We start from the raw sequence: 57,671 nt of genomic DNA, 5'->3' as shown, positions 1-57,671 counted from the left end.
GACCGGCGGTGCCGGTATCGGCAGCTTTATCGCGGAAAATAACACCCCGACGATAAACCCAGCTATCAGCGCTAGTATGACTTCACTCATAACGTTTCTCTCTGTGTTTTACAGAAACAAACAAAGTGTAGCCTGCAGATACTGAGGTGTCGCTTGCAACGTGAAATGATGGTAGCAAAGGAATATGGCAGAAACCGGAGCGCAATCGATTTTATGATACAAAAAATGAGCGTGTTACAAGTTTTTACCGAATCTGTTGATCAATATTGAGGGGCTGAAGCCCTGGATTTTGAATCCGGGGAAGGAGTATCGAGGGGTCAGTGACTCAACGCGAAAAAACAGACCAGTCTGGGTAAATAATTATTCAGTTAGTGGCGCATGAGGTGCCCTGAATAAGTCGCAGGAATAAGAGGTGAATTGCAGCTCGAAACCGACAGATACAAAAACGCCACGGTATAACCGTGGCGTTTATCATTCAGCTGAACGAGTCAGTGATTACATTGCGCTTAGTGAGAAGAACAGACCAGCGATAGTTGCAGACATTAGGTTAGATAATGTACCTGCTGCTACTGCGCGCATACCAAAGCGTGCAATGTCGTGACGACGGTTTGGCGCGATGCTACCAAGACCACCTAGTAGGATTGCTACTGAAGACAGGTTCGCAAAACCACATAGAGCAAAAGAGATGATTACTTTTGTCTTTTCAGAGATAACTGCAGGAGCAGCATCGCCTAGGTAAGGAACGTAGCTCAGGTAAGCAACAAATTCGTTCAGGATCAGCTTCTGACCGATGAAAGAACCAGCAATGTTTGCATCAGCCCATGGAACACCGATTAGGAATGCTAGAGGCTGGAATGCGTAACCAAGTAGCAGTTCCAGAGTTAGATGCGGCATGCCGACCCAACCACCGATGCCACCTAGCATACCGTTAATAAGAGCAATCAGACCAACGAATGCCAATAGCATTGCGCCGATGTTTAGAGACAGTTGCATACCAGCAGACGCACCGCCAGCAGCTGCATCAATTACGTTAGCAGGCTTGTCGTCGCCCTCTGCTTCGTCACCACCAAGCTGCTCAACAGGCTCGTCTGTTTCAGGCTTGATGATTTTAGCAAACAACAGACCACCAGGTGCTGCCATGAAAGAGGCTGCAATCAGGTACTCTAGAGGTACACCCATTGCTGCATAACCAGCAAGAACACCACCAGCAACCGAAGCCAGACCACCACACATTACGGCAAACAGCTCAGACTGCGTCATTTTTGGTACAAACGGACGCACAACTAGCGGTGCTTCAGTCTGACCAACGAAAATGTTAGCTGTTGCAGACATTGATTCTGCGTTAGAGGTTCCAAGTACCTTCTTCAGACCGCCACCAAGAACGTTGATTACAACCTGCATAACGCCTAGGTAGTAAAGAACACTGATCAGTGCTGAGAAGAAGATTACTGTTGGCAGAACTTTAAATGCGAAGATAAAACCAATACCTTCAACAGAGAAGTTCACTAGGCTACCGAATAGGAATTCGATACCGATGTTACCAAAATCAATGACGCTCTGAACACCGCTACTCGCAGCACCAAGAACATCTTTACCCCAAGGTACATACAGAACAAATGCACCTAATGAAAATTGGATGGCAAATGCGCCACCAACAGTACGTAGATTAATAGCTTTACGGTTATCAGATAGTAGAACAGCTAGACCTAGCAGTACTAACATCCCAACCAGGCTCATAAACAGGCTCATAGTTTATGGCATCCCTTTAGTTAAGTTTGGCGTCTCGACAATTTGGCTCTTTAAGAGTCCGGCGCATTATACTAACGCAGCGGCGGATAAAGTAATGCCGCCATCACACTTTCCAAGGAAAGAGAGTGAAAGTTTAATCACAAACGTGACATAAATCACAAACGAAAACACAACTTACGCAACCGTTTCGCGCAATCGTTTTCTTTTAGATCCAGATCACATCAATATCCGAAAAAGTTCAGCCGCGGTTAAGCTGGTAGCTGAAGCTATTTCAGCTTCAGATTCCTCTCTGATCTCGACAAGTGATTGCATAATATTGAATAACCGATCAGGACGATTGGGCTCTCCCTGATAGCCGGAAACAGGCATATCCGGCGCATCGGTCTCTAGCATCAGTGCGGTCAACGGCAGTGCAGCTATTGTATTGCGGGTTTTGTTGGCACGGCGATATGTAATCGTTCCACCTACACCAATTTTGATACCCAGATCGATTAATTGCTCTGCCTGCGGCAGGCTGCCACTGAAACCATGATACACCCCACCCGCCCTCGGCGGTGTTCGCTTCAGTACACTCACTAGCTCGGGAAAGGCCTTCCGGCAATGCAGGATAACAGGCAAACCGTATTCATTCGCCAGTACCAGCTGCGCTGACAGTAGCTCTATCTGCCGCTCCCGATTGGCACCCGCTATGGCAAAATCGAGCCCGCACTCGCCCACGGCGACACATTTGCGATCCTTCTTCTCTGTACCGGCTACTTCTGCCAGTTGCTCTGATAACAAGGACAACGCATATTGGCTGTGCTCCTGAGAAAAAAACGGGTGCAGCCCCAGAGCATAATACAAACCGTCAAACTGCTGGCAGAGAGATTTCACCACCAGCCAGTTCCGCTCGCCGACGGAGGGGATCACAATGGTCCCCACCCCGGCACGGCGTGCCAGCGTTAGGTAATAAGCAGGATCGGAGGCAAAAGGCTCAAAGTCAAAATGACAATGGCTGTCAATGAGCATTGGAAAAGCCCCTCATTATGTCTTCTCGTTCTGCAAGCTGCATGCAGGGCCCTGCGGCGGCTTGTCGTCCGGCCTTTGACGAGAGTGTCTCCGCATAGACGGGTTTCTAGGATCGTCATCATCATAATGCACAGGTGCGCAACAGCGGCGGTTCTCCGGGACCAACCCCAATCGCTCACACCACCTGTCATATTTGGCGATCCCTCGTTTTAGCCACTTCAGCATCAATCTCTCCTACCGGCTGGTTGATTTGGCAATCATGATTATCATACTACGCCCGGTAACCAAAATCGTATCGCCACGATATCTCGGTGCCTGCTCGATAGTATAGATATCACGGGGGCTTGGCTCAGCGGTGTTGACCAGCAGGTGCCAGTCCCTGTCACCACTATCCGGCAAGGTGAACACCAGCGGATCCCAGTAGGCATTGCAGATGACATATAGCTCATCCTCACTGATAGGGTGAATCACGGTTGTTGCCAGCGAATGAGAATGTTCAGACCAGTCAGGCTGGTGCGGCTGAAGCCCATGCCAGTTGATCCCGACATTCTCGAGCACCGAGCTCAGCGACATATGCATGTTCCATTCAATGGTCGGCTCGGTGCGCCGGATCTGGTTCATTAACATCACGAACCGCAGCATATCGGCATGCTTGTCGACCAGGCGCCAGTCAAACCAGCTGATTTCGTTATCCTGGCAATAGGCATTGTTATTGCCCTGCTGGGTACGCCGGACTTCATCCCCCATCGAAATCATCGGTGTTCCCAGTGAGAGCAATAGTGTTGCCAGCATATTTTTACACTGGCGGTTTCGCAGCGCCTCGACCTCGGCAATATCCGTCGGCCCTTCCACACCATAGTTGTTCGACAGGTTATGGTTGTCACCGTCCCGGTTGGCCTCGCCATTATCCCAGTTATGCTTTTCGCTATAGCTGACCAGGTCATTGAGGGTAAAGCCATCATGAGCACAGATGAAATTGACCGAGCGATGCGGCGAATGGCGGTTACTGCAGTAAATATCGGGCGATCCCAGGATCCGGGAGGCAAACGGGCTGATACTCCCGCTGTCACCGCGCCAGAAAGCCCGGACATCATCACGGTACTTACCGTTCCACTCGTTCCATCGGTCGCCAATGAACGAGCCAACCTGATACAGGCCGGCGGCATCCCAGGCTTCGGCAAAGATCTTGGTACTGCTCAGGATAGGATCCGAATCGATTGACCATAACAAGGGCGGCTCTCTCATCGGGTGGCCCTGGCTATCTCGCGCCAGTACCGATGCCAGATCAAAGCGAAAACCGTCTACCCGCATCTCGGTTACCCAGAAATGCAGTGCATCAATGATCATCCGCCGCAGAACGCTGTGGTTGGCATTGCAGGTATTGCCGCAGCCGCTGTAATTGGCATACTGGCCATTTTTCTTATCGACAATATAATACGCCCCGTTCTGCAGCCCCTTGAAGCAAAACGTCGGGCCGCTCTCGTCACCTTCTGCCGTATGGTTGAACACGACATCCAGGATCACTTCAATATCGGCCCGGTGTAGTTCCCTGACCAGGGTTTTAAATTCAGTGATCGCGGCAAGCGGATCTTTCTCGACGCTATAGTCGGCATGAACGGCAAAGAAATTGATCGGACTATAGCCCCAGTAATTTTGCCGTCCCTGCGGCGCATCATCGACATCAAACTGCTGGATAGGCATCAGCTCAACGGCCGTCACCCCGAGCGACTTAAGGTAGGGGATCTTATCGATAACACCGGCAAATGTTCCCCGCCTGGCTTCGTCGACGCCCGAGGACGGGTGCTTGGTAAACCCGCCGACATGCATTTCGTAGATCACGGTATCTGTCATTGAATGGCGCGGAGCCTGAGTGCCCTGCCAGTCAAAGGCCCGCTGATCAACAACAACACTTTTCATCCCGCTCGCCATATTCGGCCCGGGACCAATGGCGTTGTCACGACAATAGTGACGCCCGAAGCTAATCGCCTGGCTGTAGGGGTCAATCAGTATTTTTTCCTTGTTGAAGCGAAGTCCTGCCTCAGGTTTCCAGGGACCATCCACCTGAAAGGCATACACCTGACCGTGACCGATATTGGCAACAAACAAAAACCAGTAATGCCCCCGCTTGTGCATAATAGGATCAAGCTCAAATGAATGAAACGGCGCGGTAGCATTCTGACTGTCAAACAAGTGCAATATCACTTGGGTTGCGTCTTTGGAATACAGGCTGAAGTTCACGCCCTGCTCTTTGATGGTGGCGCCTAGCGGGTAGGGCTCCCCTGGCCATGAGTAAATATCCCTGCCGGTCGAAAATTCCATAGTCCCCATTCCTTCCATTGTTCTTTCAATACGCAACAGGAAGAATACTAGACCGAGAATAAGGGAATAAAAGAGAGGGGAGGCAGATTCGCCAGAAAAGGATAAAAAAAGCCGCCACAACTGTGACGGCCTTGGACTATTGTAGGCAGGCTCTCGCCCGGAAAGCGCGATTAGTGCTCGCGAGTCGCCCGGAAGTCGACGTCAGGGAAGCGCTCTTTCGCCAAGTTCAGGTTCACCATGGTTGGCGCGATGTAACTTAGGTTATCACCGCCGTCCAGTGCCAGGTTCGTCTGGTTCTTGCGCTTGAACTCTTCCAGCGTCTTGGTATCGTCGCACTCTACCCAGCGTGCCGTCGCAACATTGACGCTTTCATAAATCGCTTCAACGTTATATTCCGCCTTCAGACGGGCAACAACCACATCGAACTGCAGCACACCAACCGCACCCACGATCAAATCGTTGTTCTGCAGCGGACGGAACACCTGCACCGCACCTTCTTCAGACAGCTGAACCAGACCTTTTAGCAGCTGCTTCTGCTTCAGTGGATCTTTCAGGCGGATACGACGGAACAGCTCCGGTGCAAAGTTCGGGATACCGGCAAACTTGAGGCTTTCACCCTGGGTAAAGGTATCACCGATCTGGATGGTGCCATGGTTATGCAGACCGATAATGTCGCCCGCATAAGCCTTTTCCGCACGTGAACGGTCACCGGCCATGAAGGTTACCGCATCAGAAATGCTGACGTTCTTGCCGGTACGGACATGGTTCATCTTCATGCCCTGGCTGTAGGTACCCGATACGATACGCATGAAGGCAATACGGTCACGGTGTTTCGGATCCATGTTCGCCTGAATTTTGAAGACAAAACCCGAGAACTTCTCTTCGCTGGCTTCAACGTCACGCTCGTTGGCCTTACGTGGCATTGGCGTCGGTGCCCATTCAGTCAGGCCGTCCAGCATATGGTCAACACCAAAGTTACCCAGTGCCGTACCGAAGAAGACAGGCGTCAGCTCACCGCTCAGGAACAGTTCGCGGTCGAACTCGTGCGAGGCACCGATCACCAGCTCCAGCTCTTCGCGTAGCTGCTCAGCCAAATCATCGCCAACTGCTTCATCAAGCTCCGGGTTATCCAGCCCTTTGATGATGCGAGCCTCCTGAATCGTGTGGCCCTGGCCTGTCGAGTACAAAATCGTCTCATCACGGTGAATATGGTAAACACCCTTGAACTCCTTACCACAGCCAATTGGCCATGATACCGGCGCACAGGCCATGTTCAGCTCGGTTTCCACTTCATCCAGCAGTTCCATCGGATCACGGATATCACGGTCAAGTTTGTTCATGAAAGTGACGATCGGCGTATCACGCAGACGGGTAACTTCCATCAGCTTGCGAGTACGATCCTCGACACCCTTGGCCGCATCGATCACCATCAGGCAGGAGTCGACCGCGGTTAGGGTACGGTAGGTATCTTCCGAGAAATCTTCGTGTCCCGGGGTATCTAGCAGGTTGACCAGACAATCGTTGTACGGGAACTGCATAACCGAGGTGGTTACCGAGATCCCACGCTCTTTTTCCATTTCCATCCAGTCTGACTTGGCGTGCTGGTTGGAGCCACGGCCCTTGACCGTACCGGCTTTCTGGATCGCGTTTCCGAATAACAATACTTTTTCGGTAATCGTGGTTTTACCCGCATCCGGGTGAGAAATGATCGCAAACGTACGACGTTTGTTCACTTCAGCTAAAAAAGACATAAGCGTTGATAATCCTGTGAGAGATTTCAATAATCGAGCAGTAGCCCATCAAGCGTGAGCTACCCGGCTCCAAATAAGTAGACCGGAACCAAGTCCCGCTGCGAGACCCAGCCGGGTTCCATCATCTGCAAGGCAGAAACAAAGGGTGATTTAATTACAGTGAATTACATGTTTGCCTCTATCCTACGCAGCATGATCGTTGACTAGTGGAGCCTGAAAGATGGCGGAATTATACGCAAACTCCGCAGAAAGAAACAGCAGTAACACGGTGCTGATTCAAGTACCTGGCCCATCGAGAGCGGCTACATGATCAGATAGGTCATGATCAGGGCGTCTTCGCGTCCGGTTTCGGCCGGGTAGTAGCCGATCCGGCGGTTGATCTCATTGAAGCCGACCGCTTCGTATAACTGGTAGGCACGGGCATTGCTGGCCCTGACTTCGAGCCAGATTTCCTCGGCATTCATGGCCGAGAGCTGTTCGATAAAGCCTTCCAGCAATATCTTGCCGTACCCCTTGCCCTGGCAGGCAGGATCAACGGCAATGTTGAGCAACGTCGCCTCGCCCGCCACATTCTGGCCAAAACAGTAGCCTACCGTCTGCCCGTCGATCTCAAGGACAAAATTGGCGGCAATCTTGCCCGGTGCTTTGCGGATCATCGATTCTGCCCAGGGAAACGCATGAGCAGCCTGCTCGATACGCCAGACGTCATCGAGATGGTGTGCGACTAAGGGAACAATTTTATGAGTCATAAGAACAAATCTGCTGCCATAAGGCTTTCTTGCTTGCTGGGTTGGTATGCATTTGCTTCAGTGATACTGATGTCAGCAACTGACACCCTGCCGGGTGCGCCGCCTGGCATCCGGCCAGCCAGCACCACGTCAAATGATGTTCACGGACCTGGTCCAGCGCCTGAGGAGGAAGTAACAGCGCCTGCTCGGGAGCCAGCTTCATACTCTTCAGGATCCGGCCAAAGAGCCAGCGGTCATGCTCATCCAGCGCCTCTGAACAGACAAACAGCAGCTTACAAGTCTCCGGAAGGTCAATCACAGGTACTTGCATATCAGGAAAAAAGGACGGCTTCCTTACCTGCCAGTAAGTCAGGCCCATCTCCTGCAATACCTGTATATCTCTCTGATTCATCGTATTACCATTTTCTGTCTGGTGGCATCACTTCGGCAGGCGATCCTACCAGATCATGTGACGAAATAGAGCCATCGGTATCCGAATATTTTCAGGACCAATAAAAATACCACCCGCAGGTGGTATTTGACGGGCTCAGAACCTGCCGGGATCAGAGCTCGGAAAATTCCGCACAGTATTCCACCAGCCCGGTAATACCGGCCAGAGAATCCGGAACCAGCTCCAGCACCATGAACGCCTCATCCGGCACCGACCAGCTACAGCTCAGCCCGTGCTCAGAGGCTTTGACAAAGCCAGCCTTCGGATAATAATCGCTGTGGCCCAGCACGACAGTCACCGGGTATCCCAGCTCAGCCAATATGCTCTTAGCCTCTTCCATCAGCGCCTGGCCAATACCTTGTCGCTGGTATTCCGGCTTCACGGCCAGCGGTGCCAGCCCCTGCCAGTTACTATCCTGTCCATCAACCGTGACCGGGCTGAAAAACAGGTGGCCAATCAACTCGCCGTCATCACTGCATGCCACCAAGGACAGAGTCCGGTGACCATTTTCACGCAGCTTCATCACCAGGTTTGCTTCCGCCTCGGTGTCAAATACGGCTTTCAGCAAACTGTCGATAGGAAGAATATCTGCCGGCGCTTCTGTTCTAATGAGCATTAATGACCTCTTTATCAGCCGCCATGTCCTGCATCCCTTTCTGGATGAAGTCTGCTGACTGCTGCAAAACAAATTTAACCGGGGCCGGAAGCAGCTCAAGATCAATACTGTCCATCAAGTTCTTTACTTCCAGTCCCAACTCGGTATCCCCTTCGATGCGAAGGCGACGCTGGAAGAAGAGTGTATCAGGATCTTCCTTGCGCGCGGCAATTAATACCAAGTCATTACATTCGCCGCTGAAACTGACATCTTCCTGTTCAGCATGCTCCGAGACGACCAACTGCTCATCCTGGTAGCTGATATACCAGCGCAGACCAAGATCTCTGACCTCAACCTTTAGCCAGCGATCTTCCAGGAACTCAAAATCACCATCTTCCAGCGCTTCTTTAAACACCATCGCCAGACCATCAAGCATCACTTTTTTCTGAATGGCAAACGGGGTCATTTGGGCTGGCACGCGGATCAGAGCCGGGCCGTATTGCACCATGTGCTTTCGTAGTTGAGCAATCACTGTCTTATTTTTCCTGTCTCTGTCGCAATTATTGACTGATTGTATGGCAATTATGGGGGAGCTTTTCATGCCTTGAGTCAAAAAAAACGCTTCTCTGAACGCAAAGTTTGGAATTACGGCATTATCACAGGTTATAGTACATAGCACTTAATTTACGGCTCCTCCCTGCCGGAGGGCAACGGATACGGATATACGCACTTTCAATGCCGACTGAGCAACTCAACTACTGGTTTCCGCTGCTGACCGATAACAGCCCTTTTCTGTTTGCAGTGCTAGATCCGGATCATAACTACCTGGTCGTCAACAATCGCTATTGCGAGATTAGCGGGCTGGAGCGCGAAGAATTAGTAGGCCAGAACGACAAAGACATTCTGGGTCAGGCATTCTATGACTCCCTGCGTCCCTATTACGAGCGTGCATTCAATGGCGAATCCGTCGAAGGCGAGGTGGTACTGAACGACAACCGTCATGATACCAGCATGCATTTCAGCCTGGCTCCGCTCAAAGATCAGATTGGCGATATTCCCTATATCGTGCTGCACTCTGCCGATACCTCGGAGCGCCAGGTTCTGGTCAATTCACTGGCCGAACTGGAGCACCAACTCAACCAGCTCAATGAATTAATCACCGACGGCAGTTGTCTGATCGAGGGAGAGATCATCATCTCGGCCAACCAGACCGCCGCCGATATGCTGGGTTTTGAATCCCCGCGGGATCTCATCGGCGAAGAGCTGGGACGGCTGCTGATAGATAGTAGCAGCCAGCGCATTCTGGGCGAGCAGATCAACCAGCTGGGCAAGAACGAGCAGCGAAAGTGCCAGACCAGCCCTCGCTGCAGCACCGACAAGGCCCTGCAGGTATCATCGTCGGATATCACCCTGCTGGGTGCCCCGGCAAAACTTATTCTGCTGCAGGACACCTCCGAGCGCGCAGTCCAACAGGGCCAGGTTGAACAGCTTGTCCAAACCGACCCGCTCACCGGGCTCTATAACCGCCACGGTTTCAGCCGCCGGCTGGAGCAGTTGATCAACAACGAATCCCCGCTGGTGATGCTGTACCTTGATCTTGATAACTTTAAAAATATCAATGATTCCCTTGGCCACCACATCGGTGACCGGGTACTGCAGGAGATCTCCCTGCGCCTGCGCCGCCTGCTGCCGGATAGCGCCATTATCGGCCACCTGAGCGGCGACGAGTTTGCCATCATCCTGCAGGAACCCGAGCATGACCGCAGCGGCGAGTTGATTTCGCAGCAGATCATCGCGCTGATCAACCAGCCCTTTGATCTGCACCACTTCAGCAAGCATCTGGCCTGCTCGATAGGCATGGTGACCTACCCGGGCGACGGTAACGATGCCCGTATTCTGTTGCAAAATGCCGATACCGCGATGTACGAGGCCAAGAACCGTGGTCGCAACCGTCTGGTCAAGTTCAGCGAGGAAATGAACAAAGAAGCCCGGATGCAACTATGGCTGGAAATCGAGTTGCAAAAAGCGCTGCAGCAAAATGGCCTGGAGGTCTGGTACCAGCCAAAGGTCAATGCCAAAGACTATGCCATCGACGGTGCCGAAGCCCTGGTACGCTGGAAACATCCGGTAGAAGGCTATATCAGCCCGGCACAGTTTATCCCGGTCGCGGAGCGCTCCGGCATGATTGAGCAGCTCGGCCAGGTCGTGATGAGAGAAGTTTTCACCACGGTACGCAAATGGAAGCAGCAGGGTCTGCTGTCCGGCCGGGTGGCCATCAACCTGTCACCGCAGCAATTTGGTAACCCGAACCTGATCAGCTTTGTTGAGAAGCTAAAGAAGGCTACCGGGATCAACCCCAATGACATTACGTTCGAGCTTACCGAAAGTGCCGTCATGAGCGACGGCGAGCATACTATCCAAATGCTCAATGCCATCAAGAAGCAGGGTTTTGCCCTCTCGATCGATGACTTCGGTACCGGCTACTCTTCCCTGTCCTACCTGGCACGCTTCCCGCTCGACGAACTGAAGATCGACCGGGCGTTTATCAAAGACATCGAGACCATCCCCAAGCAGGTCACGCTCATCGAGAACATTATCAACCTCGGAAAGGCGCTGAGCATGAGTATTGTGGCGGAAGGGGTCGAGACCCGTCAGCAGGCGACCTTGCTGTCGAACCTCAATTGCGACTATATCCAGGGGTTCCATTTCTACAAGCCGCTGCCGAAAAATGAGCTGGATGCCATTTTGCTCAAGCACAGCCGCCACAAGGACTAAGCACTACCACTTTATGGTTATAAAAGCTAGAGAAAAAAGTTGTCCTAAATCAACAAAACCTGCCTGACATCAAAACAAGGGGGCACTAAGCCCCCTACTATTTGCTCCATCACTTTTATTCCCACACTGGTAGAAATAATAATATGGAGCTACTTTGCCCCGCCGGTAACCTTCCGGCGCTGAAAACTGCCATTGATAACGGTGCGGATGCCGTGTATATCGGCTTTAAGGATGACACCAATGCCCGCCACTTTGCAGGTCTAAATTTTACAGGCAGAAAACTCGAAAAAGCCGTGCAGTATGTGAAAGATCACAACCGCAAACTGCATGTTGCGCTCAACACCTTCGCTCATCCGGACGGCTTCGAGCGCTGGAAACGTGCCGTTGACAATGCTGCTGCGATGGGGGTAGATGCCCTGATTGTGGCTGATATAGCGGTACTGGACTACGCGGCAACCACCTACCCGGACCTTGAGCTGCACCTCTCGGTACAGGCATCGGCAACCAATACCGCCGCGATCGATTTCTACCAGCAGAACTTCAACGTCAAGCGTGTCGTGCTGCCCCGCGTGCTGTCGATCCATCAGGTCAAACAGCTGGCCCGTAACACCGATATGCAACTGGAAGTATTTGCCTTCGGGAGCCTCTGCATCATGTCTGAGGGACGCTGCTACCTGTCCTCCTACATGACCGGCGAGTCGCCGAATACCGTCGGTGCCTGCTCGCCGGCGAAATTTGTCCGCTGGCAGGAAACCTCCCAAGGGCTGGAATCTCGCCTCAACGACGTATTGATCGACCGTTACGAAGCAGGTGAGAACGCCGGCTACCCTACCTTGTGCAAGGGACGCTTCGAAGTGGACTTCGAGGGCGAGAGCAGACGCTATCACGCGCTGGAAGAGCCAACCAGCCTCAATACCCTGGAGATCCTGCCAGAACTGTTCAAAGCCAATATTGCCTCGGTGAAAATTGAAGGCCGCCAGCGCAGCCCTGCCTATGTTGAGCAGGTAACCCGTACCTGGCGCGCGGCTATCGATCGCTATCTGGCTGATCCGGAAGGCTACAGCGTCGATCCGGCGTGGAACGCCTGTCTGGGCAATGTGTCCGAAGGCAAACAGACGACCCTCGGCGCGTATCACCGCAAGTGGCAATAAAGGAAAACACGATGAAATATTCACTAGGCCCGCTCCTTTACTTCTGGTCAAAGCCGGATGTCGAGAACTTCTACCAGCAGGTCAAAGAAACCAATACCGATATTGTCTACCTGGGTGAGACGGTCTGCTCCAAGCGTCGTGAAATGCGCCCGGCCCATTGGCTTGATATCGCCAGGGATATCTCGGCCACGGGCAAGCAGGTCGTACTGTCGACCATGGCACTGCTGGAGGCGCCAAGCGAGGTCAATGTAATGAAAAAGTACATTGATAACGGTGACTTCATCATCGAGGCCAACGATGTCTCCGCCATTCAGATGGCGCACGAGAAAGGCATACCGTTTGTCGTGGGGCCGGCAGTCAACTGCTACAATGCCCAGACCCTGAACCTGTTCCTGAAAAAAGGCATGGTTCGCTGGTGCATGCCTGTCGAGCTGTCCCGTGACTGGCTCCAGAATGTGGTTAACGAGTGCGAGAAAATGGGCATTCGTGATCAGTTCGAGACCGAGGTTTTCAGCTACGGCTACCTGCCGCTGGCCTACTCGGCCCGTTGCTTTACCGCCCGTGCCGAGGACCGTGCCAAGGACGATTGCGAAACCTGCTGCATCAAGTATCCAACCGGGATCACCGTCAACAGCCAGGAGTCGCAGAAGGTCTTTACCCTCAACGGTATCCAGACCCAGTCCGGCTACTGCTATAACCTGATCAACGATCTCAAGAGCATGGATAACCTGGTCGATGTGGTACGTCTCAGCCCATTAGGCAACGAGACCCTGCCGCTGATTGACACCTTCCGCAGCAACGAGCAAGGTGCCACGCAGCACAAACTGGCAGGCGGCCACCAGTGCAACGGTTACTGGCATAACCTGGCCGGACTCGATATCGCATAATGTCCTTGCCGTTATGACCCAAACAAAAAGCCGCGTCTGATGACGCGGCTTTTCTTTGTCTTTTTACCTTGGTTTCGCCTTAGCTATCACCAGCAGCAACCGGCTGCTCGACACTAGCTTCTGCCATCAGGCGGCTGAGCTCCAGCAGCGAGAACCGATGCTCGACAAACTCGTAGACATTACCGGCAAGCGCCAGTTTATACAGCATCAACGCAGCCTGGAAATCTTTGTTGTAGTGATACAGCTTGGCCATGTAGAAATACGCTTCGGTCAAGCGCTGGGCCAGCATGTCGTTGTCTTCACTTTCGGCGGTGATCTGTGCAAGCAGCTCGCTCTCGGTAAGCTCGCCGATATACATCCTGACAATTTGCCACCCCCAGTCCTGCTTGTCGCTAACGTCATAGCGGCGTTTCAGCTTATCTTTGGCCGTCTCGGGCTCTCGTTCCAAGTCAACGAGGTACAGCCAGATCACCCGGTAGGGGTCGTTCACATTCTGCTGGTAGTGGGCAATAAGATCTTCATGGGCCAGCTCGTAGCGCCCGCCGTAATATAGGGCAATGCCCCGGTTGCGCTGAGCAAACGGGTGGCTGATGTTCAGCTCGAGCGTAGAATCAAACGCCTCATAGGCCGCATCAAAGTGCGCACTCTGAGTGAAATACACACCCAGAATATTGAAGACATCAGGTTGATCAGGCTTAAGCGACAGCGACTGGTTGAAGTCAAGGCGGGCAAGATCACGCAAACCAATGCTGTCGTGCAACAAACCGCGCTCGTAGTAGACTTGTGCCAGGGTGTCGTCATTAAGATCATTGCGTTTTAGTAACTGATCAATACGAGCCAGCTGGATCTGCTGTTGAATCGTTGGCTGGAACGGTACCGCCAGCGGCGGATTGGTCCAGTTAGACTGAGGGGCTGCCGTACAGCCAGCCAACACCATAATCATCGCAACGCATGCGATTGTTAACCTGTTTGCAATCAATGCAATTCTCCCTGAGGTGAAACTGACGAGTCTTCTTACTAGCTTATACCATCAATACAAATAAGGCGGCTATCGATCGATGCCGAATACCCGCCTAAGTAACTCATGAGTATAAAAAAGGGGCTGAAGAGCCCCCTTTATAACATGCTTTTAGAAGAAAGACTTAAGCTTCTGGCTTTTCGTCTTGAGCGGCTGCCGGTGCTTGCTCGGCGGCTGCTTCTTTCATGCTTAGACGGATACGGCCCTGACGGTCAATTTCAAGAACTTTAACCTTCACTTCCTGGCCCATCTCTAGGTGATCGGCAACCTTCTCGATACGCTCCTGAGCGATTTGAGAAATGTGTACCAGACCTTCCTTCGTACCGATAACAGATACAAACGCACCGAAGTCAACGATACGCATAACCTTACCAGTATAGATACGACCAACTTCAACGTCGGCAGTGATTTCTTCGATGCGACGGATTGCTTCTTTCGCAGCAGTTCCTTCAGTCGCAGCAATCTTCACGGTACCGTCATCTTCGATTTCAATCGTAGTGCCAGTCTCTTCAGTTAGCGCACGGATAACCGCACCGCCTTTACCGATAACGTCTTTGATCTTCTCTGGGTTGATCTTCATGGTGTGGATGCGAGGAGCAAACTCAGAGATATCTTCACGGTGCGTGCCGATTGCATCGTCCATCACGCTCAGGATGTGCTTACGCGCACCTTTCGCCTGGTTTAGAGCGATCTGCATGATTTCTTTGGTGATACCTTCGATCTTGATATCCATCTGCAGCGCTGTGATACCGTCGTCAGTACCTGCTACTTTAAAGTCCATATCACCAAGGTGGTCTTCGTCACCCAGGATGTCAGAAAGAACAACGAAATCATCGCCTTCTTTCACAAGACCCATTGCGATACCAGCAACAGACGCTTTGATTGGCACACCAGCATCCATAAGAGCCAGAGAAGTACCACAAACAGACGCCATTGAAGATGAACCGTTTGATTCAGTGATTTCAGAAACCACACGTACTGTGTACGGGAATTCGTCAACAGATGGCATTACCGCTGCAATACCACGCTTAGCCAGCTTACCGTGACCAATTTCACGACGCTTAGGCGAACCGACAAAACCCGTTTCACCAACACAGTATGGAGGGAAGTTGTAGTGTAGCAGGAAGTGATCTTTCTTCTCGCCAGTTAGGCCATCGATGATTTGCGCATCACGCTGGGTACCCAGTGTCGCGGTAACCAGTGCCTGAGTTTCACCACGAGTGAACAGAGATGAACCGTGAGTACGAGGAAGTACACCAGTACGTACATCTAGTGCACGAACCATGTCTTTTTCACGGCCGTCAATACGCGGGTTGCCGGCAATGATGCGGCTACGTACAACGTTCTTCTCAAGAGAGCTCAGCATGTCGCGAATTTCGCGCTCTTCCAGTGTCTCGTCTTCTGCAAGCAGAGCTTCGACAACGTCATTCTTGATCGCGCCAACTTGCTCGTAGCGTGACATTTTTTCAGTAATCTGGTACGCCTCAGACAGACGTGCTTCTGCTTTCTCGGCAACACGTGCTTTTAGCTCAGTGTTGACTTCAGGTGCAGTCCAATCCCATGCCGGCGTAGCAACTTCTGCCGCGAACTCGTTGATGGCATTGATTACGGTTTGCTGCTGGTCGTGACCAAATACTACAGCTTGTAGCATCTGCTCTTCAGACAGACGGTCAGCTTCTGATTCAACCATCAGAACCGCACCTTCCGTACCGGCAACAACAAGATCTAGACGGCTTTCTTCAAGCTCAGTATTGCTTGGGTTAAGAACGAACTGATCGTTAACGTAACCAACACGTGCAGCACCGATAGGACCATTGAATGGAATACCAGAGATAGCCAGTGCCGCAGACGTACCAATCATAGTAACGATATCTGGGTTTACATCTGGGTTTACAGAAACAACAGTCGCAATAACCTGCACTTCGTTTTTGAAATCATCTGGGAATAGCGGACGGATTGGACGGTCAATCAAACGTGCAGTCAGCGTTTCGCCTTCAGATGGACGGCCTTCACGCTTGAAGAAACCACCTGGGATTTTACCAGCCGCGTAAGTACGTTCTTGGTAGTTAACAGTCAGTGGGAAGAAGTCTTGGCCTTCTACCGCTGTTTTTTTACCAACTACAGATACAAACACAGATGTGTCATCCATGCTTACCATTACAGCAGCTGTTGCTTGACGTGCCATAACACCAGTTTCGATAGTAACCGTGTGGTTACCGTACTGGAAAGTCTTTACGATAGGATTCACGTGAATTTCCTTAAATTTATTCCGCTTTCTATTTGCGTCGTTAAGTATATCTGACACAAGGAAAAGCGTCATGTGATGAAAGACACTTTACGGTGATTTCACGTATCGCGACTAATGAAAATTCTCTATGGCTAGAGGAACTGTCATTAGCCGCGACCTAAAGGTCGACGAAAACGACTCGCGAGCTCACGGTGTAAAATATCAGTGATGGTTCATCAATCAACTCGCTACAGGATCATTCAATCAGCAGTGACGATGCAGGTATCGGATGAGACGGTAGAGAGGAGTATTAACAAACATAAAAAAGAAAGGAGCCATCAGGCTCCTTTCTCAAAGCAATCTTAGCGACGTAGGCCTAGACGCTTGATTAGGTCTTGGTAGCGATCTAGGTTCTTACCTTTAAGGTAGTCTAGAAGCTTACGACGACGAGAAACCATACGTAGCAGACCGCGACGGCTGTGGTGGTCGTGTTTGTGGTTAGCAAAGTGACCTTGAAGGTGGTTGATTTGTGCTGTTAGCAGTGCAACCTGAACTTCAGGAGAACCAGTGTCGTTTGCGCCTTGCGCGTATTCAGCAACGATTGCTGCTTTAGTTTCTGCATTCAGAGACATAACTCATTCCTAATACAAAGTGTTTCTAAATTTGTGCCAGCCAATCTCTGATTCAGCCGACACCCGAGCCGCGAATTATACGTGTAGCCCTGCATGACTACAAGGAAAGATTCAAATAAGTCGCGTAAGTGGCGAGTTTCGGGTTTATAGTGGCGAGATGCGAGGAGAGTCGGTTCCTGCTGGTAGAGACGAAAGAGCAGAATATTCTTATCAAATATTCTGCTCTTAAATACAAAACCTCAAGGAAGCTTTTTCCTAGGACCCAGCGACCTAGAACCCGCTCTTTCCGCTTTTTCTAGGAACTAGCTTCTCGGTTCTCGCCCCTTAGTCCTGCTTGTTCGCCATCACACGCTTCGGCGCCAGCATGCCATCTTCGTCGATAACACCGACGCCGATAAACTCACGCTGTTCGCCAACCGTAATGCGAACCAGCGTCCCCGTCTCGGGAACACGGCCAGCCTGCACCGGATTACCGTTAAGGATATATACCGCCAGTGCTGGCAATATATTGACTTCCGGCAAGTCCTGTACCGCACTGTCAGTCGGCAGCAGCAGCGGGTCAAGCAGTTCGCTTGGCGCAATGTCCTGCTCCTTGGCCTGATCCAGCAATGCCTGTAGCTGCTCCAACGTCACGATGCGATCCATCGGATAGTTGGACACCCCGGTACGACGCAAATAGGTCACATGGGCACCGCAACCGAGCATCTCGCCCAGATCATCAACAATCGTGCGGATGTAGGTTCCTTTCGATACATGCAGCTCCATTTCGACTTCGTTGTTGTCAAAACGAAGAAGCTCGACAGAATACACGGTGATCTTGCGAGATTCACGAGGCACCTCAATCCCTTCGCGGGCGTATTCATACAGCTTACGCCCCTGGTATTTCAGGGCCGAGTACATCGATGGAATTTGATCGGTTGTGCCGCGGAACTTGGCAATGCAGCGCTCTAGCTGACCACGGTCTACTTTCACCTCGCGCGTCTGAACGACTTCACCGTCAGAATCCGAGGTATCAGTACGTTCACCTAACTTGGCCACAACGCGATAGCGCTTGTCCGAATCGAGCAGGAACTGGGAAAACTTCGTCGCTTCACCAAAGCAGATTGGCAGCATACCGGTTGCCAATGGATCCAGTGCCCCGGTATGACCCGCTTTCTGCGCGAAGAAGATACGCTTTACTTTCTGCAGGGTATCGTTCGAGCTAAGTCCGGTTGGTTTGTCGAGGAGGATAACCCCGTCGACCGGACGCCCCTTACGACGACGTGCCATGGATTACTCCTCGCCTTCTTCAGCATCATCACCGCGACGATCTTCATCATCACGGACAGCCTTGCTGACCAGGTTAGAAATACGCATACCTTCGGTCAGTGACTTGTCGAAGATGAAGTTAAGCTCAGGGGTAACGCGCAGACGGATCTGCTTGCCCAGTAGCGAGCGGATATAAGGTGCCAGTTCGCGCAGTGCTTCCAGGCTGTCCTCAGGGGTTTGCTCACCCACGGTCAAAAATGTCACGTACACTTTTGCGTAGCCCATATCGCGTGATACATCGACACTCGAGATAGTTGCCATTGCGATGCGCGGATCTTTAATTTCGCGCTGCAGGATCACCGCCAGCTCTTTTTGCAACTGCTGTGCAACTCGCTGGGTACGGCTGAATTCTTTTGCCATATTCGTTTTCTCTCTCTAAGAATTGAGCTCTTGAAAGAATGGGGAGCCGAAGCTCCCCATAAGATTAGTTGTTATAAAACAGCTTGTTGTCTTGAGTAATTAGTCAAGAGTACGCTGGATTTCAACAATTTCGTAAACTTCGATCTGGTCACCAACGCGAACATCATTGTAGTTCTTAACGCCGATACCACATTCGTAGCCGTTCTTAACTTCGTTCACGTCGTCTTTGAAGCGACGTAGCGATTCTAGCTCACCTTCGTAGATTACAACATTATCACGTAGAACACGGATAGGGTTGTTACGCTTGATGATACCTTCAGTAACCATACAACCCGCAATTGCGCCGATCTTAGGTGACTTGAACACATCGCGTACTTCTGCAAGACCGATAATTTCCTGCTTGAACTCAGGAGATAGCATACCGCCCATTGCCGCTTTCACTTCGTCAATCAGCTGGTAGATGATTGAGTAGTAACGCAGATCCAGGTTCTCGTTCTCAACAATACGACGAGCCGGAACATCAGCACGAACGTTGAAACCAAGTACGATAGCGTTAGATGCTGCAGCAAGTACTGCATCAGTCTCGGTAATACCACCAACACCAGAGCCGACGATATTCACTTTAACTTCATCGGTAGACAGTTTAACCAGTGAATCGGCAATCGCTTCGATAGAACCCTGTACATCAGCTTTTAGTACAACGTTCAACTCAGCTACGTCACCTGCCGTCATGTTAGAGAACATGTTTTCAAGTTTCGCTTTCTGCTGGCGAGCAAGCTTAACATCGCGGAATTTACCCTGACGGTAAAGTGCAACTTCACGTGCTTTACGCTCGTCACGAACAACGGTTGCTTCGTCACCAGAAGAAGGTACACCGGAAAGACCTAAGATCTCTACCGGGATAGACGGGCCAGCAGACTCGATGTCTTGACCAAGCTCATCACGCATAGCACGCACACGGCCATGCTCCAGGCCACAAAGAACGATATCGCCCTTGCGTAGCGTACCTGACTGAACCAGAACAGTTGCAACCGGACCACGGCCCTTATCAAGGCGAGATTCAACAACCACACCGCTCGCCATACCATCTTTAACTGCAGTCAGTTCAAGAATTTCAGACTGAAGCAGGATAGCTTCTAGCAGACCGTCAATGTTAGTACCTTGTTTCGCAGAGATGTGAACAAACATGTTCTCACCGCCCCACTCTTCAGGGATAACATCGTACTGTGCCAGTTCGTTCTTCACGTTGTCTGGGTTAGCGTCTTCTTTATCGATCTTGTTTACAGCAACAATCAGAGGTACACCGGCCGCTTTTGCGTGCTGGATAGCTTCAATTGTCTGTGGCATTACACCATCATCTGCTGCAACAACCAGTACAACGATATCCGTCGCCTGAGCACCACGAGCACGCATAGCGGTAAACGCGGCGTGTCCAGGAGTATCAAGGAAGGTAATCATACCGTTGCCAGTTTCAACGTGGTATGCACCGATATGCTGGGTAATACCACCGGCTTCGCCAGAAGCAACGTGAGCTTGACGAATGTAATCCAGTGTTGATGTCTTACCATGGTCAACGTGGCCCATGATAGTAACAACAGGTGCACGAGATTCAGTTGCGGCATTCTCGTCACGATCAGACATGATCGCTTCTTCAAGTTCATTCTCTTTACGAAGAATAACTTTGTGACCCATTTCTTCAGCAACTAGCTGTGCTGTTTCCTGGTCGATTACCTGGTTGATGGTAACCATAGCGCCCATTTTCATCATCACTTTGATGATTTCTGTCGCTTTCACTGACATTTTGCTAGCCAGTTCAGAAACAACAATGGTTTCACCGATCACAACGTCAGATTTAGCAACGGTTGCTGTTTTGTCAAAGCCATGCTGCATCGATGTCGGTGCATTAACCTGAGACTTTTTCTTACCACCGCGACCACGCTGGTTACGAGAGCCACGACCTTTGTTACGGTCATCAGCTTTCGCAGCAGGTTTTTTCTTCTTACGACGACCGCCTTCTTCTTTGCGGTCGGCTTCATCTTCAGCTGCGCGAGCGTAGCTAGAAGTTGTTGTATGGTAATCTGATTTTTCCATGCTCGTTGTCGCCTGATCAGGTTTTGACCAGTTTTTCTCGTTCTGTTCTGCCATTTTGCGTGCCTCTTCTAGCTGGCGCTGACTCTCTTCTTCGGCTTTACGCTTGGCTTCCTCTTCCCTGCGACGTTGTAGCGCCTCAGCTTCTTTCTTAGCCTGTTGGTCAGCGGCGGCGCGCTTAGCTTTTTCGTCAGCTAAACGCTTGTCCTCAGCGTCACGATCCAGCTTGTCCTCAGCGTCACGATTGGCCTTATGTCCTGCATTTTGCTTAGCTTTCTCTTCAGCTAAGCGCTTTTCTTCAGCGGCACGCTTAGCTGTTTCTTCAGCTTCACGTTTCGCCTGCTCTTCTGCTTCACGCTTGGCAGCTTCTTCGGCTGCGCGCTTAGCGGCTTCTTCAGCTTCACGCTGAGCCGCTTCTTCAGCTTGGCGTTTCGCATCTTCAGCTACGCGCTGCTCTTCTTCAAGGGCAGAACGTTTTACATAGGTGCGCTTTTTGCGCACCTCTACCTGAACACTTTTATTCTTGCCGCCAGAGCCCGAGACACTCAGAGTGCTTCGAGTCTTGCGCTGCAGAGTAAGGCGTGTAGGAGCCTCACCAGTCGTGCTGTCACCACCATGTTCTTTCTTAAGGTGAGACAACAACGACTGCTTTTCTTGTTGGCTTACGCTTTCTTCAGCTTTCTTGCTGATACCAGCATCGGCAAACTGTTGAAGCAAACGATCAATCGGAGTACCAATTTCCTCGGCTAATGCTTTAACTGTAACCTCTGACATGCTGCTCCTCCCTTGCTTTTTAAAATTACGCTTCGTCGCTGAACCAGCAAATATTACGTGCGGCCATGATTAGCTCGCCCGCTTTAGCTTCGTCCATACCTTCGATGTCGGTCAGGTCATCAGTGCCCTGATCCGCCAGGTCTTCAAGCGTGCTTACACCTTTCGCAGCCAGTTTGAACGCCATTTCGCGCTCAAGGCCGTCAAGACCAAGCAGGTCGTCAGCGGGTTCAACACCTTCAAAAGACTCTTCTTGAGCAAGAGCAAGCGTTGTCAGTGCTTCTTTAGCACGACTACGAAGTTCGTCGACCATGTCTTCATCAAGACCGTCAACAGCCATCAGCTCGTTAACTGGTACGTAAGCGATTTCTTCAAGTGTGGTGAAGCCTTCTTCAACCAGTACGGTTGCGAAGTCTTCATCAATATCAAGATGCTTGGTAAACACCTCGATAGATTCCTGTGCTTCTTCCTGATGCTTTTTCTGCAGATCTTCTACAGTCATTACATTCAGTTCCCAGCCAGTCAGCTGAGATGCCAGACGCACGTTCTGGCCACTACGGCCGATTGCCTGAGCAAGGTTATCCTTCTCGACAGCAATATCCATAGTGTGGTTGTCTTCATCAACGATGATCGAGCTAACTTCTGCCGGCGCCATCGCATTGATAACAAACTGTGCCGGGTTCTCATCCCAAAGCACGATGTCGATACGCTCACCGCCCAGTTCACCAGATACAGCCTGAACACGAGCACCACGCATACCCACACAAGCGCCGACAGGATCGATGCGCTTGTCATTGGTTTTCACAGCAATCTTGGCACGAGAGCCTGGATCGCGAGCGGCACCCATCAGTTCGATAAGCTCTTCGCCGATTTCCGGCACTTCGATACGGAACAGCTCAGAAAGCATCTCAGGCTTAGAACGGGTCATGAACAGCTGGAAGCCACGCGCTTCAGGGCGAACAGCATACAGCAAGCCACGAACACGGTCACCCGGACGGAAGTTTTCGCGCGGCAGCTGATCGTCACGCTGGATAACGGCTTCAGCATTGTTACCCAGATCAATGATAACAGCATCACGGTTTACTTTTTTGACCACGCCCGTGATTAGCTCACCTTCATTGTCGATAAACTGTTCTACGATTTGCGCACGCTCTGCTTCACGTACTTTCTGTACGATAACCTGCTTCGCGGTTTGCGTCGTGATACGGTCGAAAGTAACAGACTCGATCTCGTCTTCGACGAAACCGTCAAGTTCGATGCTTTCATCTTCGAACTGAGCCGCTTCAAGGGTAATTTCAAGCGTCGGCTGAGTCACTTCCTCAACAGCTTTCCAGCGACGGAAAGTCTCGAACTCACCGGTTTTGCGATCGATAGCGACACGCACGTCGATTTCAGCTTCGTGCTTTTTCTTTGTCGCTGTTGCCAGTGCGATCTCTAGCGCTTCGAAGATACGCTCACGAGGAACAGCTTTTTCGTTGGATACCGCTTCAACGACAGCCAAGATTTCTTTGTTCATTTCTAATGCCCCAATTTTAGCGGTTAGAATTTTGGAACCAGATTGGCTTTGGAAATATTGCTCAGCGCAAATGTTTCTTCATTGCCATCAACTTTCAGAGTGACTAGCTCGCCTTCAACAGCAATGATGTCACCTTTCCACTTACGACGATTGTCCATCGCCATTTTTAATACCAAGCTGACCTCGTGGCCAATAAATTGCTGGTAGTGTGCAGCTTTGAATAGCGGCCTTTCCAGACCAGGGGAAGATACCTCCAGGTTGTAAGCCACAGTAATAGGATCTTCTACATCCATTACAGCGCTGATTTGGCGGCTAACTTCGGCGCAGTCGTCAACCGTAATGCCGTTTTCATGGTCGATGAAAACACGCAACGTCGAGTGCTCGCCTGCACGGATAAATTCCAAACCGACTAGTTCATAGCCCAAAGCCGTTACCGGCGCTTCAAGCAGTTCGGTTAATTGCATCTCTAAAGCTGTCAAAACAACCCCCTGGAAACAAAAAAAGGGCACTAAAGCCCAGTAGATACCTGAATGGTCATTTTTCAGATAATAAAAAACCCCGAATTACGGGGTTTTTTATCACTGGACCCTGATTGCCACAGCCTTGGCTATGACAGAAAAAACATACTTCCTTAATAGGATAGTCGTTTTTTCGGAAAGTGGTTGCGGGGGCTGGATTTGAACCAACGACCTTCGGGTTATGAGCCCGACGAGCTACCAAGCTGCTCCACCCCGCGTCCGTAATCTGAGGCGATTATATCGCTCAGATGTTGCCCTTTCAAGCAACGAATAATGGTGCCGAGAAGGGGACTTGAACCCCTACACCTTGCGGCACTAGCACCTCATGCTAGCGTGTCTACCAATTTCACCATCTCGGCTAAATCTTTAATTACTGAGGAATGTCACTATTTACTGGTGCACTCTCAGTTTTTTCTACAACTTGCTCAGTCGCTGGAGCACTCAGGTCTTCCCAGCCACTTGTTTCCTGCGCTTGCTTAGCACTCATGTTGCCAAGAACAAGACTGATTGCAAAGAAAACAGTCGCACAAACTGCAGTCATTCGGGTCAGAAAATTTCCAGAGCCGCTAGCGCCGAACAATGTTCCTGAAGCGCCAGCCCCAAATGAGGCTCCCATATCTGCGCCTTTACCTTGCTGAACCAAAACTAGGCCGATAACACCAAGCGCAGCCAACAGATAAATCACAAGTAGAATTTCGTACATGGGTTCCACCTATGGTTAAATTGTTGTGCCGGCTTTGCTAAAGCAGTGCCAGCGCACCCCCTTCAATCAAGGAGCGAATGCATACTAGCGAAAGCCTAAACCTGTGACAAGTAAAATTTCAACAAAAAGCTATATCAGTGAATCACTTGACCAAGTTTTAAACAAAGCCGACGATAAAATCACCGTTTCCGGTGAATCAAATTAGCAGTTATCTTTTACTGCCTGAGCAATAGCTAATGCAGATTCTTTAACTAAATCAGCATCTTCGCCTTCAACCATCACACGAATCAACGGCTCAGTGCCTGATTTGCGCAATAATACCCGGCCGCTATCACCCAGTTTAGCCTCAACCGCCGCCTGTGCCGACAATACCGCATCTGATTCGAGCGGATTGGACTCACCGGCAAAGCGGACATTCTCCAGCACCTGCGGGTACATTGTCATTCCGTCACACAGCTCTTTCAGTGACATCTTACTACCGACAATGGAGGCCATCACCTGCAGACCGGCAACAATGCCGTCACCCGTGGTCACTTTATCCAGCATGATCACATGACCAGAGTTCTCGGCACCAATCAACCAGTTCTGCTTAACCAGCTCTTCCATCACGTAACGGTCGCCGACTTTGGCACGGACAAACGGGATACCGAGATTTTTCAGTGCCACTTCCATACCGAGGTTCGTCATCAGTGTACCGACAACCCCGCCTTTCAATTCACCTCGGCGCAGCGCATCACGGGCAATAATGTAGGCAATCTGGTCGCCGTCAACCTTGTTGCCTTCCTCGTCGACCATCATAACCCGGTCGCCGTCGCCATCAAGGGCAAAACCAAAGTGTGCTTTTTCCTCCAGCACCTTGGCTTGCAGGGCTGCGACATCCGTTGCCCCGACTTTATCGTTGATGTTGGTACCATTTGGCTCACAACCTATAGTGATCACCTCGGCACCCAGCTCTTTAAGCACATTCGGGGCAATGTGGTAAGTCGCACCATGGGCACAGTCGACAACGATTTTATAACCAGCCAGGCTCAGTTCAGATGGGAAGGTACCTTTACAGAACTCGATATAACGACCGGCCGCATCGGCAATTCGTTTCGCCTTACCCAGCATCGCCGACTCCACGCAGGTCAGCGGCTTTTCCAGCTCTTCTTCAATCGCCAGCTCAATCTCGTCGGGCAGCTTGGTCCCTTCCGAGGAGAAGAACTTGATCCCGTTATCATAATAAGGGTTGTGCGATGCCGAGATCACAATACCGGCCTCGGCACGAAATGTCCGAGTCAGGTAGGCCACCGCAGGGGTAGGCATCGGACCGGTAAAAGCAGCCTGAAGACCAGCTGCCGCCAACCCGGCTTCCAGTGCCGACTCCAGCATATAACCTGAAATACGGGTATCCTTACCGATGATCACTTTCTTGGTGCCCTGCTTAGACAGCACACGACCCGCCGCCCAGCCCAGTTTCAGGACAAAGTCCGGGGTAATTGGGGCCTGTCCGACCAAGCCACGGATCCCATCGGTACCAAAGAACTTACGTTCAGCCATTTTCAGCTCCTAGCTATTATTTATTTTATTCCTGCTCTAATGTCATCCGACACACTTTCAAGACATCAACGGTTTCTTGTGCGTCATGGACACGAATGATCTGCGCGCCTTTCATGGCAGCAATGGCTGCACATGCCAGGCTTCCGGCCATACATTCGGCAGGTTTTTTATCAAGTAACTTAAATATCATTGATTTACGCGACATGCCGACCAGCAGGGGTAAACCAAATTGGTGAAATTTATCCAGATGCGCGAGCAACTGATAATTATGCTCCAGACTTTTACCGAACCCGTACCCCGGATCCAGCAACAACTGTTCGCGGCGGATCCCAGCCGCCTCGCATGCCTCGACCCGCTCAGCGAGGAACTGGCCGACATCGGCAATCACATCTTGATAAGTTGGTTGCTGTTGCATTGTACGCGGCTGCCCCTTCATATGCATCAGGCAAACCGGCACGTTGGCCTTCGCCGCTGCCGCCATCGCCCCCGGCTCTTGCAGAGCGCGAACATCATTGATCAGATCCGCACCTGCTGCAACCGCCTCAGTCATTACCTGCGCCTTGCTGGTATCGATAGAAATCCAGCAGTCAAACCGCTGGTGGATCGCCTCAATCACCGGAACGACCCGATCAAGCTCATCACTCAGCACAACATCGGCAGCACCCGGACGGGTTGACTCCCCCCCGATATCAATAATGCTGGTTCCGGCAGCCAGCATCGACTCGACATGAAATAGCGCATTATCAAGGCGGTTAAATTTCCCCCCGTCAGAAAACGAGTCCGGGGTAACATTGAGGATCCCCATTGCATGGGAGTGCGAAAGATCGAGGGTTTTGTCTTTACTGGTCAGAATCATCACAGTGTCCATTTGCTACAAACCACAGAATAAAAAAAACCCCGAGCCAGCTCGGGGTTTCATTTTCAGAACAACGATTACGCTTGTGGCTTGTCGTCTTCTTTATCTTCAGTCTTCGGTGCTTCAGCACTATCAGACACCGGCTTTTCTTCAGCAGGTGCTTCAGCCTTTTCCGCATCAGAATCCGAGTCGACATCAGACGCCTTCAATGTATCACCTTCATCAGTCCAGCCTTTCGGCGCACGGATTTCAGCTTTACGGGCCATCAAGTCGTCAATCTGGCCAGCATCGATTGTCTCATACTTCATCAATGCTTCTTTCATGGCATGCATGATGTCCATGTTCTGACTCAGAATTTCACGCGCTCGCTCGTAGTTACGATCAATCAGCGCACGAACTTCCGTATCGATGGCGCGGGCTGTTTCATCAGACATGTGCTTTGTCTGCGTTACAGAGCGGCCAAGGAATACTTCACCTTCGTCTTCAGCATACAGCAGCGGACCTAACTTGTCGGAGAAGCCCCACTGGGTCACCATCTTACGGGCGATGTCAGTCGCGCGCTCGATATCATTCGATGCACCGGTCGATACCTTGTCTACACCGTAGATAAGCTCTTCCGCCAGACGGCCACCGTAAAGGCTCGAAATCATCGACTCGAGGAACTCACGAGAATGGCTGACTCGGTCTTGCTCAGGCAAGTACATAGTCACACCCAGCGCGCGGCCACGAGGAATAATCGATACCTTGTAGACCGGATCATGGTCCGGTACCAGGCGACCGATAATTGCGTGACCAGCCTCATGGTAGGCGGTTGACTCTTTCTGCTCGTCCGTCATCACCATTGACTTGCGCTCTGCGCCCATCATGATTTTGTCTTTGGCAAGCTCGAATTCCACCATAGAAACGGTACGCTTGTTGCCGCGAGCCGCAAACAAGGCAGCCTCGTTAACCAGGTTAGCCAGATCGGCACCAGAGAAACCCGGTGTACCACGTGCAATCAGTGATGGCTTAACATCACCGTCCAGTGGCACTTTACGCATGTGCACTTTCAGGATTTGCTCACGACCACGTACATCAGGCAGACCAACCACGACCTGACGGTCGAAACGGCCCGGACGAAGCAATGCTGGGTCCAGTACGTCTGGGCGGTTAGTCGCGGCAATAACGATGATACCTTCATTGCCCTCGAAACCATCCATCTCAACCAGCATCTGGTTAAGCGTCTGCTCACGCTCATCGTGACCACCACCGACACCAGCACCACGCTGACGGCCGACGGCATCGATTTCATCGATAAAGATGATACAAGGCGCCGCTTTCTTCGCCTGCTCGAACATGTCACGGACACGGGATGCACCCACACCGACGAACATTTCTACGAAATCAGAACCCGAAATGGTAAAGAAAGGAACCTTCGCTTCACCGGCAATCGCTTTAGCCAGCAAGGTTTTACCGGTACCAGGAGGACCAACCATCAGAACACCCGTCGGGATCTTACCACCCAACTTCTGGAAGCGGCTCGGATCACGCAGGTAATCCACCAGCTCCTTCACGTCTTCTTTGGCTTCGTCACAACCTGCAACGTCGCTGAAGGTCGTTTTGATCTGATCTTCACTCATCATGCGTGCTTTAGACTTGCCGAACGACATGGCACCTTTGCCACCGCCGCCCTGCATCTGGCGCATAAAGAAAATCCAAACACCAATAAGAAGCAGCATTGGGAACCAGGAGATGAAGATTGAAGCCAGCAGGCTCGGCTCTTCAGGTGGTGTACCCATCACCTTCACATTAGCGTTAATAAGGTCGTCTAATAGCTTTTGATCGTTGTAGACAGGCAGATAAGTGACGTATCGCGTGTTATCACGTTTATATACGGTGATCTCACGATCATTGAATCGCGCTTCCCTTATCTGATCCTGACCGATTTCACGGACAAAGGTTGTATAGTCGACTTGACGGCCAGCACTATCACCGGGACCAAAGCTCTGAAATACAGACATCAGAACCACAGCGATGACCAACCACAAAATCAAGTTTTTTGCCATGTCACTCAAGGTGTTAACCTCGCGATAACTTAAAGATGAATTTAGGGTACTACAGTTTGTAACCTGTAGCTACAATATAGACCTCACGAGAGCGATCTCGTGACGAATCCGGTTTACGAATTTTAACCACTTTGAACATGCTACGCACGTCAGCCAGGTACTGGTCAAAGCCTTCACCCTGGAAAACTTTTACCGCAAAGCTGCCGTTCGGCGCAAGTACTTGCCTACACATATCTAATGCTAGTTCAACAAGATACATTGCTCTAGGTTGATCTGACGCCAAGTTGCCGCTCATGTTAGGCGCCATATCTGAAAGTACCACATCAACCATGTCTGGCTGAATACGATCCAACAGTGCATCCAACACGGCCTCTTCACGGAAATCACCTTGCAAGAAGCTTACTCCCGGCAGCGAATCCATAGGCAGAATATCACAGGCAATCACCTGTCCTTCATCGCCGACGACTTCAGCAGCATATTGTGACCAGCCCCCCGGTGCCGCCCCCAGATCGACAACTGTCATACCGGGCTTTAGCAGCTTATCCTTATTTTGAATCTCTTCAATTTTAAAGATAGCGCGAGAACGGTAGCCTTTCTTCTGTGCCTCCTGAACATATTTATCATCAAAATGCTCTTTCAGCCAACGTCCGGAGCTCCCCGATTGTTTTTTTCGACTCATGATTTACCTAATGAGTTAGCGTACTTATAAAGTATACTCGACCACTTTACAGTGACGTATACTAAACAAATTAGTCTTCTAGACTAGATGGCGTTAGAATACCGTGTTTTCAACCCTTATCATCAAAAAATAGAGTCTCCATGAACCTAAGCACCAAACAGAAGCAATACCTGAAGGGTCTTGCCCACAACCTAAAGCCTGTTGTCCTTATGGGTGCAAACGGCCTGACAGAAGCGGTTCTGGCCGAAATCGAACTCGCGCTTGACCACCATGAACTTATCAAGGTTAAGGTTGCTGCAGAAGAACGTGAAACAAAAGTTTTGATCGTCGATGCAATTGTTCGTGAAACGAAAGCAGAAAAAGTACAAGTTATCGGTAAGACACTTGTTCTTTACCGCCCGAGCGAAGAGCGTAAAATCGAACTTCCTCGCAAATAAAAAAGGCCGCCGACGCGGCCTTTTTTACACCCAGATAATGGCACGGAGCGCCACTATCTACCGCAATCCGTTGTTACATTCACTAACAATAAAAGCGCATCTGCTGCCAATTAGAGGTACGACACTTCCGCAATTTCGAACTCTTTTTGACCACCAGGCGTGGTAATGACCACTTCATCGTCCTGCATTTTACCAATTAGACCGCGCGCAATCGGCGAGTTGACCGAGATCCGGCCCGCCTTGATGTCTGCTTCATCGTCACCAACAATCTGGTATTTAACTTCATCTTCGGTATCAACATCGATCAGCGTCACAGTCACACCAAAGATAACCTTACCGGTGTTCTCCATCTTGGTGACATCAATCACCTGAGCCACCGATAGCTTATATTCGATATCGCGGATCTGCGCTTCACAGATACCCTGCTCTTCGCGTGCAGCATGGTACTCGGCATTTTCCTTCAGGTCACCCAGCTCACGAGCCTCACCAATCGCCTGAGAGATAATAGGACGGCGCTTCATTAATGCATCCAGTTCATCACGCAGCATCTTCTCACCGCGTACCGTCATTGGAACCTTATCCATAACTTTACTTACCTCAAACCCCGTATAGTACCTAGCACTATTTTGGGCAAAAAAAAGCTAGTCCAGCTCCATGCTGAACCAACATCGTTAATAGGGAACAGAATTCATTTTAAACAAAGATGAGCAAGAGATCACCCTAGATACTGTCTCCGGTAATATAAGGCTTTTCTTCCTACAGGAACCTGACTGATTTTAATGTGGATTAGTTCACAAATATAATCAATCTTACAAAATAAGTACCACAAGAAAATATCAATCATTTCTAAAGACAACTAAAAGCCCATCTCGGTAGAGAACTTTCCCACTTAAGTATAAACACCTGATAAAGAACAGCTTTTAGAACCAAAAAACACCAAAAAGTATTCCGGAAAAGTATTTTTCAGTTTTTTTTACTAACTGTCTGCCTGCAATAACCAGTAAAAAGAACACCATGCATTTAGCACTCTCATGCATACAACAAAATAATTCCAAAAGGATTCGACAATGAACAAGAAACTGATTGCTTTGGCAGTAGCAGCAGCATCAATCTCGGGCGCAGCAACAGCGGCAGAAGTCTACTCTGACGAAACTTCTAGCCTGGCAGTAGGCGGTCGTTTTGAAGCTCGTATGGTTATGGCTGATAACGAAGCGGGTGACAGCAAAGTTACTGACGCAACCCGTGTTCGTGTGAACATCGCAGGTAAAACTGACATCACTGAAGACATCTACGGTATCGGCTTCTGGGAAGGCGAATACACTGACGGCAATGATCTTGACAACCGTCACCTGAATGCTGGTATCGGCGGCGAGTTCGGCCAGGTTCGCTACGGTAAGACTGACGGCTCTCTGGGCATGCTAACAGACTTCACTGATATCATGGCTTTCCACGGTAACGAAGCGGGTAACAAACTAGCCGCAGCTGACCGTACAAGCAACAACCTTGCTTACGTTGGTTCTTTCGACCTTTCAGGCAACAACCTGACAGTTAAAGCAAACTATGTGTTCACTGGCGAAAACGAAAACGCTAACGGCACTTACGATGTTGACGGCTACTCTCTTGCGGCAATGTACGCAATGGACATGGGCCTGGCATTCGGTGCAGGTTACGGCGAGCAGGACGGTCAGGCTGTACTAAACACTGAAACTGGCAAACAGGCATTCGGTGCAATTTCTTACACTATCGGTGACTTCTACTTTGCAGGTCTATACCAGGACGCAGAAAACACTGAAGTACACGGCCTGAACGTTGAAGAGTCTAAGGGCTATGAATTTGCTGCATCTTACACGATGGGCAACACAGTATTCATCGCGACTTACAACTACCTGGAAGACTCAAACAACGACAAGGATCTACGTGATTCTATCGCTGTTGACGCAACTCACTACTTCAACAAGAACTTCCGTACTTACGCTTCATACAAGTTCAACAACCTAGACACAGATTCTACTGTTGGCATTACTAAAGCGAAGACATCTGACGAGTTCGTACTGGGTGCACGTTACGACTTCTAATCCCGACTGGATTAGCAAGGCTACATGCTAATAAGGGCGCAGACCTTCGGGTCGGCGCCTTTTTGCGCTATGATAGTTAAACGACTTTCATATGGTTATTAACTTAATGCTCCGTGCTTTTCCCCTATTGCTAGGCCTGCTGCTTAGCCAACCCGTATTGGCCAACTTTCCCCCCCAGACTGCAATCAAACACTTACCAGGAGGCCATGACGCCGCCCTGATAGTTGTCGATCCGGCGAGCGGCCAGGTGATGTACTCCCAGCGAGAAAAACAGCTCCAGGCTCCAGCCAGTACCCAAAAACTCATCACCGCACTGGCAGCCAAACTCTACCTGGGTGACAGCTTTCGCTTTACCACCGATTTAGAGCACAGCGGTGACGATATTATCGTTCGCTTTAGCGGCGATCCGACCCTGTCTCGCCCGCAGCTGGCCGCTCTGCTGGCCCAGCTAAAAAAAGCTAAAATCAATCAGGTTAAAGGAAACATCGTGCTCAATGGAGCTGTATTTAGCGGCTATGAGCGGGCACCAGGATGGCCCTGGGACATTCTCGGGGTTTGCTACAGCGCCCCTGCCAGCAGCATTTCGCTGGAGCACAACTGTGTCCAGGGTGCCCTATACAGCAACAAGGGACTTGGCCAGATAACACGAATCAATGTGCCAGCCCACCAGCCTGTCAGGGTCACGACAGATGCGGTGATTGTCAGCAAGGAACAACAAAAAGCACGCTACTGCGATTTAACTCTGGTTACCGATAATAGCAATACCTACCGGCTAAGTGGGTGCTTACCTAAACGCAGCCAGCCATTGCCCCTTAACTTCGCAGTGCAAAATACCGAGCTCTATGCCGAGGCAGTGATCCGCAGCGAACTCAAACGCTTAGGTATTGGCTTTGAAGGTAAAATCGTTCGTGATGATACGGCTCGGGGCAAGCGCATAGCCCGCCATCAGTCCGACCCGCTCCCTTTGTTACTCGATACTATGGTCAAGGACTCCGATAACTTGATCGCAGACAACCTGGCAAAGACTCTTGGCGGTCAATATTTCAAGCAGCCGGGCAGCTTTAGTAATGGTGTGGCCGCTATCAAGGCGATCTTGAATGAAAAAGCGAGGATTGATTTGAGCAAGGCCGTACTGGTCGACGGTTCCGGTCTGTCGCGCAACAACAGGGTTTCGGCGGCCCAGATGATGGAAGTGATCACTTACCTCTACCAGAATGACAAGCAGCTCAACTTGCTCAGCACATTGCCGGTAAGCGGAAAAAGCGGGACCTTACACTACCGCCAAAGCATCCGCCATCAGCCGCTCCAAGGCAAGATAGCAGCCAAAAGCGGCTCGCTATTCGGCACCTACAACCTCGCCGGGCTTATTACGGCCCAATCAGGCAAACAGTTGCTGTTCGTCCAGTTTGTGACCAACTACCACCCAGAAGAACCTGAGGAAGGAGCTCCGAAGGTCGCGCCACCCATTGAGCATTTTGAAAGAGAATTGTATCGAAGCTTGTATGAGAGTTTCTAACGGTGTTTTTCGATACTTTAAGAGAACAAAGAATGATCCTCCCCATTTTCAAGGGGGAGGGGACTAAAACAGCGTCCTCAAAGTTTGTGCCCCTACTATAGGGGCACAAAACTTACGCCAGACCCAGCATCCAATTTACCGTGGTGAAGTAGATCATCATCCCGGTAATATCAACCACCGAAGCCAGCACCGGGCTGACCAGCACTGCCGGATCCAGTCGACAAGCCCTCGCGATCATTGGCAAGATACCACCGACAGTCGTCGAGAGGACAACCTGCAGCGAGATAGCCATGCCGATTGCCAGCGCAATATCATGCAACTGCATCCCCATCGGCAGAGCCGTACCATCGCTGAACATCAGCACCCGGCCGACAATCACCACGGCCAGTACCGCAGCGATCACAATCGCGACCCGGAACTCTTTCCACATCACGGCCACCCAATCCCGGCACCGTATTTCTTCCATCGCCAACGCCCTGACCACCAACGTGGCAGCCTGAGAGCCGGTGTTTCCCCCGGCAGCAGCGATCACCGGCATATAAATTGCCAGCAATACCAGTTGGCTCAAGGTATCTTCGTAGTGGGAAATAATGAGGCCCGAGACAATCCCCAGCAGCGCTAAGCCTACAATCCAGCCGATACGCTCGCGGACGTGACTGAACACACTGTTTTTCAGGTAGTGTCCGGCCGGTTCGGCTTCAGAGCAGATCAAGCCAAGCCCGTTGGCCAAATGACGCATCCGAACATGTTCGTTCATCTCATCCAACAGATCCAGCAGCGTCTGGACATGACGCAACGGACACTCATGTAACACTGCAATCGCCTCTGAAATCGGCATTCTCGCCAGCAGAGTGGCCTGCTCTTCAATGTTGTATTTCAAAAAGGCATTACGTACTGCCAGAACATCATTCTGACCAAGATTTTCTGTTGCAGCTACAGACTGAGCTGCATAGTTCATTACCGCCATGGCGAATCTCCCGATTGGCAATGCCCGCCCTCTCAGGCGTAGCATGGGTAACGACCACCAGAATGGCGCTATACACCAGCATAAATGTGCCGAATACTACCGGAACCGGGCAGCAAATAAGCCCAGATAGCCGACAGCATAAAGCCTGTCATTCATTACAAATTAGCGACATTCACTATTGAGAAATAGGCAAGAAAACCAGGAATGGTTTGTCAGAAAAGGTATCAAAGAAGAGAGATACAGAGACATACTATTCCGAACCCGGGCAGGCTCGGAATCACAGGAGACCGACACCGCTAGCGGGTTTGATTTTCCACCTTCATACTCGGGGGATGGTCGGTATCGTTCATTAAAGTCTCCAAAAAATTTATCGCTTATGCGACGCCGCCAATTGTACGCAATTCAGTTATCAGTTCAAGCAGTATCCGCTGCGAATTTGACACAAAATATGAATGCCATCATTTGGGTGGCAATAATAAAACAGCCCGCACAAGGCGGGCTGCAGGTTTATAGCGATAACGACCGGTTAGGCGTTGTTAACACGTGCATGAAGCTCCTGTACCGATGTCACCTTATTACGGTCATCGGCAGTCCAGGCCATACAGGTAGCAAAAGCAGCATTAAGGGTGGTGGTATAGTTCACCTTTTCAGCCAGTGCGCCGCGACGAAGTACCTTCGAGTCTTCAATTGCCTGACGCCCTTCGGCGGTGTTCACAATGTAGGAGTACTCATTGTTCTTGATACGGTCAAGGATATGAGGACGGCCTTCGTGTACCTTGTTCACCAAGCGAGGGTTGATACCCGCTTCACCCAACACAACGGCTGTGCCGTGAGTTGCGTCCAGCTCGTAGCCCTGTTTCACCAGCTTAGAGGCCAGGTCAACCACGCGCTGTTTGTCATTTCCACGAACAGACAGCAAGGCACGGCCCTTGGCCAGCTTCTCCTTGCCACAACCCAGCTCCGCCTTGGCAAACGCTTCGGCAAAGGTGTCACCCACGCCCATCACCTCGCCGGTAGAGCGCATTTCAGGGCCCAACAGCGGGTCAACACCCGGGAACTTGTTGAACGGCAGTACCACTTCTTTCACCGAGTAATAAGGAGGAATGATTTCCTTGGTAAAACCCTGGGATTCCAGCGTCTGGCCAGCCATCACACGAGCGGCAATTTTCGCCAGCGGCGCGCCGGTTGCCTTCGAGACAAACGGTACCGTACGCGCGGCACGCGGGTTCACCTCAATCAGGTAAACATCATTGTCCTTCACCGCAAACTGGGTGTTCATCAGACCGCGAACGCCCAGCTCGAATGCCAGCTTCTCAACCTGCTGACGCATCACGTCCTGAATCTCCTGGCTTAGGGTGTAAGCAGGCAGTGAACATGCCGAGTCACCCGAGTGGACGCCAGCCTGTTCGATGTGCTCCATGATACCGCCAATCACCACGCGCTCGCCGTCGCAAATCGCATCGATATCCACTTCCGTCGCATCGTCCAGGAAGCGGTCTAGCAGAACTGGTGATTCATTCGACACGCTCACCGCTTCGTTGAAGTAGCGGCGCAAATCAGACTCGTCATAAACAATTTCCATCGCGCGACCACCCAGTACATATGACGGGCGGACGACCAGCGGGAAACCAATTTCTTTTGATTTCTCGACGGCCTGCTCCATGGTCGTGACCGTGGCATTATCGGGTTGCAACAAGCCCAGACGTTCAACCGCAGCCTGGAAACGCTCACGGTCTTCTGCGCGGTCAATGGCATCCGGGCTGGTACCGATAATAGGCACACCCGCCGCCTCAAGGGCACGCGCCAGTTTCAGCGGCGTCTGGCCACCGTACTGCACAATCACACCTTTTGGCTTTTCGACACGAGCAATTGCCAGTACATCTTCCAACGTTACCGGTTCGAAGTACAGGCGGTCAGAAGTATCATAGTCGGTTGAGACCGTCTCAGGGTTACAGTTAACCATGATAGTTTCAAAACCATCTTCTCGCAGTGCCAGAGAGGCATGTACGCAGCAGTAATCGAACTCAATCCCCTGACCGATACGGTTTGGACCGCCGCCCAGTACCATTATCTTGTCATTGTTCGTCGGGTTAGCTTCACACTCTTCGTCATATGAGGAGTACATGTAGGCCGTGTCCGACGAGAACTCGGCTGCACAGGTATCAACACGCTTATAGACCGGGTGAATATCATACTGGTCACGCAGCTTGCGGATTTCAGTTTCCGCAACACCCAGCAGCTTCGCCAGACGCGCATCGGCAAAGCCCTTGCGCTTAAGCTGACGGAGGACATCTGCATTCAGGCCGGCAAAACCGCCCTCTTTCACTTGTGCCTCAAGCTTGACCAAATCTTCGATTTGAACCAGGAACCAACGGTCAATGTTGGTCAGATTGAACACACCGTCTACCGACAGGCCGGCACGGAAGGCATCGGCAACGTACCAAATACGCTCGGCACCGGCATCCTTCAGCTCGTGGCGGATCTTGGTCAACGAGTCCGGTGCATCAAGGTCAACCATTTCGTCAAAGCCAGTCGCACCCACTTCCAGGCCGCGAAGGGCTTTTTGCAGAGACTCCTGCTGGTTACGGCCAATCGCCATCACCTCACCGACAGACTTCATCTGGGTGGTCAGACGGTCGTTGGCACCAGCAAACTTCTCGAAGTTGAAGCGAGGGATCTTGGTAACAACGTAGTCGATTGTCGGCTCGAACGATGCAGGTGTTGCACCGCCAGTAATGTCATTCATCAGCTCATCAAGGGTAAAGCCGATTGCCAGCTTGGCTGCGATTTTAGCAATCGGGAAGCCTGTGGCTTTCGATGCCAACGCAGAAGAGCGGGATACACGCGGGTTCATCTCGATGATAACCATACGGCCATCTTTCGGGTTGATACCAAACTGAACGTTTGAACCACCGGTTTCTACCCCGATTTCACGCAGTACCGCCAGGGAGGCGTTACGCATCAGCTGGTATTCTTTGTCAGTCAGCGTCTGGGCCGGCGCGACAGTAATGGAGTCACCGGTGTGGATCCCCATCGCATCGAAGTTTTCGATAGAGCAGACGATAATACAGTTATCGTTCTTGTCCCGAACCACTTCCATCTCGTATTCTTTCCAACCAATCAGCGATTCATCAATCAGCAGTTCATTGGTCGGCGACAGATCCAGGCCGCGGCGGCAGATCTCTTCAAACTCTTCTTTGTTGTAGGCGATACCACCACCGGTTCCGCCCATGGTAAATGAAGGACGGATAATACACGGGAAACCAACCATATCGAGGACTTTGTAGGCTTCTTCCATGGTTTTCGCCGTGTCGGCGCGCGGACACTCAAGGCCGATTGATTTCATTGCGGCATCGAAGCGCGAGCGGTCTTCCGCCTTGTCAATCGCATCAGCCGTGGCACCAATCATCTCGACACCGAATTCTTCAAGCACACCGTGCTTTTCCAGATCCAGCGCACAGTTAAGCGCCGTCTGACCACCCATGGTCGGCAGTACAGCATCCGGACGTTCTTTCTCAATGATCCGGCGAACCACTTCCCAGTGGATCGGCTCGATATAGGTGGCATCGGCCATGTTCGGGTCGGTCATGATGGTAGCCGGGTTGGAGTTAACCAGGATAACGCGGTATCCCTCCTCACGCAGCGCCTTACAGGCCTGTGCGCCCGAATAGTCAAACTCACACGCCTGACCGATAACAATTGGGCCAGCACCCAGAATCAGAACACTTTTAATGTCATTACGTTTTGGCATCTCTTACTACTCCGGCTTAGGCGCTGTGCTGCTTAATTAATTCGATAAAGTGATCAAAAAGTGGCGCTGCATCATGTGGGCCAGGGCTTGCTTCCGGGTGGCCCTGGAAGCTGAATGCAGGCTTGTCGGTACGGTGGATTCCCTGCAGGGAGCCATCGAACAGCGACTTGTGCGTTGCACGCAGGTTATCAGGCAGCGTCGCTTCATCAGCGGCAAAACCGTGGTTCTGGGAAGTGATCATGACGACATCGCGGTCAAGATCCTTAACCGGGTGGTTCGCACCGTGGTGGCCGAACTTCATTTTCACCGTCTGGGCACCGCTTGCCAGTGCCAGGATCTGGTGGCCAAGGCAGATACCGAAAATCGGCAGCCCTTTATCCAAAAAGACCTTGGTGGCTTCAATCGCGTAGTCACAAGGCTCCGGATCACCCGGGCCGTTTGACAGGAACACGCCATCCGGGTTCAGGGCCAACACCTCTTCAGCCGAAGTCTGGGCCGGGACGACCGTCAGGCGGCAGCCACGGTCAACCAGCATACGCAGGATGTTACGTTTGGCACCAAAGTCATAGGCAACCACGTGATACGGCAGTTCGTTATCATCTTTGGCTTCAGGCAAGCCATTTTCCAGAGTCCATGACCCCTGCTTCCACTGGTACGTTTCGGCCGTGGTCACTTCCTTGGCTAAATCCATGCCCTTCAGTCCAGGAAACTCTTTCGCCTTCGCCAGTGCCAGTGCTTCGTCCAGGCTGTCGCCTGCCATAATGCAGCCGTTCTGCGCTCCTTTCTCACGCAACACGCGTGTCAGCTTACGCGTATCAATATCGGCAATACCGACAATGTTTTGTGATTTCAGGTAGTCAGAAAGGGATTGTTGATTACGGAAGTTTGAAGCAATGAGGGGAAGATCGCGAATGACCAGGCCTTGCGCGTGGATTGAGGAGGATTCTTCGTCTTCGGAATTGGTTCCGGTGTTGCCAATATGGGGATAGGTAAGAGTAACAATCTGTTGGGAATAAGAGGGGTCAGTGAGAATTTCCTGATACCCCGTCATCGAGGTGTTAAAAACAACTTCACCAACGGCCGAACCATCTGCCCCTATGGACACGCCGCGGAACACTGTCCCATCTTCAAGGACTAACAGCGCAGATTTGCTCAAGACAACCTCCAAAAAAAATAATCATGCAATTAAAACAGATAAACTTGCAACTACCCATTCCATACAAAGTCAAAAAGCGAGTCAAGCTGATTTTTGACAAATTCCGCGCAGTCTAGAGATCGCAGATAATTCTGTCAAGAAATCGACAAAAATAAATTTAATTTATATCAACCTTACACCATAAAGCCACCAAAGGCGTAAAAATAACAAGCTTTCTGTGGTTTTTAGGCCTAACAAATGACGCCCGATCTCATTTTATCGTTTGCTAAAATTTACCGAACAACACAAACAACAAAAACAAGAAAAAAAACCAAAAGCAGCGAGGTTAAGCCACGCTTTTGCAGCTCAGCCAGAAAAACAGACCCAAGACCCACAAAAACAAAAGAAAAGAGAGAGTGTTCAAGGAAAAAAGGAAGTGAAAATAAAACAGCAGAAAAACGACACCACAAACCACTGTTTATGCAAAGCTGACAACAAGACGCATATCTCTTCACCTCTTCTGGAGCAACAAGGTGCCCAGAAGAGGGAGTCAATCGAGAAAAACCAGCTTACAGCTCGTCCAGTCCCAGCACATCCTGCATGGTGTAGAAGCCAGGCTCTTTATTGTCCAGCCATGCTGCAGCACGCACAGCGCCATTGGCAAACGTCATGCGATCTGTGGCCTTATGGGTAATTTCCACCCGCTCGCCAATATCGGCAAACATCGCGGTATGCTCACCGACAATGTCGCCGGCACGAATGGTAGCAAAACCGATTTCATCCCGGCTGCGCTCTCCGGTGATCCCCTCACGGGCATACACCGCAACATCATTGAGCTGGTTCCCCATCGCACCGGCTATCGCCTCGCCCATACCTATCGCGGTTCCCGACGGTGCATCAACCTTGTGGCGGTGATGGGCTTCAATGACCTCGATATCGCAATAGTCGCCCATCACCTTGGCCGCTTTCTCAAGCAGCTTAAACACCAGGTTCACCCCGACGCTATAGTTAGGGGCCATTACAACCGGGATATGCTCCGCCGCCTGGTCAATCAACAAGCGTTCGTCATCACTGAAGCCGGTCGTCCCGATCACAATTTTCTTGCCGTGCTGACGGCAAAACTCGATATTCGCCAATGTGGCAACCGGCGCCGTAAAATCAATCAGGACGTCGAAGTCATCTTTAGCCGCCGCCAAATCATCGACAATAGCCACTGAGACAACCCCGACACCGGCCAGCTCACCGGCATCGGCGCCCACAAGCGTCGAACCGCTGCGTTCTGTTGCAGCCCCCAGCTGTGCCTGCTCGGAAAGGTATGTGGCTTTTAGCAGCTGGCGGCCCATGCGTCCTGCCGCTCCAGCAATCGCAATTCTAACCATTGCGTCTATTCTCCCTGTTTCTGGATCTTGTTTGTATTACGACAATGTAGCCTGTTGGTGAATATAAAAAAAGCCCCGGCAGTGGCCGGGGCTTAATTGAGGTTCGATTCGTACCGTCTAGCTAGACATTTTTAACCTGTAGCTCACGCGGTACTTCGAAGAACATATTTTCTTCACGGCCGCTTAGCTCTTCCACTTCCGCGCCGCTCAACTGCCGGATACGCTCAATGATCTGGTTGACCAGCTCTTCCGGTGCCGATGCGCCCGCCGTGACGCCGACCTTGCTTTTGCCTTCGAACCACACCGGCTCGACATCTTCCGGGCAGTCCGTCAGGAACCCCGGCGTACCGAGCTTTTCTGCCAGTTCGCGCAAACGGTTGGAGTTCGAGGAGTTTTTCGATCCCACCACGATCATCACATCGACAGTCTCGGCCATTTCGCGCACTGCGTCCTGGCGATTCTGGGTGGCATAGCAGATATCGTCTTTACGCGGCCCCTGAATGTCCGGGAACACCTGGCGCAGCTTGTCGATCACATCCGCCGTTTCATCGACCGACAATGTCGTCTGGCTGACATAATGCAAGTTAGATGGATCTTTGACTGTTAGCTTATCCACATCTTCCGGTGTCTCAACCAGATACATCCCGCCGGTTTCGCTGGCATATTGTCCCATAGTCCCTTCGACTTCAGGGTGGCCGGCATGGCCGATCAGGACAACTTCCATATTGCGGCGGCTGGCTCGAGCCACTTCCATATGGACCTTGGTTACCAGCGGACAGGTTGCATCGAATACCGTCAGCTGACGGGCTTTGGCTTCGTTGCGCACCGCCTGCGAGACACCGTGGGCAGAGAAAATCACAATATTGTCATCAGGGACTTCATGCAGCTCTTCGACAAAAATAGCACCACGCTGCTTGAGTCCCTCAACCACAAAGCGGTTATGGACAACTTCATGGCGGACATAGATTGGCGGCTGATACATTTCGAGTGCGCGCTCGACAATACTGATGGCACGGTCAACACCGGCGCAAAAGCCGCGTGGATTGGCTAATAAGATTTTCATTGCTAACAGCTCTTAATTATCTATGGTCACAACTTCGACATCAAAGGTGACGCGTTGTCCTGCAAGCGGGTGATTGAAGTCAACAGTCACCGAGTCACCGACAACGTCAGTTATAATTCCGGGAATATCGTTACCATCAGGGCCGGCAAAAGCGATGATGGTTCCCACCTCGGCCGGCGCATCAGCACCGAACCTGGCTAAATCCACATGGTGGATGTTATCGGGATTAGACAGACCAAATGCATCTTCCGGCTCAAGCGTAAAACTACTTGTCTGGCCTGCGGTCAATCCCAACAAACACTTTTCAAAATTATCCGTCAGGCTTCCATCGCCCATCCGGAATTTTGCCGGCTTCCCCATCGCCTGAGTCGACTCTGCTACCGAGCCATCTTCCAGCTTGATGGCAAAGTGCATCAGTACTTCACTGCTTTCCGTAATTACCGACATGCTTACTTCCTAGTATCGAGGTTTAATTTACCGAGTTGCGAGATGGCTCTCGTCACTATGAACTCGCCTCTCGAACCTACTTTTATCCGCCCATTTAACAACAAAGCGCCGCCCGTATCAACGGACAGCGCTCAGGGTTATAGCTTGTAACGGCTTTTAGCGGTTAACTGGTTGTTTATTCTTGTCAGCTAAGAAGCCTTCCAAAATAATCAGCCCGGCACCACAGCAAATAGCAATATCGGCAATATTGAATGCCGGCCAATGATGGGTTCCGACGTAAAAATCAAGGAAGTCGACAACGAAGCCATGATACAGGCGATCAAACAGATTACCGAGCGCGCCACCAATGATCAGGGCATAGGCACTGTTGGCCAATCGGTTCGACGCCGGAGAACGACGCATCCAGAATACCAACAGACTACATACCGCCAGTGCAATCGCCGTAAACAACCAGCGCTGCCAACCACCCGCATCACTCAAAAAGCTAAATGCCGCCCCGTAGTTATGGACATAAAGCAGATTGAAGAATGGCAACAGCTCAATACGGTTAGGCCAACCGTATTCCATGGTATTCATGACCAGGAGCTTGCTGCCAATGTCGAGTACAAACACCAGAGCGGCCAGCCAAAGCCAGCGAACTCCAGATTGTTTAAGCGACAGCGTTTGTTTCGGCGATAACTTAGTCATTAGGCAAACTTACGCTCTTCACCTTCACCGCTGATGTTGCTCACACAGCGACCACATACTTCTTCGTGCCCTTCGATCGTGCCCACATCGGCCACGTGGTGCCAACAACGGTCACACTTCGCCGCTTCCGAAGCCGCAACTGTCACGAACAGACCTTCAACGTCAGTATCCTGCGCACCTTCCGGCTTGCTGTCGGCAACCACAACTTCCGCTTTCGATGTCAGCATCACAAAGCGCAGCTCGTCTTCCAGCTTGTTCAGCTTCGCTGCCAGTGCTTCGTTAGCATGAAGGGTGACTTCTGCCTGCAGAGCACCACCAATCACTTTATCTTTACGCGCACCTTCAAGCAGCTTGTTCACGGCACCACGTACCTGCTGGATCTCAGCCCAGAACTCGTTGTTCAGCTCTTCGCCTTCACCCAGGCCGAACAGGCCGTCGAACCACTCGCCCGTGAATACGAACTTCTCGCGCTCACCCGGCATCTCGTTCCAGATCTCATCGGCAGTGAACGACATAATCGGTGCCATCCAGCGAACCAGTGCCTCGACGATGTAATATAGCGCCGTCTGACAGCTACGCTGCGCGTGGCCACCACTCTTCGCGGTGTACTGGCGGTCCTTGATCACATCAAGGTAGAAAGAGCCCATTTCGATAGAACAGAACTGCATCAGGCGCTGAGTGACCGTGTGCAGGTTGTACTCGTCATACGCTTTGATGATTTCTTCCTGCGCCGCCATTGCTCGGCCCACCGCCCAACGGTCCAGCGCCACCATCTCTTCCGGTGCGACCAGATCAGTCTCTGGGTTGAAACCGCTCAGGTTGGCCAGGAAGAAACGTGCCGTGTTACGGATACGGCGGTATGCATCGGCAGAACGCTTAAGGATTTCATCAGAAACAGCCACTTCGCCCGTATAGTCAGTCGAGGCAACCCATAGGCGCAGAATGTCGGCACCCAGCTTGTTGGTGACATCCTTCGGTGCAACCACGTTACCAATTGACTTCGACATCTTGCGGCCCTGGCCGTCAACCACGAAACCGTGGGTCAGAACCTGGTTGTAAGGTGCCTTGCCTTTCATCGCCACAGAGGAAATCAACGACGACTGGAACCAGCCTCGGTGCTGATCCGAACCTTCCAGATACAGATCGGCCGCGTTGCCGTTGTACTCTTCGCGACTATCAACCACTGAGAAGTGGGTAACACCGGAGTCAAACCATACGTCCAGGGTATCCAGCACCTTCTCGTAGTTTGCGGCGTCTTCTTCACCCATCAGTTCGGCGTGGTCAAGATCCCACCATGCCTGAATACCTTTCTCTTCAACCAGCTTGGCAACTTTTTCAATCAGCTCAGGCGAGTTCGGGTGAAGTTCCTGTGTTTCTTTATGTACGAACAGGGCAATCGGCACACCCCAGGTACGCTGGCGTGAGATACACCACTCCGGACGGCCTTCAACCATACCTTCGATACGGCTCTGGCCCCACTCAGGCATCCACTGTACGTTTTTGATTTCTTCTAGTGCCTTGGCACGTAGACCCGCCTGATCCATCGATACAAACCACTGTGGTGTTGCACGGAAAATGATCGGCGTCTTGTGGCGCCAGCAATGCGGGTAGCTATGCTCATAGGCATGGTGGTGAAGTAGCGCACCGTGCTCTTTCAGCGTTTCGACCACAGCATCGTTGGCTTTGAATACGTGTTGGCCGGCAAACAGTTCGGTATCAGGCAGATACACACCGTTGCTACCGACAGGGTTAGCCACTTCCAGGCCATACTTCTGGCCGACAACAAAGTCTTCCTGACCGTGGCCCGGCGCGGTATGTACACAGCCAGTACCTGATTCGGTTGTGACGTGATCACCAAGGATTGCCGGTACGTCAAAGCTATAAAAAGGGTGGTTGAAGCGCATTAGCTCCAGCTCCGCACCTTTACAGAAGCCAAGGTTGTGGAAGTGCTCGATACCGGCACGATCCATAACCTCTTTTGCCAGCTCAGCCGCGACGATCAGACGCTGAGGCGCTTGTTCACCATCAGAGCTGCCTTCGGTCTGGATCAGCACATATTCAAGATCATCACGGATAGCAACCGCACGGTTCGCCGGCAGTGTCCAAGGCGTTGTTGTCCAGATAACAATCGAGACATCACCCTGACCTTCGTGACCTTCTGCACAACCAAACTTGGCAACAACCGCCGCTTCATCGACAGCTTTGAACTTCACGTCGATAGATGGCGATACTTTATCTTTATACTCAACTTCCGCTTCAGCCAGTGCAGAACCACAGTCCGTACACCAGTGAACAGGCTTGAAGCCTTTTAGCAGGTGGCCCTGATCGGCAATCTTGCCCAGAGAACGAATGATGTTCGCCTCTGTTGCAAAATCCATTGTACGGTAAGGCTTGTCCCACTCACCCAGTACACCCAGGCGAATGAAGCTTTCTTTCTGGCCTTCTACCTGACCGGCAGCATAAGTACGGCACTTCTCGCGGAACTCCGCAGCCGTCACTTTGTGGCCCGGCTTGCCGACTTTCTTCTCTACCATCAGCTCGATTGGCAGACCGTGGCAGTCCCAGCCAGGGATATAAGGTGCATCAAAGCCAGAAAGAGTCTTTGACTTAATAATAATGTCTTTAAGAATCTTGTTCAGTGCGTGACCAATGTGAATATCACCGTTGGCATAGGGAGGGCCATCGTGTAATACGAAGGATTTTTTACCCTTCTTGGCTTTACGGATCTCACCGTAAAGATCTTCATCATACCAACGCTTAAGCATCGCAGGCTCACGGTTGGCTAGATTGCCTCGCATCGGAAACCCTGTTTCAGGCAGGTTCAGGGTATCTTTATAGTCGCTCATTGATTCTCGATTCCGTTACTTGGGCGAAGTTGGACATTATTACGCTCAGACAGCCACACCCGTGCCGTTTGAGCATCACGCTCTATTTGCGCTTTTAGCGCATCAAATGATTCAAATTTAATTTCGTCACGCAGCTTATAGTGCAGCACGACTTCAATCTGACGTCCGTAGAGATCAGACTGGAAATCAAACAGGTGTACTTCTAGTTGCTGGCGTACACCATTGACTGTCGGCCGTCGGCCGACATTGGCTACTCCCGGTACGGGAGCACCTTCGACGCCGAAGACCTCGACCGCATAGACACCGGATACCGGTGACACACGCCGTTTGAGAGGGACATTTGCCGTCGGGAAGCCGATTGTACGGCCAAGTTTTCGTCCGTGGGATACCCGCCCGCTTATACTATACGGGCGACCCAGCATCACCTCGGCCTGCTGCAAGTTGTCACTTGCCAGCGCTTGGCGAATCGCCGTGCTGCTGACCCTTTGCTCAGAGACACAGAAGCTCTGTGTGCTGACAACGGTAAAGCCATATTCCTTACCGGCTGCTACCAGCATAGCAAAATCTCCGCTGCGGCCCTTGCCGAAGCGAAAATCATCGCCGACTACCAGAAACTTAACACCCAATTGCTCAACCAACAAGCGGCGAACAAAATCTTGCGCCGACATATCGGCAAAATGGGCATTAAAATTGACGCAAAGCAAACGATCTACACCAACTTGCTTCAACTGCAAGTACTTATCACGAAAACGTGTCAGCCTTGCCGGCGCCTTTTCACCTGCGAATAGTTCCATCGGCTGCGGTTCGAAGCTCATTACCGTGGCCGGGCATCCCAGCTCATGCGCTTTGGCCAGAACCCGGCGCAGCACCGCCTGGTGGCCTAAGTGAACACCATCAAAATTACCAATCGTCAACACGTTACCGTGATGCTCTGGCTTGATATTATGTATACCTCGGATTAATTCCATGCGCCGCTTTCATTTTCGCAGAGTGAAAAACTGACGGATTATATACTACTCTGCGCCCATCATACCAATCTGAATCAGATTCTGACTAGTTCACCACATTAATAGCGGCACTTAAGCCAATCATCCCTCGGCCTTCAGATGGTGCAGACGGACTCCCAGTACAAGTACCGTCACCAAATAGGCCGCAGCACCGAGAGCAATCAGACCAGCCAGCCAGAGAACCCGGTAGCTCAGACTCCAGGCCAGCCACTGGCTCATCGCCGGCAACAGCCACAACAGGGCAGCAACCATCACCGCCCCGGCAAACACCAGACGCAGGACAAACAGCAATGTTGTTTTTGATACCCGGTAGACATTGGCACGGTGCAGGCCACGGTAGAGCAAGGAGGCATTCACCAGCGCCGACAGGGCCGTTGCCAATGCCAATCCGATGTAGCCATACAGGTAGGCAAAAATCGCATTAAACACCATATTGGTCAGCATCGCGATAATGCCGTAGCGCACCGGCGTCTTGGTGTCCTGGCGAGCATAATAGCCTGGAGCCAACACTTTGATTAACATGAAATTTAATAATCCTGATGCATAGGCAAGCAACGACAGCGACGCCTGTTCAACATCCGCAGGGGAAAACTCACCGCGCATAAACAGCACCATCAGCATCGGCTTGGCCAGCACCATCAGTCCCAGCATCGCAGGGATCCCCAGCAGCAGTACCATGCGGACGCCCCAGTCCATGGTCTGGGCAAAATGCTCGCTGCTCTTCTCGACATGCTTGCGAGACAGGGCCGGCAGGATCACCGTGGCTATCGCAATCCCGAACAGCCCGAGCGGGAACTCCAGCAAACGGTCCGAGTAGTACAGCCAGCTAATCGAGCCAGTCATCAGGAAACTGGCAATGAAGGTATCAAACAACAGGTTAATCTGGCTAACGGAGACCCCGAACAGAGCCGGGATCATCAGAGTGCGGATTTTGGTAACACCAGGATCGTTCCATCCCCATTGCGGCTTAACCAGCATTCCCTCTTTATATAGGAAGGGGATCTGGAACAAAAACTGAATTAGCCCCCCCAGAAAGACGCCGATAGCCAGGCCGATTTCCGGCTGCTCCAGATTGGGAGCCAGAAACCATGCACAGCCAATGATCGCGACATTGAGAAACACCGGGGTAAAAGACGAAACGGCAAACTTACCCAAGGTGTTGAGAATCGCCCCGGACAGGGCAACAAAGGTAATAAACCATAAATAAGGAAAGGTAATTTTCAGCAGCAGGCTGGCCAGCTCGAACTTGGGGGCCGACGGTCCGTCGTTTAACCAGTCAATAAACCAACCGGCACCGAACAGGGCGGTCACAATCCCGGAGCCCAGCACCCCAAACAGGGTCACGACCGATACGATAACCCCCAGGGTACCCGAGGCCCGCGCAATCAGCAGCCGGGTCTTGTCCATATCTTCAGAAGCATGGCTTTCTGTCAGTACCGGGACAAATGCCTGGGAAAAGGCCCCCTCGGCAAACAGACGACGTAAAAAATTAGGGATTTTGTTGGCAAAGAAAAAAACATCTGCCGCGGCTCCTGCTCCCATCAGGTTAGCCACCACCACATCTCGCACCAAACCCAGCACCCGAGAGACCAAAGTCATGGTGCTGACTATCAGTCCGGAGCGCAAAAGACGCTTACTCACAAAAAAAACCTCATAAAGATAGCCCAGAAAGGTGACTTACAGGGCGAAAAGCTGGTAAAATCTGCCGCCATATTAACCGTGTTAATCCGCAAGTGCCAACTCTGTTGGTTAGGCGGTTATTTGCACAAATCATTTGACAATCTTTGGTTTTGCAGGCATAGTCCTCGGCCTTAAATTGTCACCGTACCAAGAATTTGGGAGTTACACCCTTGGCAAATATCAAATCTGCTAAGAAACGTGCTATCACTTCTGAGAAACGTCGCCAGCACAATGCTAGCCGTCGTTCAATGATGCGCACTTTCTTCAAAAAAGTTATCGCTGCTATCGAAGCTGGCAACAAAGAAGCTGCTTCTCAGGCGTTCGCTGAAATGCAACCTGTTATGGATCGCATGGCTACTAAAGGCCTGATCCACAAAAACAAGGCTGCACGTCATAAAGCACGTCTAGCTGCGAAAATCAAAGCTCTTTAATTGAAGAGTTGCGATTGAGCATTAAAAAAACCGGCATCAGCCGGTTTTTTTATGTCTGGAATTCAGACCTTACGCTTCATTGGTATTTTCTGCACTGCAATACATTTTATGCAGCAGCTCGATCATCGCCCGAACTTCTTCGCTCTTTAGGCGATAGTAAACCGTCTGAGCCACTTTCCTGGTCTCAACCAACCCGTCTCGACGAAGCCATGCCAAATGCTGAGAGAGTGCAGACTGGCTCAAGCCCAGCTTGTCACTCATCATTCCCACGGACATTTCCCCTTCCAGCAAGTAGCACAGAATAAACAAACGTCGTTCATTCGCCATGGCTTTCAGCAATGCTACGGCCTTGGGAGCATTCTGCTCCATCTGCTGCAGTTCCATTCTTCCACCATTATTAAAATTAAGTTAATGCTAATGTACTTAATTTATGCCGGGTTTACTAGCCATCAATGTTGAATTTCCGTGCTAACAGCCGGAAATTAGCAACATTATTTAAACATCTTGCCGAAATCTGCCTCGCAGATCTTCTTTACTGCCGGGTGCATGATCATGCGCTCTGCAAAAATCACATAATACTCTTCCTTGATCTCCTTCACCCGCTTCACTTCGCAGATGGTATTGGACTCAACAATCTCCATCGCATAGATAGAAGGCGCAACGAACATCGACTGGTGGTAGGAGCCAAACGCCTTCATCAGCGCGGCATCGTCAAACTCGCCGAGAATGTTCGGGGTGATCCCCTGCTGATCAAACCAATGGTGCAGCTTGCGGCCCATGGCGGTACGGCGTCCCGGCACCAGCAGCTTGTAATCTTCGATACAGGCGGGAAAGTTAAGTGCCTTGGCGGGCTTGGAACAGAAAAAACTCATGGTCGACTCACCCAGCTTTTTACTATACAGGCCAGGGCTTTGGGTCGAGTCCACCGGACAGTCCGAGAGGATCATATCCAGCTTGTGCTGCGAGAGCTGCTCCAGCAGCATCTCGTGGGTTGACTCATAACAGCGAAGGTGAATCCGCTCGTCTTCCGGGACCCCTTCCAGCAAGATCTTGCTGACAAGGCGCTTGGAGAGTGCATCGGCCACCCCCACTTCCAGCAACTGGTTTTCACGCTGGGTATAGTTAACGATATCCAGCATCTCGTAGCTCAGGTCAAACATCTTGTCGGCATACTTAAACACGAGCTGCCCCAGCTCGGTCGGCTCGATGTTCCGTCCAACGCGTTTGGTCAGCTTACCCTTGAGTCTTTCCTCCAGTGCCCGGATCTGACCGGTAACCGTCTGCGGAGCCAGAAACAAGGCGTCCGCGGCTTTGGTTACCGAGCCCTGCTTGCAAACCATCCAGAAATAATAGAGGTGGTTGTAATTTAGATGAGACATCCTGTTTTGCTAACTTCCCAGATATAAAAAACCCCAGACGCGCAGCTTACGCTGTGCCTCCGGGGTCTTCAACCATAATCATCGCGGGAATGATTAAGCGAGCATATATCTCGTCAGTTTGTCGACTGAATCGACTTTTTCTCGAACTGGACAGTCTTACGGTAACGCTCTCCTACACGTTGCTCCAGCGCGCGTGAGCGGAATGTCTCATCCTGCTCAATCATCGCGGTGTCTTCAACGCTAGCCTTACCATGGCTAAGACCGGCCAGGTAGGCCTGACAAACTTCCGTATTACTGTTATTGATGCAACTGTCATAATCAGGTGCCGCGATGGCAGCTGAAGATGTCAGTAATGCAACGGTTAGAAGATAACGCTTCATATTATGCCTCCGTTTTTGGCAGAGAACGGCTCAGTAAGAAATAACCCAATACCGCTGATAACGTTGACCCCAACAAGATCCCTAGACGCGAGTAGGTGCTGAAGTCATCTGGTGCGCCGACAAAAGCCAGCGACGAGATAAAGATAGACATGGTAAAACCGATACCACATAGCACTGATACTGCCGAAATATGCGTAAAGCCGATGCCGTCAGGCAGTTTCGCAATTCCGCTCTTTACCGCCAGGTAGCTCGCCGAGAAAATCCCCAATGGCTTACCAACGAGCAGACCGAGGGCAATACCGAGTGGCAGCATTGATGTCAGGCTTTCAACCGATACGCCTTCCAGTGAGATACCGGCATTGGCGAATGCAAACAACGGCAGAATCAGGAACGCAACATACGGGTGCAGAGCATGCTCCAGGTGCTTCAGCGGAGAGTGCTTCTCAGAGCTACCATCCTCACCCGAGAGCGGTATCGCAAAGCCAAGTACAACACCGGCCAGCGTGGCATGTACACCAGATTTCAACACACTGAACCACAGGATCAGACCAACGACGATATACCAGGACAACTTGGTAACATTCTTGGCATTCATGACAAACAGTGCTGTCGTCGCCGCGAAGGCCACAGCCAATGCGATGGTAGACAGGTCGCTGCTGTAGAACAGCGCAATAATGACGATAACGCCAAGGTCATCAATAATCGCCAGCGCCAGCAAGAAGGCTTTTAGCGATACCGGTACTCGCGGCCCCAGCAGTGCCATCACACCTAATGCAAAGGCAATATCGGTCGCGGCAGGAATTGCCCAGCCTTTGGCCGCCATAGGATCGGAAAAGTTAAAGGCAAAGTAGACCAAAGCCGGTGCAACCATTCCCCCTACCGCAGCAATTGCCGGGAAGATCGCTTTCTCTTTCGTATTTAGTGCGCCTTCGATTAGCTCACGTTTAACTTCAAGGCCAATCAGCAAGAAGAAAATAGCCATCAGACCATCGTTGATCCAATGCGATACAGAGAGACCTGCAACGTAGGAATGCAGCGTCCCGTTGTAAAGAGGCTCCAATGGCGAGTTCGCAACCATCATTGCGATCGCAGCAGCGATAATCAAAATAATGCCGCCGGCGGACTCTAATTTCAGAAAATTACGAATTGCATCGGTCATCGACCGTAACTCCTTTACATGAAACAAATATCACAACGAATGTGTAAATTTAGTTTAGTCGTCACACTACTGATGTGGGAAATCGTTTGTTTAGAGATTAAGACTCGGAAAAACCGAATTATTAGAGCTATAACAAAGTAATATCCGCACAATAAATTTTGTGCTGTCATAAACCGTCTTATTTCCTACTGCCAATCTGCTCAATAGGTGGAAAAAATAGCTGATTTTCACTCATTGAAGAGCAAAATATCTCGTTTATTACGGATTTCAGATAAACAATAAAACCAAAATAAAAACAAAAACTTAAAGCAAATGGTAAAGTAATAATTACACTTCCTCATCGTCTTGCTGGTCACAAAATAAGCACAAATTCACTTTATGACAGACAGTGTCATATTTCTGAAATATTCGATCTCTACCATCGCCTCCAGATTTCAAATAAATGAAACCCAAACGACATCTTCTTGTCATGGAGAAATGATTATGACTACCCAAGCCACTACTGCTGAGCCAATGAACAGCTCTATGCGCTGGGTCCGCTGGGCAAACCTGGCGTTCATGCTGTACGTTCTACTTGTTGCTGTCTCAATGGTCAGCAGCGGCTTTAAATGGTCGGTAGGCGAACAGGCTAAAACGCTGTTTGAATTTGCTTCCCACCCTATCGCCGGTCTGATGATTGGTCTGGTGGCAACATCGCTTATTCAGTCGTCCAGTACTGTTACTTCAATCATCGTCGGCCTTGTTGCTGGCGGCCTGCCGGTTGAGACGGCAATCCCAATGGTAATGGGTGCCAACATCGGTACAACCCTGACCAACACTCTGGTTAGCCTTGGCCATGCACGCTGCAAGGATGAGTTCCGTCGGGCGTTTGCAAGCGCAACAGTCCACGACTTCTTCAACCTGCTTGCTGTTGTGATCTTCCTGCCACTAGAGATGATGTTCGGCCTGCTAGACAAAGTATCGTCATGGCTGGTATCGCCGATGATGGATGCTGGCGATATGAGCATGAAGGGACTTAACTTCATGAAGCCGCTAACTAAGCCTGCCGTGGAAGTCGTAAAAGGCCCACTGGAAGCATTTGGCAACATGGGTGGCGTCGTTCTGATTTTCATCGGTATTGCTCTGATCTTCGTAGCAATTACGGCAATGGGCAAGCTAATGCGCAGCCTGATGGTTGGCCGTGCCCGTGAAATTCTCAAGAGTGCAATCGGTCGTGGCCCACTTCACGGTATCGCCTCTGGTTCAATCGTTACGATTCTGGTTCAGTCTTCTTCTACGACGACCAGCCTGATGGTACCGCTGGTAGGTACAGGAGTGCTGAAGGTACGTGATGTGTACCCTTTCACCCTGGGTGCCAACATCGGTACGTGTATCACAGCCCTGCTGGCTGCAACGGCAATCTCTGGCGACAATGCGGTATTTGCCCTGCAAATTGCTCTGGTACACCTGTCGTTCAACGTGCTGGCGACCCTGTTTATCTTTGGTATCCCGCTGCTACGTGAGCTACCACTGAAAGCCGCTTTCTTCCTAGGTGAGCTGGCGACCAAGAACAAAATGGCTGTTGCCGGCTACCTTGGCCTCGTCTTTGTTGCAATTCCGAGTACTATCCTGGCCGTGACGGCCTAAGTCCTCGCAACCACTACCAACGGTCCATCAAAAAAGCCCCGCATTGCGGGGCTTTTTGTTGTTCTGCATTTCTGTTCCGGGCAAGCAAAGTATTTCAGCTGCGGTTTTTTGTTACCCCGGGAAACAGTTTTATACAGAAAAAGGGTACTTGATTAGCTCGTGATGCTGGTAGCCCACCACTTCAAAGTCATCCATCGTCACCCAGGTTTCCAAATCTTCCAGCGTTTTGATGTCTGGGTTGATATTCAGCTGAGGTGAAGGAAACGGCTCGCGTTTAAGCTGAACATCTCGCATCAGCTCCAGTTGGTCTTCGTAGATGTGGGCGTTGATGATCTTGTGGTAAGCCTGACCTGGCTTCTTGCCCGTGATCTGTGCCATTAATGCCAGCAGAGTATAAACCTGGATCTGGTTGAAGTTCAGGCCGAGCGGTACATCGCAAGAACGCTGGTAGCTGGTCAGATACAGAGTATCGCCCAGTAGCGAGAATGTGTGGGTGTGCATGCACGGGCGCAGACAGCCCATATCAAATTCGCCCGGGTTATAGAACGTCAGGATCTCGCCGCGGTCATCAATGCCCCGACTGAGATCATCGACAATCTTGCGCAGCTGATCGATGGTCGAGCCATCCGGCTTTCGCCAGCTCCGCCCCTGAACCCCGTATACCCGGCCCATGTCATCGTGCCCCTTGCGGTGAGGGTTGTTCAGCCACGCCTGGTTATCGTTGGCATTCATGTCCCAGGTCTTGGTTCCCAGGGCCCTGAAGTCGGCGGCATTGTCATAACCGCGAATATAGCCCAGCAACTCCGCAATAGCCGCTTTCCAGTAGCTCTTGCGGGTTGTGATCAAAGGGAACTGGTTATTTGCCACATCATAGGTCAAGTCTGCATTTACCACCGTCAGGCAACGCTTGCCGGTTCGTTCATTCTCAATCCATACACCGTCATCGACAATCCGCTGACACAGATCCAAATATTGTTTCATCATCCTGCCCGTTAATTTCTCAGCTGTACCAGTAAGGTACAATTGCGCCCAATATTATCAGAATACAAAAAAGGCAGCACCCTTGAGTGCTGCCTTGGTCAAAACGTCTGCGCTTACGCAGTGGTATTTCTCGGCTGGGTTTTATACGCCCACAGCATCATCAGCAAACCACCGATCACCATCGGCAAAGACAGGATCTGCCCCATGCTGATCCAGCCGCCAAACAGCCCCAAATGGGCATCCGGCTCACGGAAGTACTCGACGATAAAACGGAAACTGCCGTAACCGAACAGGAACAGCCCCGACACCGCCCCGGCAGGGCGCGGTTTGCGAATAAACAGGTTCAGGATAATCAGCAATACCAGGCCCTCGAGGAAAAACTCGTAGAGCTGGGACGGGTGGCGCGGGAGCGGCCCGCCAGTCGGAAACACCATGGCCCATGGAACATCCGATGTGCGTCCCCACAACTCACCATTGATAAAGTTGCCCAAGCGGCCAACCCCCAGCCCAAACGGCACCAGCGGTGCGACGAAGTCTGCTACGTTGAAAAAGGTTCGCCCGTGCTTATAGGCATACCAGAACATCGCGGTAATGACACCGAGCAATCCGCCATGGAACGACATGCCGCCCGTCCATACCTTAAACAGATAAAGCGGATTATCCAGAAACAGGTCGAAGTTATAAAAGAGCACATAGCCGATGCGTCCGCCAAGGACGACACCGAGGAAGCCGGCAAATAGCAGATCGCTGACCTGTTCCCGGGTCCAGCCGCTGCCCGGCTTGTCCGCCCGGCGGTTGGCCAGCCACATGGCAAAGACAAACCCCAGCAGATACATCAAGCCGTACCAGCGTATCGCTAGCGGGCCAATCTCAATCAAAATCGGGTCAATATTTGGAAACGTCAAATAACCTTGGCTCATTCAATCTATCTCAGAAAGCAGGGAGGAAAGAAAACGCACCGTTTGCGCTCTTCCCGTCCTAATCAATTATCCCAAAAACATCTCCAAGCTGATAAACAGCAAGAAGACGGCAAATATCTTTTTCAATGTCATGGTCGGCAAACGGCTGACCAAAGCAGCACCATAACGGGTCGTGAGCATTGAGGTCATTACAATACCAAGCAATGCCGGAAGATACACATAACCAATACTCATCGGTGGCAGCGTCTCGTCACCGATGCCCGCGGTAATAAATCCCGCCATTCCCGCTACCGCAATCAGTGCCCCCGACAGTGAGGCACTGCCGATCGCGCGGCGCATTTCAACACCGTGCAAGCTGAGGTAAGGCACGGTCAACGACCCACCGCCAATCCCGGCCAGACTCGACACAACCCCAATGACCCCGCCACTGCATACCGTTGCCATTGGCCCGGGCAAAGGGCGCATACTGGTAAAACGCATCGACGCCAGCATTTGCAGTGCCAGCAGCAGCACAATCACGGCAAAAATTTTTGGCAACAGTGCCGTCGGAACCAGTTCGGCAATCACGCTACCGCCAAGGCCACCGATAATCACCCCTGGTGCCAGTGTTTTCACAATCGAGAAATCAACATTTCCCAACCTGATGTGATTACGGGCCGACGAGCCGGAGGTTAGTACAATACTGGCCAGCGAGGTCGCCAATGCAATATGCATTACCAGCTCACTGCCGACTCCTGCCCGAGGCAACAGCCATACCAGTGCAGGCACCACCACCAGTCCGCCTCCGATACCGAGCAAACCAGCCAGCAAGCCAACACCACTGCCCAGAACCAGGCACATGGCAAACAACCATAACGCATTATCTATCATCTTAACCTACTACTTACCGGCACGGATAAAGCCCCCCAAACCGCGCTCGTCAACAAACTCCGTCGTTTGGGCACGTACATCATCAGCGAATGTCGCCTGCAAAGCAAATCGGCTTAACTGCTCCATTTCGCTCACCGAAATATGGCGCAAAATATATTTAATCCGGGCAACATTGCGGGTGTTCATACTCAGGGAGCGATAACCCATTCCCACCAGCAACAGCGCTCCAATCGGATCACCGGCCAGTTCGCCACAGACACTAACCGGGATATTCAACCCCCGGCTGGTATCGATAATATGCTTCATGGCATGGAGCACGGCCGGATGCAATGCATCATAGACACTCGCAACCCGGGAATTGTTCCGGTCAACGGCGAGTAAATATTGCGTCAGGTCGTTGCTGCCGACCGAAATAAAATCGACCTTTCCTTTCAGCGCCGACAATTGGTACAAAATCGACGGCACCTCGATCATGATACCGATCCTAGGCCGCTTCAGTTCTTTCCCCTGCTCTTCAGCATATTTTGCCACTTCGACAAAGGCGCGCTCGATCAAGACCTTCGACTCGTCCAGCTCGGCAATGCCAGATATCATCGGGAGCAAAATATCCATATTTTCAAGGCCGATACTGGCCTTGAGCATAGCCCTGACCTGGATCAGAAAAATTTCGGGATGATCGAGCGTAAAGCGGATCCCCCGCCAGCCCAGAAAAGGGTTATCCTCTTCGATAGCCAAATACGGCAAAGGCTTGTCGCCCCCGACATCCAGGGTCCGCATCACCACCTGCTTATCACGGTAGGTCGATAAGATAGCCCGATACTGTACCGTCTGTTCTTCTTCCGACGGAAAACTACGCTGCAACAAGAAAGGCACTTCGGTTCGATACAGCCCGACCCCATCAACGCCCTGATTCACGGCAATACTGGTATCGGCGCTCAGGCCCGCATTCAGATGTATATGAATCCGCTGATTATCCTGGGTATAGGAGGCCTTGCCGAGTTCCTCCTCGACCGTTTTGGTCAGCTCGTCTTCTTCCTTGAGCAGCCGGTTATATTCTGCGAGGACATGCCGGTTGGGATTAACCAGAAAGTCTCCCCGGTACCCGTCAACAATGACCTTGCAGTTGTGCACTTTCTCGGGAACAAAATCGACCCCCATAATTGCTGGCAGGCCCAGCGCCCGCGATAGGATCGCGGCATGAGAGTTGGCGGCACCTTCCTGGGCGACAACCGCTGCCAGCTTGTCCCGCGGAATACTAGCC

Annotated in this window: 51 protein-coding genes and 2 tRNA genes (2 of these 53 running past the window's edge); 9 read left to right on the top strand and 44 right to left on the bottom strand. The window is 51.3% G+C overall.

Annotated elements, in window-relative coordinates:
* From EIZ48_RS07200 to ubiT, 10 genes are all read right to left on the bottom strand, one after another.
* Positions 1–90, bottom strand: the 5' portion of a protein-coding gene (locus EIZ48_RS07200) for a XapX domain-containing protein (protein WP_075762504.1). 81 nt of this gene lie to the left of the window's left edge; 90 of the gene's 171 nt are visible here — the first part of the coding sequence; its start codon is at positions 88–90; its stop codon lies beyond the left edge, outside the window.
* Positions 91–495: 405 nt separating this feature from the next.
* Positions 496–1,749: a NupC/NupG family nucleoside CNT transporter gene (locus tag EIZ48_RS07195; RefSeq protein WP_160649670.1), complete on the bottom strand. Its 1,254-nt coding sequence runs from the start codon at positions 1,747–1,749 to the stop codon at positions 496–498.
* A 216-nt stretch (positions 1,750–1,965) separates the two neighbouring features.
* Positions 1,966–2,757 (bottom strand): TatD family hydrolase, encoded by a 792-nt coding sequence (locus EIZ48_RS07190; protein WP_160649668.1) that lies wholly within the window; start codon positions 2,755–2,757, stop codon positions 1,966–1,968.
* Positions 2,758–2,772: 15 nt separating this feature from the next.
* On the bottom strand, positions 2,773–2,982 hold the full coding sequence (locus EIZ48_RS31225; RefSeq protein ID WP_500690606.1) for a DUF5363 family protein: 210 nt from the start codon (positions 2,980–2,982) through the stop codon (positions 2,773–2,775).
* Positions 2,983–2,991: 9 nt separating this feature from the next.
* Complete coding sequence (gene glgX / locus EIZ48_RS07185) at positions 2,992–5,076, bottom strand: glycogen debranching protein GlgX (RefSeq protein ID WP_160649667.1); 2,085 nt, start codon at positions 5,074–5,076, stop codon at positions 2,992–2,994.
* Between the two features lie 170 nt (positions 5,077–5,246).
* The gene (gene prfC, locus EIZ48_RS07180) at positions 5,247–6,827 is read right to left on the bottom strand and encodes a peptide chain release factor 3 (RefSeq protein ID WP_160649665.1); all 1,581 of its coding nucleotides are present in this window, start codon (positions 6,825–6,827) and stop codon (positions 5,247–5,249) included.
* Between the two features lie 302 nt (positions 6,828–7,129).
* A complete protein-coding gene (gene rimI / locus EIZ48_RS07175; RefSeq protein ID WP_160649663.1) occupies positions 7,130–7,576 on the bottom strand; it encodes a ribosomal protein S18-alanine N-acetyltransferase in 447 nt (148 codons plus the stop codon).
* Positions 7,566–7,967, bottom strand: a complete 402-nt coding sequence (locus EIZ48_RS07170; protein WP_160649661.1) for a DNA polymerase III subunit psi — start codon at positions 7,965–7,967, stop codon at positions 7,566–7,568. The genes rimI and EIZ48_RS07170 overlap by 11 nt, the downstream gene beginning before the upstream one ends.
* 151 nt (positions 7,968–8,118) lie before the next feature.
* Entirely contained in the window at positions 8,119–8,622 is a 504-nt protein-coding gene (locus tag EIZ48_RS07165; RefSeq protein WP_160649659.1) for a GNAT family N-acetyltransferase, read from the bottom strand.
* A complete protein-coding gene (ubiT, locus tag EIZ48_RS07160) occupies positions 8,612–9,133 on the bottom strand; it encodes a ubiquinone anaerobic biosynthesis accessory factor UbiT (protein ID WP_075762512.1) in 522 nt (173 codons plus the stop codon). Before ubiT ends, EIZ48_RS07165 begins: the two co-directional genes overlap by 11 nt.
* A gap of 203 nt (positions 9,134–9,336) precedes the next feature.
* On the opposite strand from ubiT, the gene EIZ48_RS07155 reads away from it, so the two are divergent.
* The 3 genes from EIZ48_RS07155 (at position 9,337) to EIZ48_RS07145 (ending at position 13,414) form a co-directional block, all read left to right on the top strand.
* On the top strand, positions 9,337–11,376 hold the full coding sequence (locus EIZ48_RS07155) for a sensor domain-containing protein (protein WP_160649657.1): 2,040 nt from the start codon (positions 9,337–9,339) through the stop codon (positions 11,374–11,376).
* Between the two features lie 143 nt (positions 11,377–11,519).
* Complete coding sequence (gene ubiU, locus EIZ48_RS07150; RefSeq protein WP_160649729.1) at positions 11,520–12,527, top strand: ubiquinone anaerobic biosynthesis protein UbiU; 1,008 nt, start codon at positions 11,520–11,522, stop codon at positions 12,525–12,527.
* An 11-nt stretch (positions 12,528–12,538) separates the two neighbouring features.
* A complete protein-coding gene (locus tag EIZ48_RS07145; protein ID WP_160649655.1) occupies positions 12,539–13,414 on the top strand; it encodes a U32 family peptidase in 876 nt (291 codons plus the stop codon).
* A gap of 79 nt (positions 13,415–13,493) precedes the next feature.
* Here the strand turns inward: EIZ48_RS07145 and nlpI are convergent, their stop codons facing one another.
* From nlpI to rlmE, 15 genes are all read right to left on the bottom strand, one after another.
* A complete protein-coding gene (gene nlpI, locus EIZ48_RS07140) occupies positions 13,494–14,393 on the bottom strand; it encodes a lipoprotein NlpI (RefSeq protein WP_160649653.1) in 900 nt (299 codons plus the stop codon).
* Between the two features lie 163 nt (positions 14,394–14,556).
* Positions 14,557–16,680 (bottom strand): polyribonucleotide nucleotidyltransferase, encoded by a 2,124-nt coding sequence (gene pnp / locus EIZ48_RS07135; protein ID WP_160649652.1) that lies wholly within the window; start codon positions 16,678–16,680, stop codon positions 14,557–14,559.
* A gap of 341 nt (positions 16,681–17,021) precedes the next feature.
* Positions 17,022–17,291, bottom strand: a complete 270-nt coding sequence (gene rpsO, locus EIZ48_RS07130; RefSeq protein ID WP_007464817.1) for a 30S ribosomal protein S15 — start codon at positions 17,289–17,291, stop codon at positions 17,022–17,024.
* A gap of 324 nt (positions 17,292–17,615) precedes the next feature.
* Entirely contained in the window at positions 17,616–18,560 is a 945-nt protein-coding gene (truB, locus tag EIZ48_RS07125) for a tRNA pseudouridine(55) synthase TruB (protein WP_160649650.1), read from the bottom strand.
* A gap of 3 nt (positions 18,561–18,563) precedes the next feature.
* Positions 18,564–18,959, bottom strand: a complete 396-nt coding sequence (gene rbfA / locus EIZ48_RS07120; RefSeq protein WP_075762519.1) for a 30S ribosome-binding factor RbfA — start codon at positions 18,957–18,959, stop codon at positions 18,564–18,566.
* A gap of 99 nt (positions 18,960–19,058) precedes the next feature.
* Positions 19,059–21,821 carry a translation initiation factor IF-2 gene (gene infB / locus EIZ48_RS07115; RefSeq protein WP_160649648.1) on the bottom strand — a complete coding sequence of 921 codons (2,763 nt, stop codon included), beginning with the start codon at positions 21,819–21,821 and terminating at the stop codon, positions 19,059–19,061.
* A gap of 25 nt (positions 21,822–21,846) precedes the next feature.
* A complete protein-coding gene (nusA, locus tag EIZ48_RS07110; protein ID WP_160649646.1) occupies positions 21,847–23,334 on the bottom strand; it encodes a transcription termination factor NusA in 1,488 nt (495 codons plus the stop codon).
* A 23-nt stretch (positions 23,335–23,357) separates the two neighbouring features.
* The gene (gene rimP / locus EIZ48_RS07105) at positions 23,358–23,813 is read right to left on the bottom strand and encodes a ribosome maturation factor RimP (protein ID WP_075762522.1); all 456 of its coding nucleotides are present in this window, start codon (positions 23,811–23,813) and stop codon (positions 23,358–23,360) included.
* 180 nt (positions 23,814–23,993) lie between these two features.
* A tRNA-Met gene (locus tag EIZ48_RS07100) sits at positions 23,994–24,070 on the bottom strand.
* Positions 24,071–24,126: 56 nt separating this feature from the next.
* Positions 24,127–24,211: transfer RNA gene (locus EIZ48_RS07095), tRNA-Leu, on the bottom strand.
* An 11-nt stretch (positions 24,212–24,222) separates the two neighbouring features.
* A complete protein-coding gene (gene secG / locus EIZ48_RS07090; protein ID WP_075762523.1) occupies positions 24,223–24,555 on the bottom strand; it encodes a preprotein translocase subunit SecG in 333 nt (110 codons plus the stop codon).
* Between the two features lie 201 nt (positions 24,556–24,756).
* A complete protein-coding gene (gene glmM / locus EIZ48_RS07085) occupies positions 24,757–26,094 on the bottom strand; it encodes a phosphoglucosamine mutase (RefSeq protein WP_160649644.1) in 1,338 nt (445 codons plus the stop codon).
* A 25-nt stretch (positions 26,095–26,119) separates the two neighbouring features.
* Entirely contained in the window at positions 26,120–26,950 is an 831-nt protein-coding gene (folP, locus tag EIZ48_RS07080) for a dihydropteroate synthase (RefSeq protein WP_160649642.1), read from the bottom strand.
* A 77-nt stretch (positions 26,951–27,027) separates the two neighbouring features.
* Entirely contained in the window at positions 27,028–29,004 is a 1,977-nt protein-coding gene (gene ftsH, locus EIZ48_RS07075) for an ATP-dependent zinc metalloprotease FtsH (RefSeq protein WP_205298577.1), read from the bottom strand.
* Positions 29,005–29,044: 40 nt separating this feature from the next.
* Entirely contained in the window at positions 29,045–29,674 is a 630-nt protein-coding gene (rlmE, locus tag EIZ48_RS07070) for a 23S rRNA (uridine(2552)-2'-O)-methyltransferase RlmE (RefSeq protein WP_075762527.1), read from the bottom strand.
* 140 nt (positions 29,675–29,814) lie between these two features.
* Here rlmE and yhbY point away from each other — a divergent pair, with 140 nt between their 5' ends.
* Positions 29,815–30,111 carry a ribosome assembly RNA-binding protein YhbY gene (gene yhbY, locus EIZ48_RS07065; protein WP_007464838.1) on the top strand — a complete coding sequence of 99 codons (297 nt, stop codon included), beginning with the start codon at positions 29,815–29,817 and terminating at the stop codon, positions 30,109–30,111.
* Between the two features lie 110 nt (positions 30,112–30,221).
* Here yhbY and greA read toward each other — a convergent pair whose 3' ends face one another.
* Entirely contained in the window at positions 30,222–30,695 is a 474-nt protein-coding gene (greA, locus tag EIZ48_RS07060; RefSeq protein ID WP_160649640.1) for a transcription elongation factor GreA, read from the bottom strand.
* Positions 30,696–31,178: 483 nt separating this feature from the next.
* Between greA and EIZ48_RS07055 the strand changes: the two genes are divergently transcribed.
* Positions 31,179–32,186, top strand: a complete 1,008-nt coding sequence (locus tag EIZ48_RS07055) for a porin (protein ID WP_160649638.1) — start codon at positions 31,179–31,181, stop codon at positions 32,184–32,186.
* Positions 32,187–32,292: 106 nt separating this feature from the next.
* Entirely contained in the window at positions 32,293–33,702 is a 1,410-nt protein-coding gene (gene dacB, locus EIZ48_RS07050) for a serine-type D-Ala-D-Ala carboxypeptidase (protein WP_160649725.1), read from the top strand.
* Positions 33,703–33,814: 112 nt separating this feature from the next.
* On the opposite strand, the gene EIZ48_RS07045 is transcribed toward dacB, so the two are convergent.
* From EIZ48_RS07045 to carA, 3 genes are all read right to left on the bottom strand, one after another.
* Positions 33,815–34,669 (bottom strand): magnesium transporter, encoded by an 855-nt coding sequence (locus tag EIZ48_RS07045; protein WP_160649636.1) that lies wholly within the window; start codon positions 34,667–34,669, stop codon positions 33,815–33,817.
* 526 nt (positions 34,670–35,195) lie between these two features.
* Positions 35,196–38,420 (bottom strand): carbamoyl-phosphate synthase large subunit, encoded by a 3,225-nt coding sequence (carB, locus tag EIZ48_RS07040; protein ID WP_160649634.1) that lies wholly within the window; start codon positions 38,418–38,420, stop codon positions 35,196–35,198.
* A 16-nt stretch (positions 38,421–38,436) separates the two neighbouring features.
* Complete coding sequence (gene carA / locus EIZ48_RS07035) at positions 38,437–39,576, bottom strand: glutamine-hydrolyzing carbamoyl-phosphate synthase small subunit (RefSeq protein ID WP_160649632.1); 1,140 nt, start codon at positions 39,574–39,576, stop codon at positions 38,437–38,439.
* A 237-nt stretch (positions 39,577–39,813) separates the two neighbouring features.
* On the opposite strand from carA, the gene EIZ48_RS07030 reads away from it, so the two are divergent.
* Positions 39,814–40,047, top strand: a complete 234-nt coding sequence (locus EIZ48_RS07030) for a hypothetical protein (RefSeq protein WP_160649630.1) — start codon at positions 39,814–39,816, stop codon at positions 40,045–40,047.
* Between the two features lie 77 nt (positions 40,048–40,124).
* On the opposite strand, the gene dapB is transcribed toward EIZ48_RS07030, so the two are convergent.
* The 7 genes from dapB to murJ all read right to left on the bottom strand — a co-directional run bounded on the left by dapB (position 40,125) and on the right by murJ (position 48,625).
* Positions 40,125–40,934 (bottom strand): 4-hydroxy-tetrahydrodipicolinate reductase, encoded by an 810-nt coding sequence (dapB, locus tag EIZ48_RS07025; protein ID WP_160649629.1) that lies wholly within the window; start codon positions 40,932–40,934, stop codon positions 40,125–40,127.
* Between the two features lie 121 nt (positions 40,935–41,055).
* Positions 41,056–41,997 carry a 4-hydroxy-3-methylbut-2-enyl diphosphate reductase gene (ispH, locus tag EIZ48_RS07020; protein WP_160649627.1) on the bottom strand — a complete coding sequence of 314 codons (942 nt, stop codon included), beginning with the start codon at positions 41,995–41,997 and terminating at the stop codon, positions 41,056–41,058.
* A gap of 12 nt (positions 41,998–42,009) precedes the next feature.
* Entirely contained in the window at positions 42,010–42,444 is a 435-nt protein-coding gene (fkpB, locus tag EIZ48_RS07015) for an FKBP-type peptidyl-prolyl cis-trans isomerase (RefSeq protein ID WP_160649625.1), read from the bottom strand.
* 156 nt (positions 42,445–42,600) lie between these two features.
* Positions 42,601–43,131, bottom strand: a complete 531-nt coding sequence (gene lspA, locus EIZ48_RS07010) for a signal peptidase II (RefSeq protein ID WP_075762536.1) — start codon at positions 43,129–43,131, stop codon at positions 42,601–42,603.
* Positions 43,131–45,977 (bottom strand): isoleucine--tRNA ligase, encoded by a 2,847-nt coding sequence (gene ileS, locus EIZ48_RS07005; protein WP_160649623.1) that lies wholly within the window; start codon positions 45,975–45,977, stop codon positions 43,131–43,133. Before ileS ends, lspA begins: the two co-directional genes overlap by 1 nt.
* The gene (gene ribF / locus EIZ48_RS07000; protein ID WP_160649622.1) at positions 45,974–46,945 is read right to left on the bottom strand and encodes a bifunctional riboflavin kinase/FAD synthetase; all 972 of its coding nucleotides are present in this window, start codon (positions 46,943–46,945) and stop codon (positions 45,974–45,976) included. The genes ileS and ribF overlap by 4 nt, the downstream gene beginning before the upstream one ends.
* A gap of 120 nt (positions 46,946–47,065) precedes the next feature.
* Entirely contained in the window at positions 47,066–48,625 is a 1,560-nt protein-coding gene (gene murJ, locus EIZ48_RS06995; protein WP_160649621.1) for a murein biosynthesis integral membrane protein MurJ, read from the bottom strand.
* A 209-nt stretch (positions 48,626–48,834) separates the two neighbouring features.
* On the opposite strand from murJ, the gene rpsT reads away from it, so the two are divergent.
* Entirely contained in the window at positions 48,835–49,095 is a 261-nt protein-coding gene (rpsT, locus tag EIZ48_RS06990; protein WP_075762540.1) for a 30S ribosomal protein S20, read from the top strand.
* Between the two features lie 69 nt (positions 49,096–49,164).
* Here rpsT and EIZ48_RS06985 read toward each other — a convergent pair whose 3' ends face one another.
* The 4 genes from EIZ48_RS06985 to nhaA form a co-directional block, all read right to left on the bottom strand.
* Positions 49,165–49,479 carry an ArsR/SmtB family transcription factor gene (locus EIZ48_RS06985; protein WP_075762541.1) on the bottom strand — a complete coding sequence of 105 codons (315 nt, stop codon included), beginning with the start codon at positions 49,477–49,479 and terminating at the stop codon, positions 49,165–49,167.
* Positions 49,480–49,586: 107 nt separating this feature from the next.
* On the bottom strand, positions 49,587–50,474 hold the full coding sequence (gene nhaR, locus EIZ48_RS06980) for a transcriptional activator NhaR (RefSeq protein WP_075762542.1): 888 nt from the start codon (positions 50,472–50,474) through the stop codon (positions 49,587–49,589).
* 113 nt (positions 50,475–50,587) lie between these two features.
* A complete protein-coding gene (locus tag EIZ48_RS06975) occupies positions 50,588–50,854 on the bottom strand; it encodes a hypothetical protein (RefSeq protein WP_160649619.1) in 267 nt (88 codons plus the stop codon).
* 1 nt (position 50,855) lies between these two features.
* Complete coding sequence (gene nhaA / locus EIZ48_RS06970; RefSeq protein ID WP_160649618.1) at positions 50,856–52,013, bottom strand: Na+/H+ antiporter NhaA; 1,158 nt, start codon at positions 52,011–52,013, stop codon at positions 50,856–50,858.
* A 483-nt stretch (positions 52,014–52,496) separates the two neighbouring features.
* On the opposite strand from nhaA, the gene EIZ48_RS06965 reads away from it, so the two are divergent.
* Positions 52,497–53,639 (top strand): Na/Pi symporter, encoded by a 1,143-nt coding sequence (locus EIZ48_RS06965; protein ID WP_160649617.1) that lies wholly within the window; start codon positions 52,497–52,499, stop codon positions 53,637–53,639.
* Between the two features lie 129 nt (positions 53,640–53,768).
* Here the strand turns inward: EIZ48_RS06965 and EIZ48_RS06960 are convergent, their stop codons facing one another.
* The 4 genes from EIZ48_RS06960 to ptsP form a co-directional block, all read right to left on the bottom strand.
* Positions 53,769–54,620: a thymidylate synthase gene (locus tag EIZ48_RS06960; RefSeq protein ID WP_160649615.1), complete on the bottom strand. Its 852-nt coding sequence runs from the start codon at positions 54,618–54,620 to the stop codon at positions 53,769–53,771.
* A gap of 113 nt (positions 54,621–54,733) precedes the next feature.
* On the bottom strand, positions 54,734–55,540 hold the full coding sequence (lgt, locus tag EIZ48_RS06955) for a prolipoprotein diacylglyceryl transferase (protein ID WP_160649614.1): 807 nt from the start codon (positions 55,538–55,540) through the stop codon (positions 54,734–54,736).
* Positions 55,541–55,606: 66 nt separating this feature from the next.
* Positions 55,607–56,410 carry a sulfite exporter TauE/SafE family protein gene (locus tag EIZ48_RS06950; protein WP_160649612.1) on the bottom strand — a complete coding sequence of 268 codons (804 nt, stop codon included), beginning with the start codon at positions 56,408–56,410 and terminating at the stop codon, positions 55,607–55,609.
* Positions 56,411–56,419: 9 nt separating this feature from the next.
* Positions 56,420–57,671, bottom strand: partial view of a phosphoenolpyruvate--protein phosphotransferase gene (ptsP, locus tag EIZ48_RS06945; RefSeq protein ID WP_160649610.1) — the 3' portion only. It continues 1,004 nt past the right edge of the window; only the last 1,252 of its 2,256 coding nucleotides appear in the window; its start codon lies beyond the right edge, outside the window — the gene reads right to left on this strand; the stop codon is at positions 56,420–56,422.

The sequence above is a fragment of the Photobacterium alginatilyticum genome, from assembly GCF_009910675.1.
GTDB classification, from domain to species: Bacteria; Pseudomonadota; Gammaproteobacteria; order Enterobacterales; family Vibrionaceae; genus Photobacterium; species Photobacterium alginatilyticum.
Note: the sequence above shows the minus strand (reverse complement) of the source record. Positions and strands in the feature narration are given on the sequence as shown.

Excerpts from the sequence above, each read along its gene's own strand:
- lspA (WP_075762536.1), bottom strand. The coding sequence starts at position 43,131 with ATGACTAAGTTATCGCCGAAACAAACGCTGTCGCTTAAACAATCTGGA.
- EIZ48_RS31225 (WP_500690606.1), bottom strand. The coding sequence starts at position 2,982 with ATGCTGAAGTGGCTAAAACGAGGGATCGCCAAATATGACAGGTGGTGT.
- infB (WP_160649648.1), bottom strand. The coding sequence starts at position 21,821 with ATGTCAGAGGTTACAGTTAAAGCATTAGCCGAGGAAATTGGTACTCCG.
- ubiU (WP_160649729.1), top strand. The coding sequence starts at position 11,520 with ATGGAGCTACTTTGCCCCGCCGGTAACCTTCCGGCGCTGAAAACTGCC.
- EIZ48_RS06985 (WP_075762541.1), bottom strand. The coding sequence starts at position 49,479 with ATGGAACTGCAGCAGATGGAGCAGAATGCTCCCAAGGCCGTAGCATTG.
- ribF (WP_160649622.1), bottom strand. The coding sequence starts at position 46,945 with ATGGAATTAATCCGAGGTATACATAATATCAAGCCAGAGCATCACGGT.
- secG (WP_075762523.1), bottom strand. The coding sequence starts at position 24,555 with ATGTACGAAATTCTACTTGTGATTTATCTGTTGGCTGCGCTTGGTGTT.
- fkpB (WP_160649625.1), bottom strand. The coding sequence starts at position 42,444 with ATGTCGGTAATTACGGAAAGCAGTGAAGTACTGATGCACTTTGCCATC.
- rlmE (WP_075762527.1), bottom strand. The coding sequence starts at position 29,674 with ATGAGTCGAAAAAAACAATCGGGGAGCTCCGGACGTTGGCTGAAAGAG.
- EIZ48_RS07165 (WP_160649659.1), bottom strand. The coding sequence starts at position 8,622 with ATGCTCATTAGAACAGAAGCGCCGGCAGATATTCTTCCTATCGACAGT.
- rbfA (WP_075762519.1), bottom strand. The coding sequence starts at position 18,959 with ATGGCAAAAGAATTCAGCCGTACCCAGCGAGTTGCACAGCAGTTGCAA.
- rpsO (WP_007464817.1), bottom strand. The coding sequence starts at position 17,291 with ATGTCTCTGAATGCAGAAACTAAAGCAGCAATCGTTGCTGAATACGCG.
- nusA (WP_160649646.1), bottom strand. The coding sequence starts at position 23,334 with ATGAACAAAGAAATCTTGGCTGTCGTTGAAGCGGTATCCAACGAAAAA.
- EIZ48_RS07155 (WP_160649657.1), top strand. The coding sequence starts at position 9,337 with ATGCCGACTGAGCAACTCAACTACTGGTTTCCGCTGCTGACCGATAAC.
- yhbY (WP_007464838.1), top strand. The coding sequence starts at position 29,815 with ATGAACCTAAGCACCAAACAGAAGCAATACCTGAAGGGTCTTGCCCAC.
- prfC (WP_160649665.1), bottom strand. The coding sequence starts at position 6,827 with ATGTCTTTTTTAGCTGAAGTGAACAAACGTCGTACGTTTGCGATCATT.
- dapB (WP_160649629.1), bottom strand. The coding sequence starts at position 40,934 with ATGGTTAGAATTGCGATTGCTGGAGCGGCAGGACGCATGGGCCGCCAG.
- EIZ48_RS07170 (WP_160649661.1), bottom strand. The coding sequence starts at position 7,967 with ATGAATCAGAGAGATATACAGGTATTGCAGGAGATGGGCCTGACTTAC.
- EIZ48_RS06950 (WP_160649612.1), bottom strand. The coding sequence starts at position 56,410 with ATGATAGATAATGCGTTATGGTTGTTTGCCATGTGCCTGGTTCTGGGC.
- truB (WP_160649650.1), bottom strand. The coding sequence starts at position 18,560 with ATGGCACGTCGTCGTAAGGGGCGTCCGGTCGACGGGGTTATCCTCCTC.
- glmM (WP_160649644.1), bottom strand. The coding sequence starts at position 26,094 with ATGGCTGAACGTAAGTTCTTTGGTACCGATGGGATCCGTGGCTTGGTC.
- glgX (WP_160649667.1), bottom strand. The coding sequence starts at position 5,076 with ATGGAATTTTCGACCGGCAGGGATATTTACTCATGGCCAGGGGAGCCC.
- EIZ48_RS07045 (WP_160649636.1), bottom strand. The coding sequence starts at position 34,669 with ATGGCGGTAATGAACTATGCAGCTCAGTCTGTAGCTGCAACAGAAAAT.
- dacB (WP_160649725.1), top strand. The coding sequence starts at position 32,293 with ATGCTCCGTGCTTTTCCCCTATTGCTAGGCCTGCTGCTTAGCCAACCC.
- lgt (WP_160649614.1), bottom strand. The coding sequence starts at position 55,540 with ATGAGCCAAGGTTATTTGACGTTTCCAAATATTGACCCGATTTTGATT.
- EIZ48_RS07030 (WP_160649630.1), top strand. The coding sequence starts at position 39,814 with ATGACGCCCGATCTCATTTTATCGTTTGCTAAAATTTACCGAACAACA.
- EIZ48_RS07055 (WP_160649638.1), top strand. The coding sequence starts at position 31,179 with ATGAACAAGAAACTGATTGCTTTGGCAGTAGCAGCAGCATCAATCTCG.
- greA (WP_160649640.1), bottom strand. The coding sequence starts at position 30,695 with ATGGATAAGGTTCCAATGACGGTACGCGGTGAGAAGATGCTGCGTGAT.
- EIZ48_RS07195 (WP_160649670.1), bottom strand. The coding sequence starts at position 1,749 with ATGAGCCTGTTTATGAGCCTGGTTGGGATGTTAGTACTGCTAGGTCTA.
- EIZ48_RS06965 (WP_160649617.1), top strand. The coding sequence starts at position 52,497 with ATGACTACCCAAGCCACTACTGCTGAGCCAATGAACAGCTCTATGCGC.
- ispH (WP_160649627.1), bottom strand. The coding sequence starts at position 41,997 with ATGAAAATCTTATTAGCCAATCCACGCGGCTTTTGCGCCGGTGTTGAC.
- EIZ48_RS07190 (WP_160649668.1), bottom strand. The coding sequence starts at position 2,757 with ATGCTCATTGACAGCCATTGTCATTTTGACTTTGAGCCTTTTGCCTCC.
- nhaA (WP_160649618.1), bottom strand. The coding sequence starts at position 52,013 with ATGACCGATGCAATTCGTAATTTTCTGAAATTAGAGTCCGCCGGCGGC.
- ileS (WP_160649623.1), bottom strand. The coding sequence starts at position 45,977 with ATGAGCGACTATAAAGATACCCTGAACCTGCCTGAAACAGGGTTTCCG.
- EIZ48_RS06975 (WP_160649619.1), bottom strand. The coding sequence starts at position 50,854 with ATGAAGCGTTATCTTCTAACCGTTGCATTACTGACATCTTCAGCTGCC.
- EIZ48_RS07145 (WP_160649655.1), top strand. The coding sequence starts at position 12,539 with ATGAAATATTCACTAGGCCCGCTCCTTTACTTCTGGTCAAAGCCGGAT.
- folP (WP_160649642.1), bottom strand. The coding sequence starts at position 26,950 with ATGATTCTGACCAGTAAAGACAAAACCCTCGATCTTTCGCACTCCCAT.
- rimI (WP_160649663.1), bottom strand. The coding sequence starts at position 7,576 with ATGACTCATAAAATTGTTCCCTTAGTCGCACACCATCTCGATGACGTC.
- carB (WP_160649634.1), bottom strand. The coding sequence starts at position 38,420 with ATGCCAAAACGTAATGACATTAAAAGTGTTCTGATTCTGGGTGCTGGC.
- EIZ48_RS06960 (WP_160649615.1), bottom strand. The coding sequence starts at position 54,620 with ATGAAACAATATTTGGATCTGTGTCAGCGGATTGTCGATGACGGTGTA.
- nhaR (WP_075762542.1), bottom strand. The coding sequence starts at position 50,474 with ATGTCTCATCTAAATTACAACCACCTCTATTATTTCTGGATGGTTTGC.